The organism is Pseudomonas sp. 2995-1, from assembly GCF_002742505.1.
Taxonomy (GTDB): domain Bacteria; phylum Pseudomonadota; class Gammaproteobacteria; order Pseudomonadales; family Pseudomonadaceae; genus Aquipseudomonas; species Aquipseudomonas sivasensis.
Map to the genome: position 1 here is coordinate 230687 of NZ_LJSA01000432.1, position 56467 is coordinate 287153.

Annotated in this window: 57 protein-coding genes (1 of these 57 only partly in view); 31 read left to right on the top strand and 26 right to left on the bottom strand. The window is 59.3% G+C overall.

All coding sequences use genetic code 11. The annotated features are described in order from the left end of the window. The first annotated feature begins 426 nt into the window (after positions 1-426). Positions 427-1854, top strand: coding sequence for an arginine-ornithine antiporter (gene arcD / locus AOA61_RS22930; RefSeq protein ID WP_099602778.1), 1428 nt, complete (start codon positions 427-429; stop codon positions 1852-1854). Between the two features lie 316 nt (positions 1855-2170). Here arcD and AOA61_RS22935 read toward each other — a convergent pair whose 3' ends face one another. The 7 genes from AOA61_RS22935 to AOA61_RS22965 all read right to left on the bottom strand — a co-directional run bounded on the left by AOA61_RS22935 (position 2171) and on the right by AOA61_RS22965 (position 7658). Then, positions 2171-3520 (bottom strand): CoA transferase, encoded by a 1350-nt coding sequence (locus AOA61_RS22935; protein ID WP_099602779.1) that lies wholly within the window; start codon positions 3518-3520, stop codon positions 2171-2173. A gap of 40 nt (positions 3521-3560) precedes the next feature. Next, positions 3561-4904: a HAMP domain-containing sensor histidine kinase gene (locus AOA61_RS22940; RefSeq protein ID WP_095185748.1), complete on the bottom strand. Its 1344-nt coding sequence runs from the start codon at positions 4902-4904 to the stop codon at positions 3561-3563. A 68-nt stretch (positions 4905-4972) separates the two neighbouring features. After that, complete coding sequence (locus AOA61_RS22945; RefSeq protein WP_032890971.1) at positions 4973-5437, bottom strand: LTXXQ domain protein; 465 nt, start codon at positions 5435-5437, stop codon at positions 4973-4975. 124 nt (positions 5438-5561) lie between these two features. Continuing rightward, positions 5562-6239, bottom strand: a complete 678-nt coding sequence (locus AOA61_RS22950; protein WP_032890972.1) for a response regulator transcription factor — start codon at positions 6237-6239, stop codon at positions 5562-5564. A 7-nt stretch (positions 6240-6246) separates the two neighbouring features. Then, positions 6247-6654 (bottom strand): translation initiation factor 2, encoded by a 408-nt coding sequence (locus tag AOA61_RS22955; protein WP_099602780.1) that lies wholly within the window; start codon positions 6652-6654, stop codon positions 6247-6249. A gap of 106 nt (positions 6655-6760) precedes the next feature. Further along, complete coding sequence (locus AOA61_RS22960; protein ID WP_027605568.1) at positions 6761-7060, bottom strand: YciI family protein; 300 nt, start codon at positions 7058-7060, stop codon at positions 6761-6763. Between the two features lies 1 nt (position 7061). Then, entirely contained in the window at positions 7062-7658 is a 597-nt protein-coding gene (locus AOA61_RS22965; protein WP_032890974.1) for a septation protein A, read from the bottom strand. Between the two features lie 87 nt (positions 7659-7745). Here AOA61_RS22965 and AOA61_RS22970 point away from each other — a divergent pair, with 87 nt between their 5' ends. From AOA61_RS22970 to AOA61_RS23000, 7 genes are all read left to right on the top strand, one after another. Continuing rightward, positions 7746-8609, top strand: a complete 864-nt coding sequence (locus AOA61_RS22970; protein ID WP_032890975.1) for a PHP domain-containing protein — start codon at positions 7746-7748, stop codon at positions 8607-8609. A gap of 13 nt (positions 8610-8622) precedes the next feature. Beyond that, on the top strand, positions 8623-9252 hold the full coding sequence (locus tag AOA61_RS22975; protein WP_015885581.1) for an L-threonylcarbamoyladenylate synthase: 630 nt from the start codon (positions 8623-8625) through the stop codon (positions 9250-9252). 120 nt (positions 9253-9372) lie between these two features. Beyond that, on the top strand, positions 9373-10071 hold the full coding sequence (locus AOA61_RS22980; protein WP_177326464.1) for a ScpA family protein: 699 nt from the start codon (positions 9373-9375) through the stop codon (positions 10069-10071). A gap of 12 nt (positions 10072-10083) precedes the next feature. Further along, entirely contained in the window at positions 10084-11010 is a 927-nt protein-coding gene (gene scpB, locus AOA61_RS22985) for an SMC-Scp complex subunit ScpB (RefSeq protein WP_032890978.1), read from the top strand. Positions 11011-11037: 27 nt separating this feature from the next. After that, positions 11038-11229, top strand: a complete 192-nt coding sequence (locus AOA61_RS22990; protein WP_095185745.1) for a DUF1289 domain-containing protein — start codon at positions 11038-11040, stop codon at positions 11227-11229. 144 nt (positions 11230-11373) lie between these two features. Then, a complete protein-coding gene (rluB, locus tag AOA61_RS22995) occupies positions 11374-12585 on the top strand; it encodes a 23S rRNA pseudouridine(2605) synthase RluB (RefSeq protein ID WP_032890980.1) in 1212 nt (403 codons plus the stop codon). Positions 12586-12785: 200 nt separating this feature from the next. Next, positions 12786-13715, top strand: coding sequence for a tyrosinase family protein (locus AOA61_RS23000; RefSeq protein WP_099602781.1), 930 nt, complete (start codon positions 12786-12788; stop codon positions 13713-13715). A gap of 126 nt (positions 13716-13841) precedes the next feature. On the opposite strand, the gene AOA61_RS23005 is transcribed toward AOA61_RS23000, so the two are convergent. Next, positions 13842-14801: a leucyl aminopeptidase gene (locus tag AOA61_RS23005; RefSeq protein ID WP_099602782.1), complete on the bottom strand. Its 960-nt coding sequence runs from the start codon at positions 14799-14801 to the stop codon at positions 13842-13844. A gap of 70 nt (positions 14802-14871) precedes the next feature. After that, on the bottom strand, positions 14872-15009 hold the full coding sequence (locus AOA61_RS31590) for a hypothetical protein (protein WP_003175756.1): 138 nt from the start codon (positions 15007-15009) through the stop codon (positions 14872-14874). 636 nt (positions 15010-15645) lie between these two features. Here AOA61_RS31590 and AOA61_RS23015 point away from each other — a divergent pair. Both AOA61_RS23015 and arfB read left to right on the top strand, forming a co-directional pair. Next, entirely contained in the window at positions 15646-17064 is a 1419-nt protein-coding gene (locus AOA61_RS23015; protein ID WP_099602783.1) for an amino acid permease, read from the top strand. A gap of 179 nt (positions 17065-17243) precedes the next feature. Continuing rightward, complete coding sequence (gene arfB, locus AOA61_RS23020; RefSeq protein WP_095185741.1) at positions 17244-17657, top strand: alternative ribosome rescue aminoacyl-tRNA hydrolase ArfB; 414 nt, start codon at positions 17244-17246, stop codon at positions 17655-17657. Here the strand turns inward: arfB and AOA61_RS23025 are convergent. From AOA61_RS23025 to AOA61_RS23035, 3 genes are all read right to left on the bottom strand, one after another. Further along, positions 17654-18850, bottom strand: a complete 1197-nt coding sequence (locus tag AOA61_RS23025; protein WP_099602784.1) for an MFS transporter — start codon at positions 18848-18850, stop codon at positions 17654-17656. The genes arfB and AOA61_RS23025 overlap by 4 nt on opposite strands. A gap of 105 nt (positions 18851-18955) precedes the next feature. After that, positions 18956-19138 (bottom strand): hypothetical protein, encoded by a 183-nt coding sequence (locus AOA61_RS23030; RefSeq protein WP_032890986.1) that lies wholly within the window; start codon positions 19136-19138, stop codon positions 18956-18958. A gap of 363 nt (positions 19139-19501) precedes the next feature. Then, positions 19502-19813 (bottom strand): DUF962 domain-containing protein, encoded by a 312-nt coding sequence (locus AOA61_RS23035; protein ID WP_032890988.1) that lies wholly within the window; start codon positions 19811-19813, stop codon positions 19502-19504. A gap of 162 nt (positions 19814-19975) precedes the next feature. Between AOA61_RS23035 and AOA61_RS23040 the strand changes: the two genes are divergently transcribed. Continuing rightward, positions 19976-21034, top strand: a complete 1059-nt coding sequence (locus tag AOA61_RS23040; protein ID WP_032890989.1) for an AraC family transcriptional regulator — start codon at positions 19976-19978, stop codon at positions 21032-21034. Here AOA61_RS23040 and AOA61_RS23045 read toward each other — a convergent pair. The 6 genes from AOA61_RS23045 to AOA61_RS23070 form a co-directional block, all read right to left on the bottom strand. Continuing rightward, the gene (locus AOA61_RS23045) at positions 20991-22445 is read right to left on the bottom strand and encodes a TrkH family potassium uptake protein (protein ID WP_032890990.1); all 1455 of its coding nucleotides are present in this window, start codon (positions 22443-22445) and stop codon (positions 20991-20993) included. The two genes, AOA61_RS23040 and AOA61_RS23045, sit on opposite strands and share 44 nt — an antisense overlap. A 258-nt stretch (positions 22446-22703) precedes the next feature. Further along, positions 22704-24047: an imelysin family protein gene (locus AOA61_RS23050; protein WP_032890991.1), complete on the bottom strand. Its 1344-nt coding sequence runs from the start codon at positions 24045-24047 to the stop codon at positions 22704-22706. Positions 24048-24173: 126 nt separating this feature from the next. Further along, positions 24174-26225, bottom strand: coding sequence for a bifunctional diguanylate cyclase/phosphodiesterase (locus tag AOA61_RS23055; protein WP_099602785.1), 2052 nt, complete (start codon positions 26223-26225; stop codon positions 24174-24176). Positions 26226-26738: 513 nt separating this feature from the next. Next, entirely contained in the window at positions 26739-27335 is a 597-nt protein-coding gene (locus AOA61_RS23060) for a superoxide dismutase (protein ID WP_032862548.1), read from the bottom strand. 177 nt (positions 27336-27512) lie between these two features. Then, entirely contained in the window at positions 27513-28115 is a 603-nt protein-coding gene (locus AOA61_RS23065; protein ID WP_032890993.1) for a LysE/ArgO family amino acid transporter, read from the bottom strand. Between the two features lie 5 nt (positions 28116-28120). Continuing rightward, positions 28121-28522 (bottom strand): ACT domain-containing protein, encoded by a 402-nt coding sequence (locus AOA61_RS23070; RefSeq protein ID WP_099602786.1) that lies wholly within the window; start codon positions 28520-28522, stop codon positions 28121-28123. A gap of 97 nt (positions 28523-28619) precedes the next feature. On the opposite strand from AOA61_RS23070, the gene AOA61_RS23075 reads away from it, so the two are divergent. The 10 genes from AOA61_RS23075 to AOA61_RS23120 all read left to right on the top strand — a co-directional run bounded on the left by AOA61_RS23075 (position 28620) and on the right by AOA61_RS23120 (position 39804). Next, positions 28620-29513, top strand: a complete 894-nt coding sequence (locus AOA61_RS23075) for a LysR family transcriptional regulator ArgP (RefSeq protein ID WP_032890995.1) — start codon at positions 28620-28622, stop codon at positions 29511-29513. A gap of 52 nt (positions 29514-29565) precedes the next feature. Then, positions 29566-30564, top strand: coding sequence for an NAD(P)-dependent oxidoreductase (locus AOA61_RS23080; RefSeq protein ID WP_032890997.1), 999 nt, complete (start codon positions 29566-29568; stop codon positions 30562-30564). Positions 30565-30690: 126 nt separating this feature from the next. After that, positions 30691-31536: an ATPase gene (locus tag AOA61_RS23085; protein WP_032890998.1), complete on the top strand. Its 846-nt coding sequence runs from the start codon at positions 30691-30693 to the stop codon at positions 31534-31536. A 250-nt stretch (positions 31537-31786) separates the two neighbouring features. Further along, positions 31787-33046 (top strand): AGE family epimerase/isomerase, encoded by a 1260-nt coding sequence (locus AOA61_RS23090; protein WP_032890999.1) that lies wholly within the window; start codon positions 31787-31789, stop codon positions 33044-33046. Positions 33047-33150: 104 nt separating this feature from the next. Continuing rightward, positions 33151-34437 (top strand): ABC transporter substrate-binding protein, encoded by a 1287-nt coding sequence (locus tag AOA61_RS23095; protein WP_032891000.1) that lies wholly within the window; start codon positions 33151-33153, stop codon positions 34435-34437. A gap of 80 nt (positions 34438-34517) precedes the next feature. Beyond that, positions 34518-35426, top strand: coding sequence for a carbohydrate ABC transporter permease (locus AOA61_RS23100; RefSeq protein WP_003175732.1), 909 nt, complete (start codon positions 34518-34520; stop codon positions 35424-35426). Beyond that, complete coding sequence (locus tag AOA61_RS23105; RefSeq protein ID WP_032891002.1) at positions 35419-36264, top strand: carbohydrate ABC transporter permease; 846 nt, start codon at positions 35419-35421, stop codon at positions 36262-36264. Before AOA61_RS23100 ends, AOA61_RS23105 begins: the two co-directional genes overlap by 8 nt. A 2-nt stretch (positions 36265-36266) precedes the next feature. Next, positions 36267-37427, top strand: coding sequence for an ABC transporter ATP-binding protein (locus AOA61_RS23110; RefSeq protein WP_032891003.1), 1161 nt, complete (start codon positions 36267-36269; stop codon positions 37425-37427). Between the two features lie 85 nt (positions 37428-37512). Beyond that, the gene (locus AOA61_RS23115; RefSeq protein ID WP_099602787.1) at positions 37513-38859 is read left to right on the top strand and encodes a carbohydrate porin; all 1347 of its coding nucleotides are present in this window, start codon (positions 37513-37515) and stop codon (positions 38857-38859) included. 99 nt (positions 38860-38958) lie between these two features. After that, a complete protein-coding gene (locus AOA61_RS23120; protein ID WP_032891005.1) occupies positions 38959-39804 on the top strand; it encodes a D-hexose-6-phosphate mutarotase in 846 nt (281 codons plus the stop codon). Positions 39805-39926: 122 nt separating this feature from the next. Here AOA61_RS23120 and AOA61_RS23125 read toward each other — a convergent pair whose 3' ends face one another. Continuing rightward, the gene (locus AOA61_RS23125; protein WP_169851198.1) at positions 39927-40787 is read right to left on the bottom strand and encodes a MurR/RpiR family transcriptional regulator; all 861 of its coding nucleotides are present in this window, start codon (positions 40785-40787) and stop codon (positions 39927-39929) included. Positions 40788-41006: 219 nt separating this feature from the next. Between AOA61_RS23125 and zwf the strand changes: the two genes are divergently transcribed. Genes zwf through AOA61_RS23140 form a run of 3 tightly spaced genes read left to right on the top strand, consistent with a single transcriptional unit; the run spans position 41007 to position 43856 of the window. Further along, complete coding sequence (gene zwf, locus AOA61_RS23130) at positions 41007-42473, top strand: glucose-6-phosphate dehydrogenase (RefSeq protein WP_032891006.1); 1467 nt, start codon at positions 41007-41009, stop codon at positions 42471-42473. Then, positions 42460-43173, top strand: coding sequence for a 6-phosphogluconolactonase (gene pgl, locus AOA61_RS23135; protein WP_032891007.1), 714 nt, complete (start codon positions 42460-42462; stop codon positions 43171-43173). Before zwf ends, pgl begins: the two co-directional genes overlap by 14 nt. Before the next feature lie 17 nt (positions 43174-43190). Then, the gene (locus AOA61_RS23140; protein WP_017735662.1) at positions 43191-43856 is read left to right on the top strand and encodes a bifunctional 4-hydroxy-2-oxoglutarate aldolase/2-dehydro-3-deoxy-phosphogluconate aldolase; all 666 of its coding nucleotides are present in this window, start codon (positions 43191-43193) and stop codon (positions 43854-43856) included. 92 nt (positions 43857-43948) lie between these two features. Here AOA61_RS23140 and AOA61_RS23145 read toward each other — a convergent pair whose 3' ends face one another. Both AOA61_RS23145 and AOA61_RS23150 read right to left on the bottom strand, forming a co-directional pair. Then, the gene (locus AOA61_RS23145; protein WP_095185732.1) at positions 43949-45124 is read right to left on the bottom strand and encodes an aminotransferase class V-fold PLP-dependent enzyme; all 1176 of its coding nucleotides are present in this window, start codon (positions 45122-45124) and stop codon (positions 43949-43951) included. 14 nt (positions 45125-45138) lie between these two features. After that, positions 45139-45375 (bottom strand): DUF3820 family protein, encoded by a 237-nt coding sequence (locus AOA61_RS23150; protein WP_099602788.1) that lies wholly within the window; start codon positions 45373-45375, stop codon positions 45139-45141. Positions 45376-45584: 209 nt separating this feature from the next. On the opposite strand from AOA61_RS23150, the gene AOA61_RS23155 reads away from it, so the two are divergent. Then, entirely contained in the window at positions 45585-46052 is a 468-nt protein-coding gene (locus tag AOA61_RS23155) for a PA2169 family four-helix-bundle protein (protein ID WP_032891010.1), read from the top strand. A gap of 136 nt (positions 46053-46188) precedes the next feature. Here the strand turns inward: AOA61_RS23155 and AOA61_RS23160 are convergent, their stop codons facing one another. Both AOA61_RS23160 and AOA61_RS23165 read right to left on the bottom strand, forming a co-directional pair. Continuing rightward, positions 46189-46659, bottom strand: a complete 471-nt coding sequence (locus AOA61_RS23160; protein ID WP_024077080.1) for a MaoC family dehydratase — start codon at positions 46657-46659, stop codon at positions 46189-46191. 69 nt (positions 46660-46728) lie between these two features. Continuing rightward, a complete protein-coding gene (locus tag AOA61_RS23165) occupies positions 46729-47673 on the bottom strand; it encodes an alpha/beta hydrolase (protein WP_095185731.1) in 945 nt (314 codons plus the stop codon). A gap of 200 nt (positions 47674-47873) precedes the next feature. Between AOA61_RS23165 and fadD2 the strand changes: the two genes are divergently transcribed. Together fadD2 and fadD1 are read left to right on the top strand one after the other, a co-directional pair. Beyond that, positions 47874-49562, top strand: a complete 1689-nt coding sequence (gene fadD2 / locus AOA61_RS23170) for a long-chain-fatty-acid--CoA ligase FadD2 (protein WP_099602789.1) — start codon at positions 47874-47876, stop codon at positions 49560-49562. Positions 49563-49950: 388 nt separating this feature from the next. Continuing rightward, the gene (gene fadD1 / locus AOA61_RS23175; protein ID WP_032891014.1) at positions 49951-51642 is read left to right on the top strand and encodes a long-chain-fatty-acid--CoA ligase FadD1; all 1692 of its coding nucleotides are present in this window, start codon (positions 49951-49953) and stop codon (positions 51640-51642) included. Positions 51643-51834: 192 nt separating this feature from the next. Here fadD1 and AOA61_RS23180 read toward each other — a convergent pair whose 3' ends face one another. Next, the gene (locus AOA61_RS23180) at positions 51835-52212 is read right to left on the bottom strand and encodes a hypothetical protein (RefSeq protein ID WP_032891015.1); all 378 of its coding nucleotides are present in this window, start codon (positions 52210-52212) and stop codon (positions 51835-51837) included. Positions 52213-52411: 199 nt separating this feature from the next. On the opposite strand from AOA61_RS23180, the gene AOA61_RS23185 reads away from it, so the two are divergent. The 3 genes from AOA61_RS23185 (at position 52412) to def (ending at position 54271) form a co-directional block, all read left to right on the top strand. Further along, positions 52412-52597, top strand: coding sequence for a CsbD family protein (locus tag AOA61_RS23185; protein WP_032891017.1), 186 nt, complete (start codon positions 52412-52414; stop codon positions 52595-52597). Positions 52598-52778: 181 nt separating this feature from the next. Further along, a complete protein-coding gene (locus AOA61_RS23190; protein WP_032891018.1) occupies positions 52779-53735 on the top strand; it encodes a YihY/virulence factor BrkB family protein in 957 nt (318 codons plus the stop codon). Then, positions 53732-54271 (top strand): peptide deformylase, encoded by a 540-nt coding sequence (gene def / locus AOA61_RS23195; protein ID WP_032891019.1) that lies wholly within the window; start codon positions 53732-53734, stop codon positions 54269-54271. Before AOA61_RS23190 ends, def begins: the two co-directional genes overlap by 4 nt. A gap of 69 nt (positions 54272-54340) precedes the next feature. Here the strand turns inward: def and AOA61_RS23200 are convergent, their stop codons facing one another. Then, entirely contained in the window at positions 54341-55159 is an 819-nt protein-coding gene (locus AOA61_RS23200) for a class I SAM-dependent methyltransferase (protein ID WP_099602790.1), read from the bottom strand. Positions 55160-55218: 59 nt separating this feature from the next. Next, a complete protein-coding gene (locus AOA61_RS23205; RefSeq protein ID WP_099602791.1) occupies positions 55219-55656 on the bottom strand; it encodes a GNAT family N-acetyltransferase in 438 nt (145 codons plus the stop codon). A gap of 501 nt (positions 55657-56157) precedes the next feature. Between AOA61_RS23205 and AOA61_RS23210 the strand changes: the two genes are divergently transcribed. Beyond that, a protein-coding gene (locus tag AOA61_RS23210) for a PAS domain-containing methyl-accepting chemotaxis protein (RefSeq protein WP_032891023.1) crosses the window boundary here: on the top strand, positions 56158-56467 show its 5' portion. 1010 nt of this gene lie beyond the right edge of the window; 310 of the gene's 1320 nt are visible here — the first part of the coding sequence; it begins with the start codon at positions 56158-56160; its stop codon lies off the right edge, out of view.

Sequence of the window (56467 nt, forward strand, 5' to 3'; positions counted from 1 at the left end):
AGAGACCACAGAATAATTCCGTGTGCTAATCAAACAGCTGACTCAGATCACTTCATTGGCACATCCCATTGTGAATAAATGACTTAGGCTGGAAACTCGTGGGCGATAAAAATCCTTGGAAACGCGCTGCGCAGAGCGGTTAACCCCATTAAATTTAATTATTTGGCCGGTGAGATGGACGTTTGAAGCTAAACCTTTTTGCCGGATGTGCAAACTATTTGAGCGGTGTTTCACTTATTCGCTATAAATATTAAGAGTTGATGCAGTATTTAAAATCTAAATAAGCCTAAATGTTGTTAATTTAAATGCCATTTGGTTATGAACGGATTGATTTAATCGCCATCCCTAATAAACGCTACACTCGCTGATTTAATTAGTTGAGTTCTCAGTTGTCAGCTCAACTCGGTTTTTCAGTCAGGAGTGTTCATGTCTCAACCGGCCCAGAAACTTCGACTCAGCGCCCTGATCGCCTTGGTGGTGGGGTCGATGATCGGCGGCGGGATCTTTTCCCTGCCGCAAAACATGGCCGCCCGTGCCGAGGTGGGCGCGGTATTGATCGGCTGGGCCATCACCGCCGTCGGCATGTTGACCCTCGCGTTTGTGTTCCAGACCCTGGCTAATCGCAAACCCGAGTTGGACACAGGGGTGTATGCCTACGCCAAGGCCGGTTTTGGCGATTACATGGGGTTTTCGTCGGCTTGGGGCTATTGGATCAGTGCCTGGATGGGCAACGTCGGTTACTTCGTGTTGCTGTTCAGTACCCTTGGCTACTTTTTTCCGGTATTCGGCCAGGGCAATACGCCGGTTGCCATCGGCTGCGCATCGTTGTTGCTGTGGGCGGTGCATTTCCTGGTCATGCGTGGGATCAAGGAGGCGGCATTCATCAACCAGATCACTACCGTGGCGAAGATCGTGCCGCTGCTGATGTTTATCGTGATCGCTGCCGTGGCCTTTAAAGCCGATATTTTTACCCGTGACATCTGGGGCCTGGGCAACCCGCAGCTCGGCAGCGTGGTGGATCAGGTGCGCAACATGATGCTGGTGACGGTGTTCGTGTTTATCGGCATCGAAGGCGCCAGCGTCTATTCGGCGCGGGCCGATAAACGCTCGGACGTCGGGCGCGCCACGGTGATTGGCTTTCTTGGCGTGCTGGCGCTGTTGGCGCTGGTGAATGTGCTGTCCCTTGGGATCATGAGCCAGCCAGAGCTGGCCAGCCTGCAAAACCCCTCCCTGGCGGGCGTGCTGGAGCATATTGTCGGCCCTTGGGGCGCCCTGCTGATCAGCCTGGGCCTCGCGGTGTCGCTGTTGGGCGCATTGCTGTCCTGGGCGTTACTCTGCGCGGAAATCCTCTACGCCACGGCTCACGACAAGACCATGCCGGCGTTCTTGAAGAAGGAAAACGCCAACCAGGTGCCGGTCAATGCCTTGTGGCTGACCAATGTGATGATCCAGATTTTTCTGGTGATCACGCTGTTTTCCCACAGCACTTACACCACGCTGATTTACCTGGCGTCGTCGATGATTCTGGTGCCGTACCTGTGGTCGGCGGCGTATGCCGTGCTGTTGAGCGGGCGGGGAGAAACCTATGAAGGTGCCCACCGCCATCGCATCAAGGACCTGCTGGTGGGGTTGATAGCCCTGGGCTACGCCCTGTGGCTGCTCTACGCGGGGGGGCTGAAATACCTGCTGCTGTCGGCGCTGCTGTATGCGCCGGGCGTGATCCTGTTCGCCCTGGCCAAGCGCGAACAGGGCCAGCCGTTGTTTACCCATGTTGAGAAGGGCATTTTCAGCTGCGTGATCGCCGGTGCAGGGCTGGCGGCGTATGGGTTGTACAGCGGGGTGTTGTCGTTGTAGTGGGGGGACTGTGCTGGCCTCATCGGGAGCAAGCCCCCTCCCACATTTTGATGGGTGAACCTATTCAAAATGTGGGAGGTCCCACTACCTTTTCGACGTAGCGCTGTCGCGCAGCAAACGGGCGAGCTGGCTTGCGCCACGTTGGGGGGGAAGCGCCCCTGATTAAGACGAATACGGTGTATCAGGCACTCTTCTGTGCCTGGTTTTGGGGCTGCTTCGCAGCCCAACGCGGGGCAAGCCCGCTCGCCACAGGAATGCGCTCGTCTGAAATGGTTTATGCAAGACTCAGGGCTTGCTCCCCATAGCGGCGGTCAAGTCACCATTGCGGCCTGTGCGAGCCCAACTCTCCAGCCGGTAAATCCCATTGCAATGGCGTACCGCCGATGGTCAGCGGGGGCAGCAGCCGGTGGGCCTGGCCCCAGGCGGTTTGTTCCACGACCAGGCCTTGATCTCCAGGTTCTTCCTCTCGCAACGCCGGTTGCTCCGGAGCCTGGCCTGCTTCCACCAGTAACGTCGCGGTGCGCGCCAACGACAACCGCGCCGAACCACCGCGCCCGGACTGCAATCGTTCGCCCAGCGCCTGAATCGCACTGGCCGCCATGAGGTACCCGGTCGCGTGATCCAGCGCCTGCAACGGCAGCGGCACCGGTTTACCCGCGTGTTTCCAGAGCATGCCCGCCTCGGCGATCCCGCTGCTCATCTGCACTAGGCTGTCGAAGCCCCGACGATTTCGCCACGGGCCGCTCCAGCCATAGGCGTTGAGGCTGACGTCAATCAGGCCGGGGGCGATGTGTTGCAGTTCTGGGGCGGTGTAGCCCAGGTGCTCCAGGGCGTCAGCGCGGTAACCGTGGAGCAGGATGTCGGCGTCCTTGAGCAAACGCTCGAACATCATCCGGCCTTCGGGCGTTTTCAGGTCCAGGCGCGCGCAGCGTTTGCCCAAGGTCATTTCCGGGACCACGCCGGGTTCGTTCCAGGTGGGGGAGTCGATGCGCAGTACATCCGCGCCGAGGCCGGCAAGAAAACGACTGGCCACGGGGCCGGCCAATACGCGGGTCAGGTCCAGCACCTTGAGGCCGGCCAGCGGGCGTGCCGCCGAGCCGAGCCAGGGTTTGTCGGTTGTGGTTTCGAAAGTCCGACGTTGAACCAACGCCTCGGCGTTCACCGCCAACCCTTGCGGATGTTGCTGCCAGGCGCGCCAAGCACGCATCTGCGCCGCGCAGCCACCTTGGTCGACAATCGCCTGTTCCAGTTCGGCGGCGTTCCACGCAGCGACCTTGCCGGCCATCTCGGCGCGGTCGGCGACCGTCCCCAGCACACGTTCGGCGGCGGCGCGGTGATGGGGCGCGTTGGTGTGCAGGCGAATCCAGCCATCGGCGCTGGCGTAGTCGCCGGCTACCGGGTCCCACAGTGGCGGCACTTGCCAGCCTACCGGGCGGATCGAGGAAGAAAACCAGAAAGAGGCGAGGCGCCGGTCCACACTCACACTGGGTAAGCGCCCGGTCTGTTGCTGGATCAGTTGTGCGACGGCCTGCCCGGCGGCGCCGATGCTGGCACTGGCCAGTTCGGTGACGGCGTAGGTCGAGGGCAGGGCGCCAGCCTCGGTGAAGGTCAGCGGGGTGTGGGGTAGATCGAGTGCGGCTTGGATGGGAGTCAGCAGGTCAGTCATCGAAGGCCCTCCATAAGAGAAGGGCCACTATAGAAGATCATCACACCGGCGTTGCAACCCCAGGTTCCAACGGCAGGTCGATGCTGGCGATAAAACCGCCGTCAGGATGATTGGCCAGGATCAGGCTGCCGCCATGGCGTTCTGCTGCACGCCGCGCAATCGCCAGGCCCAGGCCGTGGCCTTGGGCAGTCTGGCCGGGCGCGCGGTAGAACGGCTCGCCCAGTTGGCTCAGGTGTTCGGCGTCAACACCGGGGCCATGGTCGCGCACGCTGATCAGGATGCGCTCGCCGTGGCGCTGTGCCCGTAACTCGATCGCCTGGCCTGGCGGGTTGAACCGTTGGGCATTGCGCAGCAGGTTGTCGACGGCGCGTTCGATCATGGTCGGCCAGCCCTTGAGCTGCAGGTCATGTTCGCTGGCCAGTTGCACCACTTGGTCTGGCGCGCCGAGCTGGGCGTCTTTTTGCAGGGTCTTGAGCAGGGGGTTGAGGTCGACATCCTCAGCGCTGGCGTTGTCGGCATCGACGCGTGCCAGTACCAGGATCTCGCTGATCAGAGCTTCCAGGCGGTCGCATTCGCGAGTCAGGCGCGGCCAGAGTTTTTCTCGTTCTTCGGGCCCGGCGCGTTCGGCCAGGGCCAGCGCGATCCGCAGGCGGGCCAGGGGCGAGCGCAGTTCGTGGGACACATCGCGCAGCAACTGGCGCTGGCTGCCGATCAGGCTTTGCAAGCGCGCGCCCATGCGGTTGAAGTCAGTGGCGAGTACACCGAACTCATCACGCCGATTGGCCAGGCGCGCCAAGCTGTTTTGCTGGTAGGTGGCCTGGCCAAGGTCATGCACCGCACCGCGCAGGCGGCTCAGCGGGCGGGTGATGGATAAGGTGACGAACAGGCTGAACAGGGTCAGCACCACTAGGGCAATGGCCAATGCGCTCAATGGCCACGTCAGGCTGCTGCGGTGCCATTCGTCGAGCTCCGGGTGGGCGATGCGGTAGATCAGCAGGTACGTGTCGCCGGTTTTCTCGCTGGTGTACTCGGCGGTCAGACGGCGCCAGGGAAGGTGGCCTTCCTTGCTGTCGTTCTGTCGGGCTTCAAAGGCGGCGGCGCGGCGCGGGAATGTGCCACGCACCACTGGCTCGCCGCTTTCGTTCAGCACTTGCACGTCGAGGTGATACTGGCGCTTGCGCTGTTGCAGCAATTCCTGGGCAGCATCTTCGCCCTGGGTTTCGTAGAGTTGGGTCCACTCTTCGGCCAGGTTTTTGAGGCCAGGGTGCCGGCTGAGAATCCAGGCGTCTTGATTGAGCATATGCCCAAGCAAGATCGACAACCCGGCAACCAAGGCGATGGCCAGCCAGAAACTGGCCAGGATGCGCCAGAACAATGAACGCACAGGAAACCCTCAAACAGGAAAAGCCCAGTGGCGGGAGCCACTGGGCTGGGAGCTTTAACGCGGGAGCATTATTGCGCTTTTTGCGGCTGTTGCGCTTTCCAGGCCTGGAATTCCTTCCATTCGGCTCGACGCTGTTCCTGCTTCTTGACGATCTCGTCAAACTTCTTCTGCTGGTCAGGCTTGAGCACGGCACGGATATCGGCCTGCGTTTTCTGCTTGCCGGCGGCGATTTCATCCTGCATGGCTTTCTGGTCAGCGGCCGGGAGTTTGTCCAGGTACTTTTTGGTCAGGTCTTTGCGAGCGTGCCATTGGTCGCCCATCAGCTTGCCGATCTGCTGGCGCTGTTCCTTGCTCAGGTCCAGTTGGCTGAAAGGGCCGCCTTTGCCACGCGGACCGTGTTCACCGCCGTGGCCCGGGCCGCCCATCATGTGGCCTTCAGGACCGCCCATCGGGCCTGGGCCTTCGGGCATCGCGGCCATGGCAACGGTTGGCAGGGCAGCGGCGAACATCAAAGCGATAAGGGTCTTGCGCATGGTGATTCTCCTGTCTCTATTCCGGTGAGTCCGGATGTGAGTAGGTTACCCAGATCAAGGTCAGCGGCAGTCAGGGGAGCGTAAAGCTTGGGTAAAGACGATTTTGTGCTAACTGACAAAACTTTCAGGGGGCGTAGTAATAGCCTCGGCTGCGCAACGCCACGATCCGTGGACGTCCGTCCGGGTGCGGGCCGATCTTTTTGCGCAGGTTGCTCACGTGCATGTCCAGGCTGCGGTCGTACAGGGTCAACTTGCGGCCCAGGGCGATCTGCGCCAGTTCCTGCTTGTCCAAGGGCTCGCCGGGCTGGCGCAGCAAGGCTTCCAGCAGGCGGCTTTCGGAGACGGTGAGGGTAAATTCCTGTTCATCGATGCTGACCACGCCACGCACCGGGCTGAAACACAGGTCGCCCAGCTCAAGCTGGCTGGACACGGCGGCCGGGTGGCTGCGGCGTAATACCGCGCGCAGGCGGGCGGTCAGTTCACGGGGGTCGCAGGGCTTGGCGAGGTAATCGTCGGCACCCAGTTCCAGACCGAGGATGCGGTCCAAGGGTTCGCCCCGGGCCGATAGCATCAGCACCGGCAGCTCCGGGTGATCGTTGCGCAATTGCTTGAGCAGCTCCAGGCCGCTGCCGTCTGGCAGCATTACGTCGAGCACGACCGCTGCCGGAGCACTGTCGGCCAAGGCCTTGCGCGCGCTCAAGCCATCGTGGCAGGCATGCACCTGAAAGCCTTCCTGGCTCAACCAACTGGTCAGCAGCTCGCAGAGCTCCTGGTCATCATCTATCAGTAACAGCTCGCTCATGACTCACTCAATTTAGCCATTGTCGACGGCGACGGTGCCCCCCGCTGGCGAAGATCCCGCACAGCAAGGCGATCAGTGCGACGGCCCCGCCGGTGACAAACCACTGCTGTTGCTCGGTCAGCCATCGGCTTAAGGTACCGCCCTGTGAATCTTTGAGTTGCTGGGCCAGCTTTTGGTTCTCTTGGCGAAGGCGACTCAATTGGGCGCTTTCGCGCGTAGCATCCGCGCTTTGCAGTTGTTTGGTCAGTGCTTCACGCTGCCGTTCGCTTTCTTTCAAACGTTGCTGCAGCTCGCTGATCTGGCTGCCGGCACTCAAGGACAAGAGCGTGGAACTGCCGGTGCTCGAGGTTTCTTCAGCGTGGGCCGTAGCCCCGATTGTTAACACTGCCAACAGACAAAACTGACGTAAGCGCATCGGAACTCCTGATTCCACACGAATATTCAGAACGTTGTCGGCAGGTTACCGAGAATAATGAGTAATAAGCAGCGCGCCGAACGCAATCGGTTCGGCGCAGCTTGGGTTAAGGCAGGACTTGTTTGAACGGCTTGATCACGACATCGGCGTAAACGCCCGCCGCGACATAAGGATCAGCCTTCGCCCAGGCCTGAGCATCGGCCAGGGAGGCGAACTCGGCGACGATCAGGCTACCGGTGAAGCCAGCGTCGCCTGGGTCGTTGCTGTCTACGGCCGGGTGCGGGCCGGCCAGTACGATGCGGCCTTCGGCTTGCAGCACTTTGAGGCGCTCGACGTGTGCCGGGCGTACGGAAAGGCGTTTTTCCAGCGAGTTGGCAACGTCAGTAGCAATGATTGCGTAGAGCATGTCAGTCCTCGGTTTTCGGCGTAGTGGTCTCGGCATCATGCAGGTGGCGCGACAGATAAATGCCCTGGGCGACCAGGAACAACACGGTCATGCCCAGGCTGCCGAACACTTTGAAGTCGACCCAGTAATCCTGGAAGGTAAAGGCCACGAACAGGTTGGCGGCGCCGCAGAAGATGAAAAACACGATCCAGGCGATGTTCAGGCGCGTCCAGACCGGTTCTGGCAGGGTGAGCGCGTGGCCCATGATTCGCTTGATGAGCAGGCGGTCGCCGATGAAGTGGCTGCCGATAAACGCCAGGGCAAACAGCCAGTTCACCACCGGGGCTTTCCATTTAAGAAAGGTTTCGCTGTGGAAGGCCAGGGTCAGGCTGCCGAAGACCAGGCACGCGACCAGGGTCAGCCATTGGCTTTTTTCCAGTTTGCGCTGGGAGATGAAGATAGCGCCGTAGACCACGACAGAGCTGATGATCAGCACAGCGGTGGCGCTGTAGATGCCGCCGAAGGTGAGCTCGTGGCCGGCCAGATCGATGACCCGAGGGTCGAGTTTGTAAACGATGAAGAACAGCAACAGCGGGATGAAGTCGATGAATTGTTTCACAGTAAGAGCCAGAAGCTGGATGTGGCGGCATAATAACAAACATCCTTGGTTGCGAAAGCGCCAGCTGACTTGAGGTTACACACTCCCGTGAATGTTGATTTGCACTGCCACAGCACGGCCTCCGACGGCGCCCTGGCGCCTGCGGTACTGGTTGCGCGTGCGTTTGAAAAAGGCGTGCGAGTCCTGGCGTTGACCGACCACGACACCCTTGAAGGTCTTGACGAAGCGCGCGCAACCGCCCACTCGTTGGGCATGCAACTGGTCAACGGTGTTGAATTGTCCTGCACCTGGGGCGGGGCCACCATTCACGTGCTCGGTTATGGTTTCGATCAAAACGCCGCGCCGTTGATGGAGGCTATCGCGCAATTGCACGATGGCCGCTGGCTGCGGTCCGAAGAAATAAGCCGCAAGCTGGCCCTCAAAGGCATGCCTAATGCCCTCGACGGCGCCCGCGCGATCCAGCAGGAGCTGGGCGACAGCGGCAATGCGCCGGCCCGTCCGCACTTTGCCGATTGGATGGTGCGTGAAGGTTTTGTTAAAGACCGCGCCGAGGCTTTTCGCAAATGGCTGGGCGCCGGCAAGTTGGGCGATGTGAAGCAACATTGGCCGACCCTTGAAGACACCGTCGAGACCCTGCGGGCCTCCGGGGCCTGGGTCAGCCTGGCGCATCCTTGGCATTACGATTTCACGCGCAGCAAGCGCCGCAAGCTGATCAGCGACTATATTGGAGCGGGTGGCCACGCAATCGAAGTGGTCAACGGGCATCAACCCGCCGAACAGGTCGGCAGCCTGGCGATTCTTGCCCGCGAATTTGGTCTGCTGGTCAGTGCCGGCAGTGACTTTCATGGCCCAGGCGGCTGGTCCGAGATCGGCGAGTACCGCGCGATCCCGGAAGATTTGCCGCTTTTGTGGGGGCGATTCAAGCATGACCCCATTGTTGCCACCGTCTGAACAGGTAGAGCTCGTGAGTCAATTCTTCCAGATTCATCCGGAAAATCCCCAGGCGCGCCTGATTAAACAGGCCGTGGAGATTATTCGCGCCGGCGGCGTGGTGATCTACCCAACAGATTCGTCCTACGCCATCGGTTGTCAGATCGGTGACAAGGGCGCGGTCGAACGTGTGCGGCGCCTGCGTCAGCTGGACGACAAGCATAACTTTGCACTGATCTGCAGCGATCTATCCCAACTGGGGCTGTTCGCCAAGGTCGATACCGGTACTTTCCGCCTGCTCAAGGCCCACACGCCGGGGCCTTACACCTTCATTCTCAACGCCACACGCGAAGTGCCGCGCCTTCTGCTGCATCCCAAAAAACGCACCATCGGCCTGCGTGTGCCGGAGCACCCGATTGCCCTGGCGTTGCTGGCGGAGCTGGGTGAACCGCTGATGAGCGTTTCGTTGATCATGCCCGGCGACACCGAGCCGCTGGAAGACCCGTACGAAATGCGCCAATTGCTGGAAAAGCAGGTAGACCTGATCATCGATGGCGGCTTCGGCGGCGGCAAAGCCTCCACCGTGATCAACCTGGCCGACGGCGAACCTGAAGTGATCCGTGTGGGTTGTGGCGATCCGGCGCCCTTTATGGTCGAGGCCTGAATGTCGTCAGTGGAAACCGTCGACCCCCAGGCAGGTGCGCAGCAGGAGCTGCCATTTGCGATGGTGTACGGCCAGGCCGTGCTGGAAATGCCCCTGGATCTGTACATTCCGCCGGACGCCCTGGAAGTCTTCCTTGACGCCTTCGAAGGCCCGCTGGATTTGTTGCTGTACCTGATCCGCAAGCAGAACATCAACATCCTCGATATCCCGGTGGCGGAAATCACCCGGCAGTACATGGGTTATGTCGAGTTGATGCAGTCGGTGCGCCTGGAGCTGGCAGCCGAGTATCTGGTGATGGCCGCCATGCTGGCCGAGATCAAATCGCGCATGCTGTTGCCGCGTTCGGAGACGGTGGAAGCCGAAGAGGACGACCCGCGCGCCGAACTGATCCGTCGCCTGCAAGAGTACGAACGCTTCAAGGCGGCCGCCGAAGGCATCGACGGTCTGAGCCGCGTGGGCCGCGACGTGGTGGTGCCCAAGCTGGATGCTCCTGAAGCTCGCGCACGCAAGCTGCTGCCGGATGTAAGCCTGGAAGAGTTGCTGATGTCCATGGCCGAGGTACTGCGCCGGGGCGATATGTTTGAACACCACCAGGTCAGCCGCGAGGCCCTGTCTACTCGCGAACGCATGAGCGATGTGCTGGAGCGCCTCAAGGGCGGCGGCTTTGTGCCGTTTGTCGAGCTGTTCACCAAAGAAGAAGGGCGACTGGGGGTGGTGGTGACCTTTATGGCGATCCTCGAATTGGTCAAGGAATCCTTGGTCGAGCTGGTCCAGAATGAGCCTTTTGCGGCTATCCACGTGCGGGCGCGAGCCGAATAAAGAGCTGAATCGATGAATCTGACTGAACCCCGCGAACTGGCGCCGTTGCTGGAAGCCTTTCTCCTGGCCTCGGGTAAACCGCAATCCCTGGAGCGCCTGTTCGAACTGTTTGAAGAGGCTGAGCGCCCTGAGCCGCCGGTGTTCAAGAAAGCGCTGGAGATCTTGCGCAAGTCCTGTGAAGGCCGCGCGTTTGAACTGCGCGAAGTGGCGTCGGGTTATCGTCTGCAAATTCGTGAGAAATTTTCCCCGTGGGTCGGCCGCCTATGGGAAGAACGCCCTCAGCGTTACTCACGGGCGATGTTGGAGACCATGGCGCTGATCGCCTATCGCCAGCCGATTACTCGGGGTGAAATCGAAGATGTGCGGGGCGTGGCGGTCAACAGCCATATCGTCAAGACGTTGCTGGAACGCGAGTGGATCCGCATCGTCGGCTACCGCGACGTGCCGGGCAAACCGGCGATGTTCGCCACTACTAAGGTGTTCCTCGACCACTTCAACCTGAAAAACCTCGACGACCTGCCGCCGCTGGCCGAATTGCGTGAGATGGAAGCCGAGCCGGTGCTGGACTTCGACGACGCCCCAGTGCCGCCAGGTTTGCAGGAACTTGCCGATGCCACGGCCGAGCCTGAAGAACCGAAAGACGAAACCAGTTTCCACACCCTTTTGCTGGAACTGGACGACATGGAGCAGGGGATCAAGACCGACTTCGATGATTTGCTGCGTGATGGTGCGGCTGAGCCTGAAGCCGAAGTGAACGTTGAAGTTGAGCCTGAAGTCGAAGCTGAACCTGAGGAAGATATCCTCGGCGTGGCTGAAGCCCGCGAGAAACTCCTGGCTGCCGTTGCCGCTCTCGAACCGCCGCCGCTGAGCGATGAAGAAGACGAAGCCCGTGCATTGGCCGAAGCTATTGAGGCGGAACGCCGCGAATTCGAAGACTGATGCGGTCAATGCGGGATGTGAGAAGACATGAGTTCAACCAAAGACCCTTGCATCAGCGTCTGCAAATTCAGCGATGAGATCTGCGTCGGGTGCGGTCGCAGCAAACGCGAAATCCGTGCCTGGAAGAAACTCGACAAGACCGACAAGCGCACTGTCCTGGCCGAAGCCGAACTGCGTTTGTTGGCCTTGGGCGCCACCGGTCGGCGGAAAAACAAATGACTTGGCGCATATCGACTAGTCTGTGATGCGCAATGCGCGCCTTACGCGTATGATTCGCGACCCTTTGCCGACCTATTCGGCCAAAGCCCCGCTTTCAACATTCTTCAGGCCACGCCTGAATCGACCCACCGGGAGGTGCTTAAGATGAACGATAAAGACCAGAACGACAGCCAGGAAATCGGCCCAGCAGGCGAAAAGCTGCAAAAGGTGCTGGCGCGTATCGGCGTGGGCTCGCGCCGCGACGTCGAAGCCTGGATCACTCAGAAGCGCATCAAGGTCAACGGCGTCGAGGCCACCCTCGGTCAGCGCGTCGATCTGCACGATGCAATCACCATTGATGGCAAAGTCATCAAGCGTGAAGAGGCCGCCGAATCGGTGCGCCGCGTGATCATGTACAACAAGCCCGACGGCGAGATCTGCACCCGTGACGACCCGGAAGGCCGTCCGACCGTGTTCGACAAAATGCCTAAGCCTAAAGAAGGCCGCTGGATCAACATCGGTCGTCTGGACATCAACACCACCGGCTTGCTGATGTTCACCACCGACGGTGAACTGGCCAACCGCCTGATGCACCCGTCCTACGAGATGGACCGTGAATACGCGGTACGTGTACGTGGCGAAGTCGATGACGAGATGATCGAGCGCTTGAAAGCTGGCGTCGTCCTCGAAGACGGCCCGGCCAAGTTCACCGACATCAAGCAGGCTCCAGGTGGTGAAGGTTTCAACCACTGGTACCACTGCGTGGTGATGGAAGGCCGTAACCGTGAAGTACGTCGCCTGTGGGAATCCCAGGGCCTGGTGGTGAGCCGCCTGAAGCGCGTGCGTTTCGGCCCGGTGTTCCTGAACTCCGACCTGCCGATGGGCCGCTGGCGCGAAATGAGCCAGTACGAAGTCGACATCCTCAGCGCCGAAGTGGGCCTGACGCCGGTTGCCATGCCGCAGATGAACGCCAAGAGCAAAGACAAGCTTGAGCGCATGCAGCGTAAATCGTCGCGTCCTGTGGCACGTGCCGAGCGCGTGGCGCGCACTGTGCGCCCGGCGCTGGATGCTCCGGCGACCGGCGGGCGTATCTCCCGTCAGCCGCATATTGAAGGTGAGCGTCGTCCAACGGCCCCATCGCGTCAGGAAGGCGAGCGCGCACCGCGTGCACCGCGTCCTGCGCCGGCCGGTGGTCGCAGCAACCGTGGCGAAACGGATCGCCCGGCCGACAACGCCAGCACCAAGCGCCCAGCCAAGCCGGCGGCGAACAAGCGTCCCGGCCCGAAACTGGTCGCGGACGAGCCGTCGGGCAAGCGCCGTGGCGCTCCAGCGGGTTCGGGTCAGCGTCCGGGGTTTGGTCGCAAGAAGCCGCAGTGATGCAATAAGCGCTGCATAAAAAAACGCCAACTGTTGAAGTTGGCGTTTTTTTTTGCGGCGGGATTTGCGCCTGGAGCGTTTCACCGGATCGTTATTCGTCGAGTGATGGTGTGCGGTGTGGGCTAAACAGTTACCACCGGCGTTCACCACCGCGGCACTAGATTGAGCCCTGCACTCACTTATGCCACGAGGCGACGACCATGGATATCCGCATCAATCACCGCTACATGACCCGTGAACAGAAAGCCCTTTTTATCCAGGCCATCCTGCTGCTGAAAAACGACGTCCAAAGTGTCCTGCGTCCCGGACAGCAAATGCGCTATGACGATTACGTACAGGTTCACAGCAACGCCTTCGACGGCCCGGAGGCTTTCACGCCGATGCCGCACCGCTCGCCGCTGTTTTTCCCTTGGCACCGCGTATTCCTGCGTCAATTCGAGCGGGATCTGCAAAGCGCGGTTAACGATACCAGCGTCACCCTGCCATTCTGGGACTGGTCGATGGAGGGCTCAAGCAATCCATTCACGCCTGGCTTTTTGGGCGGCGACGGCGACAGTGCTCAAGCCCAGCGTGTAACGTCGGGCCCATTCGCTTATCAGGACGGGCGCTTTGAAATTCGCCAAGGGGTTCCGGAGAGGGATAAGGGCTTGCGCCGCGAACTGGGCGCAGGGCCCGGCGCGCATCTGCCGAACTCCGAACAAGTGCTGGATGCGCTGGCCAAGACGCCGTATGCCCCGGGGCCGGACAGTTGGGGCAATTTCTGTGAAGGCGTGCTGCATGACCCTGTGCATCGCTGGGTGGGCGGTAACATGTCGATGCCGTCCTCACCCAACGATCCGGTGTTTTTCCTGCACCACTGTTACCTTGACCTGTTGTGGGAGCGCTGGAAGCGTCAGCATCCCACCTCTTTGCCCTATTATCCGGTATCGGATATGCCTGGGCTGGATCGTCAGGCCACACTGGTCTTCCATGCTCCGAACAATCCCGCTCCTTGGCCGGAGACCTGGACTGTTGACAGCGTGATCACGACTGAGAGTCTGGATTACACCTACGGTGTGTTCACCTCAGTACCCGCATCCCTCGGCTCGCCGACGCTGACGACATGCGAGATGGGCTCGCAGAACGTGTGACTCTCTTCTGACACACCTGATCGATCAAGAAAACATCAGCAGGCTTGCTCGCGCAGGCGGTGTGTCAGGCGCTTTACACAGGCGTTGTCATACGGCCTCGCGAGCAAACCCATACTGGGATTATCGTTAGAACGCAAAGGTGCCATCGAACACGGGCTTGTCATCCAGTGCCAGCACCCCACTGGCGAAGATCAGGTCCAAGTGATGGCTGCCTTTCTGCCCTCCACCCAGACCCAAGTGCAGTCCACAGTGGCGCTCCTCGAACCCGGCATTGCGCGCATACAAGTCTTTCACCCCTTCATTGGTGCCAATTCCCAATTCCTCCACCCGACGATTGGACGGGTTGGCGTTCAAGTATTTGTTGAAGTCATCCACCAGCCCGGGCACATCGCTGGCCACGCTGCAGACGGTCGAATTCTCAATCCACAGCTCCAGCGGTGATTGCAGCACGCCGTATTTGCGCGCGAACGGGATGGTGCTGAGAAAGGTGCCGACAAACCGTACCTGCCCGTTGATGGCCTCGCTGTGAGTGGCGATCTCACCGGGGGCAAGGTCGTGGTTGCCCACGCCGTTGATATTGGTCCACTTCTTGATGCTGCTCAGCGGCGCCTCAAGGCGTGAGCCGTGCTTATCGGTAAAGCTCAGCACATTCGCCTGGCCCATGCGCCGGATCAGCGTGGCGTTGAGGTCGGCAATGCGTTGCGGTTCGACGCTGAAGGTGTCGTAGAAGTAGTCACCGTAATCCTTGAACAGCAAGGACTTCTTCCAGTGTTCAGCCATCACACCCTGCAGGGCACGGATAAAGTCAGGGCCTTCGGCGCGAGGGTTGGGCAGGGTCGAGGAATCGTACAGAAACAGATACAGGTCACAGCCTTCAATAGCCTGGGCCAGGGTGTCGCTGGCGGTCAGGTCCAGGCGCTGCACCTGGAAGTTGAAGCGTGCGGCGTTGCTGTGGTTGATGGCTTGGGCGATGGCATCGTAGCGCTCGGTATGGCCCAGCAGTACGTTTGGGCAGTTCAGGCCGCTGAGGGCCGGGTGGTGGGCGAGGTAGTAGAGAAAGTGTTCAACGGCGCGGGCCTTGTCCATGACGTCTGTCCTTGTGTGCCTTGGGTAAGGGGGCAGGCGCCGTGCACAGCACCTGCCGGATGCCTGCCGGTTAGAAAGGCCACATCGCGGTGCCAAATGGCACTACGGCATCAGCTTGCATCATTTCTACGGCGGCCTCATGGGTCGGCGCTTCAAACCAGTCGTCGAGTTGCAGTTCGGTTTCCAGGTCGTTTTCCAGTGCTTGCATGGTGTATCTCCTAGAGGACGGTGTTTGAGAACTGCCTGCCAACGGGCGTCGCTGGCAAGTGGAATGAACCTAGGAGACCCTGTTGTTTAATGCAAAATATTTATTGACACGGTTTCATTTGGATTTTTTCTTCTGTTTTTTTAGCGTGCGTTTTTTCTTAGGAAATACAGTGAGCTGCCAGCGCCTTTTGCGCGGAAATTTCTTACCGCCAATTTTTCCAAAGATGACAGCTGTAACGCAGTCTTTCCGATATGTAACGATTATTTTACGAGTAAGTCTCGGCGTTGTTGGTCAACTCAAGGCTGTAAGGAATCCCTGACAGATCGTCGCACGCACCGTTCGGGGGCGGGCGTAAGCTGTCGAGCGGTGTACAATGCGCCGCGTTTTACTGTGACCCCCTTTGCGTAACCCGCAAAAGGCCAAGACCTCGGGGTTTGCCGACCCTGATCATTCCGCCTGGCCACGAGCCTGGCGGGTTCGATTTCGTCACAGATAAAAACAAACAGGTGACGCATGACCGTTAGAAAGACGCTGTACTCCTGGTGCCTTCGCTGGGGTTTGAGCGGCGCTGCTTGAGGCGGAATTCAAGTCAGCCACGTGCATTCACATCATCAAACCTTGCGTGAGACCCTTTTCATGAGTGGACCCAATTCCTCTTCAGGCGAGCTGAAACGCGGCCTGAAAAATCGGCACATCCAGTTGATCGCCCTCGGTGGCGCCATCGGCACCGGCTTGTTCCTCGGCTCGGCCGGGGTGCTCAAGTCCGCCGGCCCGTCGATGATCCTGGGCTATGCCATTTGCGGCTTCATCGCCTTCATGATCATGCGCCAACTCGGCGAAATGATCGTCGAAGAGCCGGTCGCCGGTTCCTTCAGCCACTTTGCCCACAAGTACTGGGGCGGTTTTGCCGGCTTCCTGTCGGGTTGGAACTGCTGGATTTTGTACATCCTGGTGGGCATGTCCGAGCTGACCGCCGTCGGAAAATACGTGCACTACTGGTGGCCGGAGATCCCGACGTGGGTCTCGGCAGCGGCGTTCTTCGTGTTGATCAACCTGATCAACCTGGCCAACGTCAAAGTCTTCGGTGAAGCCGAGTTCTGGTTCGCCATCATCAAGGTAGTGGCGATCGTCGGCATGATCGCCTTGGGCAGCTATCTGCTGGTCAGCGGCAGCGGCGGCCCGCAAGCCTCGGTGAGCAACCTGTGGGAACACGGCGGGTTCTTCCCCCACGGCGTGGGTGGCTTGGTGATGGCCATGGCGATCATCATGTTCTCCTTTGGCGGCCTGGAAATGCTCGGCTTCACCGCCGCCGAAGCCGATCAGCCACGCACTGTGATCCCCAAGGCGATCAATCAGGTGATCTACCGCATCCTGATTTTCTACATCGGCGCCTTGGTGGTGCTGTTGTCGCTGACGCCATGGGACAGCCTGCTGGCGACCCTTAATGCGTCCGGCGATGCCTACAGCGGCAGCCCGTTCGTGCAGGTGTTCTCGATGTTGGGCAGCAACACCGCCGCGCACATCCTCAACTTCGTGGTCTTGACCGCAGCGTTGTCGGTGTACAACAGCGGCACCTACTGCAACAGCCGCATGCTACTGGGCATGGCCGAGCAGGGCGATGCGCCCAAGGCCCTGGCCAAGATCGACAAACGCGGTGTACCGGTGCGATCCATCCTCGCCTCGGCGGCCGTGACCCTGGTGGCCGTGCTGATGAATTACTTCATCCCGCAACATGCCCTGGAACTGCTGATGTCCCTGGTTGTGGCCACGCTGGTGATCAACTGGGCGATGATCAGCTTCTCCCACTTCAAGTTCCGCCAGCACATGAACCGCACCGGCCAAGTGCCGCTGTTCAAGGCGCTGTGGTACCCGTATGGCAACTATGTGTGTCTGGCGTTCGTGGTGTTTATCCTGGTCATCATGCTGATGATTCCGGGGATTCAGGTGTCTGTGTATGCGATCCCGGTGTGGGTGGCGTTTATGGCGGTGTGTTACTGGATCAAGAACAAGCGCAGTGCCGAAGCGGCGCTGACTGCGGCAAGTGCGCTGAAGTAAGCCCGCTCGCATAAACAGGAAACCCGGCGCTTTGCCGGGTTTTTTGTTGGCGGGGCGGTGATTTGAGCGGATTTCGTCTCAATGATGCCAAACTGTTCAAAGGCGCCGTGATTTCCAAAGCCCAGGCGTCGATGTTGTTGTCCGAGTAGGGCTTGTCCGTTTCGTAAGGTTTTTGATTGATGCTGGTTATTTCCAACAACGTGCACCTGCCCGACGCCGAGATCGAGCTGACCGCCATCCGTGCCCAGGGCGCGGGTGGGCAGAACGTCAACAAGGTGTCGAGCGCGGTGCACCTGCGTTTTGACATTCCGGGGTCGTCGTTGCCGGAGTTCTACAAGGAGCGGTTGCTGGCGCTGCGCGACAGCCGGATCACCAGCGAAGGGGTGCTGATACTCAAGGCCCAGCAATATCGCACGCAGGAACAGAACCGTGCCGATGCGTTGGAACGTCTGGTGGAGTTGATCCTCAGCGCCACCAAGGTGGAGAAAAAGCGCCGGCCGACCAAGCCTACCCTGGGTTCGAAGAAGCGGCGCCTGGAATCCAAGACCAAGCGCGGCAGCATCAAGGCGGGGCGTGGCAAGGTCGACTTTTAGTCGCCGCGTGCCTCGCGGGCCAGGGGCGCTTGCCGGTAGAGGTACACGCTCAGCAGCAAGCCACCGAGGGCGGCGAGGGCGGCGAACAGGAAGATCGACGCAAAACCGAAGCCTGCCGCCACGGCCCCGGCCAACGGACCGGTGATGCCCAGGGACAGGTCGATAAACAGCGAGTAGGCGCCCACCGCCGAACCGCGGCTGGACGCGGGCACCAGGTTGACCGCTTCCACCCCCAGTGCCGGAAACACCAGGGAAAACCCGAACCCGCTCAATGCCGCGCCGGCCAAGGCCAGGTTGGCGTCAGGCGCCAGCCACAGCAACAGCAGGCCGAGGATCTCTACTGACAGGCACGCAATCGCCACGCGAAAGCCGCCGATGCGGTTGATCAAATTCCCGAACAGTAGCCGTGCGCCGATAAAACTGGCGCCAAACAGGCTAAGGGCCCACACCGCGTTATCCCAGTGCTGAGTGGTGTAATACAAGGTGATAAAGGTGGCGATGGTGCCAAAGCCGATGGAACCCAAGGCCAGCGCGCAGCCGTGGGGCAATACACGGCCCAGCACGTTCATGAACGGTAAGCGCACACCGGCCACGATCGGCGCGGCAACCTTGTTCCAGGCCAGCAACAGGCCGACGACGGCCAGCAGGATAATGCTGACGCCCATGCTCCACAGCCCGAAACTCTTCACCAGCACTACGCCCAGCGGCGCGCCGACGGCCAGCGCGCCATAGCTGGCAATGCCGTTCCAGGAGATGACCTTGGCCGTATTCGCCGCGCCAACTCGGCCGATGCCCCAGCCGATGGCGCCAGACCCCACCAGGCTTTCTGCGCTGCCCAGTACCAATCGACCGACGAGCAGGCTGCCCAGGCTGACAGCCGGCAGGTTTGAAAACCACGCAGCGAGCAACATGAACACGCCACTCAGGCCGCAGCCCGCCAGGCCGATCAGCACCGCGCGCTTGCTACCCAGGTTATCGATGATTTTGCCCGCGTAAGGACGGCTCAGCAGGGTGGCCAGGTATTGCACGCTGATCACCAGCCCTGCGATCACCGCGCCATAGCCCAACTCACTGTGGACATAGCCCGGCAACACGGCCAGGGGGATACCGATATTCAGGTAGCCGATAAAGGTGAACAACACGATGGAAACAACTTGCAGCGTGACCGCCATGGGGCGCTGGGTATCTGGCATGGGGAGAGGTCCACTGTCGCAGCAGGTAAAGATAGGCTGCTAATGATACCGGTGCTTTGACGTGTGCAGGGCGGTAAAACGCAAAAACGTCAGATCAAAAAGACGTCAGGTTTTGGTCGGGGCCAGTAATTGGGTGGTGACCAGAGCAGCCAAGGCGTTTTCCTGGGTACCGAAGCGCTTGAGCAGTACGGCTTGCTTGTCCGCGCTGAGGCGGTTCCACACCTCGACCATCTGCAAGGCGGCGTCGAGTACGGCGGTGTCCGGGGTATTGGGGAGGGTATCGGTCATGGCGGGGATCTCGGAGGATTCAGGCAGTGTGGAAAGCGCTCAAAGCTGCGCTTTCCACACGGTCTGGTACGGCGTCAGTCCTGGCTTTTGCTGTCGACTGGTTTTGCTTCTTTGGCCTCAGGCTGCTTCGCGCTGGCCTGCTGCGGTGTTGGCTGCTCAGTTTCGTGCAGGCTTGGGAAGGGGAGATTAGGTATCTCGTGCATCGTCGTCGCTCCTCGCAAGGTCTGTTTTTTCAATCGCAGGTGATTCCGCGCTCTCAAAAAGCTTTGGCAGGATACAGCACTGTAAATGACAAAAAGACTTTTATATCGGCGGATGCACGAACCTTTATGGCTTCACGCAAGTGACAAGAGGTCACACCGTTCAGAACGGCACCTTGCCCAGGATCATGTCGCGGTACATCACAAAATCTCCCAGCAGGCTGTAAAACGGGTGCTGAAAGGTTGCCGGGCGGTTCTTTTCGAAGAAGAAGTGTCCGATCCAGGCAAAGCTGTAGCCGGCAATCGGCACGGCCAGCAATAGGCCTAACGACCCCCTGCCAATGGCATAGGCCAAAATACCGATCACGAGGGTGGTGCCGATAAAGTGCAGGCGACGGCAGGTGCTGTTGGCATGTTCGGCCAAATAGTAAGGGTAAAACTCGGCGAAGCTATTGAATCGCTTGACGTTTTCCACGGTGACCGGCCCTTTTGATTGTTGTGCCGCCCAACAGATGTTCGGCGGGGAGCTTATTTGAGTCTAGAGTGATCAGTGGTAACAGCCAGTGACATTAGATGCCACTTTAGTATCCTTGGATTCCTGGCTGCCGTTATGAGCCTGCTTTATTAAGAAGACGCCATGAGCGAACGAACAACTTCTGCAAGCTGGGCGATGGGGATAGTCAAGGCACTGGAAATGGATGGTCTGGATTGCCGCGCCCTGTTCAAGCAACTGGGCCTTGACTACGCCGCCCTCAATGACCCCGATGCTCGGTTCCCGCAAGACTCCATGACGCGCCTGTGGCAACGGGCAGTCGAGCTGTCGGGCAACCCCGCGATTGGCCTGAACATGGGCAAGGTAGTGCGCCCGGCGTCGTTTCATGTGGCGGGTTATGCGTTGATGTCCAGTAACACCCTGGCCGAGGGCTTCATGCGGCTGGTGCGTTACCAGCGGATCATTGCCGAAAGCGCCGACTTGAGTTTCCGACTGCTGCCCGAAGGCTATGCGCTGATTCTGACGGTGCATGGCGATCATCTGCCGCCCACAAGGCAAAGTGCCGAAGCCTCTCTGGCCTGTGCATTGGCACTATGCGGCTGGCTGACCGGCCGTACCTTGCAGCCGCGCAAAGTCATGTTGCAAGGTGAACAACCGGCGGACCTGGAGCCTTATAAGCAAGCTTTCCATGCACCATTGGAGTTCAACGCGCCCTATGACGCGTTGATTTTCGAACGAGCCGACATGGACGCACCGCTGCCGACGGCCAACGAGGCGATGGCGTTGTTGCACGACCGTTTTGCCGGTGAATACCTGGCGCGCTTTTCCGAGAGCCGCGTGACCCACAAGGCGAGGCAAGTGCTGTGTCGTTTGCTGCCCCAAGGCGAACCCAAGCGTGAAGTGGTGGCCCAGACGTTGCACCTGTCCCAGCGCACCTTGCAGCGGCGTCTGCAGGAGGAGGGCACGAGTTTCCAGACCCTGCTCGACGACACCCGCCGCGAACTCGCCGAGCAATACCTGGCACAGCCGAGCATGACGCTGCTGGAGATTGCCTACCTGCTGGGCTTTGCCGATCCGAGCAACTTCTTCCGCGCGTTTCGCCGCTGGTTCGATACCACGCCCGGCGAATACCGGGCGCGGTTGCAAGACACGTCGACCGTCAGTGACGCCAGAACGCCGGGATGCACAGAACAAAGACTGTGATGATCTCCAGCCGGCCCAGCAGCATGCCCAGGGACAGGATCCACTTGGCCGCATCCGGCAGGCTGGAGAAGTTGCCCGCCGGGCCGATGGTTTCCCCAAGGCCAGGGCCGACGCCGGAGACGGTACTGGCGGCGCCGGTGAGTGCGGTCATCCAGTCCAGGCCCAGGAGCGACAGGGCTAACGCGATAGCGCAGATGGTGATGGCAAAGAAAAACGAGAAGGTCAGGATCGAGCGCACGATCTCTTCGTCGAGACGGTGGCCGTTGTACTTCTGCTTGATCACCGCGCGCGGGTGAATCAGCTGGTTCAAGTTGGCCTTGAGCAGGATATAGGCGACCTGGAAGCGGAAGATCTTGATCCCACCGGCGGTGGAACCTGAACAGCCACCGATAAAGCCCAGGTAGAAGAACAACATCAGTGAGAAGTTGCCCCACAGGCTGTAGTCCCCCAGCGCAAAGCCGGTGGTCGTGACGACTGAGGTGACGTTCAACGCCACGTGGCGCAGTGCATCCAGCCAGTGCAGGTTGGTGGTCCACCAGTACCAGGTGCCGAGCACCAGCCAGGTCACTACCAGCAAACCGAGCAAGCCTTGTACCTGCTGGTCCCTGAGCAGCGCCCGGCGGTTGCCGCGTAAAGTGGCGACGTACAGGGTGAATGGCAGGCTGCCGAGGATCATCACCACCACCGCGACCCAATGCACCGCCGGTTGTTTCCAGTGGGCCAGGGATTCGTCGGAGGTAGAGAACCCACCGGTGGAAATCGCCGACATCGCATGGTTGATCGCGTCAAACAGGCCCATGCCGGCCCACCAGAACGCCAGGCTGCCGAGGATGGTGATGCCTACATACGCCGCCACAATCAGCCGCGCCACCATGTGCGAGCGGGGCATAACCTTTTCCGAACGATCCGAGGACTCGGTCTGGAACAGGCGCATGCCGCCAATGCGCAGCAGCGGCAGGATCGCTACCGCCATGCCGATAAACCCGATACCGCCTAGCCAGTGCAGCAGCGAACGCCACATCAGGATGCCCGGCGACATACTGTCCAGCCCGCTGAGCACCGTAGAACCGGTGGCAGTAATGCCGGACATGCTTTCGAAAAACGAGTCGGTGTAGCTGATGTGCTGGGTCAGCAAAAACGGCAGCGCGGCGAACACACACACCACCACCCAACTGGTGACCGTCAGCAGGTACATGTCCCGCGGGCGCAGGTGCACGTGCTCGGGGCGACCGGGGATTACAAGGGCCAGGCCGGCGATAAAGGTGATGAGGCTGGCCCACAGGAACGAGGGCAGGTCGCTGGTGCGTTCGAAGATCACCAGGGTGGCCATGGGCACGACCATGGCGATCGCGAGGGTGATCAGGAAGATGCCGATGATGAAACCGATGATGCGTAGGGTCGGCAACGCCATGAAATGAGCTCGAAATAGGGCAGAGGCGTCATTCTACCTAGGGTGCAGGGCATGTAAACCGGGCCTTGAAAGCGACGCAAATCAAATGAGGGAGGGGGCTTGCCCCCGATGGCGGTGTGTCAGTGAAGGAAATATCTGCTGAACCAGCGCTATCGGGGGGAAGCCCCCTCCCGCATTGGTTCCTGAGTGTTGGTACTGCTGTGAAAGGCAGGTAAAAAAAAGGCGACCCGAAGGTCGCCTCATTCAACACGGCACTGATCAGAACTCGTGATCAGCGTTATCCGGGTTCAGGTCGCTGATGCCCAGCTTGCCCGCTGCGGCTTCGATCGAACCGGTCTGCTTGACCAGCGAAGCAATCGCGTCGCGCACGATTTGGTTGCCTGCGTCGTTGCCGGCCGCGATCAACTGGTCGTAGTGCTCACCTTTGTTGGCATGATCAACGATGACCTGCATCTTGGCTTCGGTCGCAGCCAGGTCGGCCTTCAGAGCGGTGTCGGCAGCCGGATCGGCCTTGGCTACCAGGGACGACAGGCTCGCGCCGGTCATCTTGGTGCCGTCGACGCGGGTGTATTCGCCCAAGTAGACGTTGCGGATGCCCTTGGCGTCGTAGAACTGCGAGTTGTGGGTGTTATCGCTGAAGCAATCGTGTTCGTCTTCCGGCGAGTTGGCTTCCAGGGAAACCTTCATGCGCTCACCGGCCAGCTCGCCCAGGGACAGGCTGCCCATGCCGAACAGCATTTTGCGCAGGCCGTCGGTGGCAGGTTCTGCCTCCAGGGTGGCGCGGTAGTTGTCTTCGACGTTGGGTTTCCAGTTGCCGACCATTTCCTGCAGGTCGCTGACCAGCAATTGGGTCACGGCGCTGAGGTAGGCACGACGACGCTCGTTGTGGCCGCCAGTGGCGCCATCACCGGTCAGGTAGTCCGAGGCAGGACGGTTGCCAGCGCCAGGGCCGGTGCCGTTCAGGTCTTGGCCCCAGAGCAGGAATTCGATGGCGTGGTAGCCGGTGGCGACGTTGGCTTCGGAACCACCCAGCTCGTTGAGACTGGCGAGTTTTTCCGGGGTGATGTCCTTCACGTCGATCTTGTCTTCGCCGACCTGGATCTCGGTGTTGGCGATGATGTTGGCAGTGGCGCCAGGGTTACCCAGGGCGTGCTCGTAGGATTTGTCGACGTAGTCGATCAGGCCTTCGTCCAGGGGCCAGGCGTTAACCTGACCTTCCCAATCATCAATGATGGTGTTGCCGAAACGAAACACTTCGCTCTGCAGGTACGGCACGCGCGCTGCAACCCAAGCGGCACGGGCGGCTTTCAGGGTTTCGTCGTTGGGCTTGGCGAGGAAGGCGTCGATCGCGGTTTGCAGGGTTTTTGCGGTGGATTCGGCATCGCTGTACACCGCGAAGACCATATCGGCGTAATGCGCGACAACGGCCTTGGCAGCCGCTTCGTCGACCTGACCGGCAGGAGTGGCAGCCGCTGGAGCGGTGGTGCTGGCGGCCGGGGTCGGCGCCTGGGGCGCTGCGGCCTTGTCTTTACCTTCGCCGCAACCGGCGAGAGAAATGGCAATGGCCAGCAGACTGGCGGTGGCCAGGGGCATACGAATCATGGCGAACATCCTGCTTCGGTTGTTAATAGGGCACGCGGGGGCGCGCAAAACTGCAACATAATGCGAAAGATTTGCATTTTGTGTAAAGGGTTAAACGCGGGAAATATTCAGTATCGTTTTGCCACGTCAGAGAATGGCTGCGTTATTACGCTCAGCCTGCTTCAGAAAAACTGCCAGCTCCCGGGCCTGCAAGGGTTTGCTGTAGTAGTAGCCCTGACCTTCATGACAGCCCTCAGAGATGATGTAGGCCTCTTGCTCGGCGGTTTCCACGCCTTCAGCGATGACCTGCATGCCCAGGCTTTTGCCCAGTTGGATAATCGCCCGCACGATGGTGGCATCGTCGTCGTCGTCCAGCAGGTCCTGGACGAAGCTTTTGTCGATCTTGATCTTGTCCAGCGGCAGGCTCTTGAGATAGCTGAGCGATGAATAGCCGGTGCCAAAGTCATCGATGGCGATCAACGCCCCGGAGCGGCGCAGGCTCAGCAGGTGTTGGGCGGCGGTGCTGATGTCTTCCATCAGCCCGGTTTCGGTAACTTCCAACTCCAGGCTGCGCGGCGGTAAACGGTAAATCTGCATCAGGTTATTGACCACCCGCGGCAATTCGGCGTGGTGCAACTGCACGGTGGACAGGTTGACCGCCATGCGCAGGTCGATGAAGCCCTGGTCATGCCATTCGCGCAATTGCCGGCAAGCCTGGTCCAGCACCCATTCGCCGATCGCAATAATGGTGCCGTTCTGTTCGGCCAGCGGGATAAACAGGTCCGGCGGCACCAAGCCGTGTTCTGGATGTTGCCAGCGGATGAGCGCTTCCACACCGACCACATGCTGGTCGCGATAGCTGATCTGCGGTTGGTACACCAGGTGAAACTGGTCACGTCCCAAGGCGTCCCGCAGGTCTTTCTCCAACTCACGGCGACGGCGCATCTCGCTGTCGACGCTGGCGATATAAAACTGATACCGGTTGCGCGAACGGCTCTTGGCCAGGGTCATGGTCTGTTCGGCTTTTTGCAGCAGCTTCTCGGTGCTGTCGCCGTCTTCGGGGAACAGGGTGATGCCGATGGTGGCGCGCAGGCGAATCTGTTCGTGGTCGAGGGCGAATTCCCCTTCCAGATCGTCGAGGATACTTTGCGCCAGTTCGGCGGCTTCATAAGGCTGTTCGATATCGGCCTGTACCAGGGCGAACTGGTCACCCCCCAAGCGGGCGAGCGCGCCGAGGCGGCCGCTGTGGGCCCGCAGACGGTCGGCCAGGGCGAGTAGCAATTTATCGCCGGCCTGGTAGGTGAACTGCTCGTTTACGCTTTTAAAATCATCCAGCCCCACGCACAACACCGCTACGCGGCGCTGACGGCGGCCGGCGTCGATCAGGATCTTGTCCAGTTGCTCCTGCAGTTTCTGGCGATTCGGCAGGCCGGTCAGGAAATCATACTGGGCCATGCGCAGCAGGCTGCTTTCTGCTTCGTGGCGCAGATGGGTATTACGTTCGATAGATTCGAGTAACTGATTGGCGGTATTGATCCACAACCCTAATTCGTTGCGTTCATGGCCCTTGAGCTGCGGGATCTTGTGTTCGCTGGGGCGGTCCGGGTTGATCGACGTCAGGTGCCCGATAATCCGCGACAGCGGCTTGGTCAGCAGCCAGTGATACACCAAGTACAACACCAGGCCCATGGCCAATGCGCGTAATACCCCGGAAATAAAGATGATCACTGAGCTGACAATAAAGCCTTTGCCATAGGTGGCGGTGTCGAGGGTGATGCTCAGGTCGCCGTAGTACTCGCTGTAGGGGCCTTTGCCGACCAATGCGGTGGTGAACGTGCGCTCCTGTCCCAGAATCAGGTCGGTCAACCAGCGGCTGGAGGAATGCTGCAAAGCGCGGCTTTTTTCCGCGAGCATGGTTTCGTTGGGATGGCCGATGGAGGCCATGCGCACGGCATCGTCCTGAAACAGGCCTTCAATCACCTGCATACCCATCTCGCGGTCCAGGCTGTAGACAGCCTGGGTCGAGGGGTCGCGGAACATGTCGAGGATGCGCTGGGCATCTTCGGCCACGGCCTGGCGCGTCTTGTAGGCATCGAAAACGATCTGCGCCACGCTCAGCGCAACGCCCACGATCAATGCCGACAGCAGCACAACCCGTAGCAACTTCACCGACAAGCTGTTTTTGAGTTCCAGCTTCAAAGGGGCATTCCTTGTCTCATGCGGGTGGCCTTCAATATGCCATGAGTATTGGCAATCTAGTGATGGCAGTCAAAGGAACATTGCAGGGAGAAGGGGATGGATGTTTTGTTCGGGCAGGGGGCAGGAAAACGGCGGATTTGATCCGCCGTTATTTGTTACGCGTGCGAGTGCGAAGGGGCGTCAGCGGGTGGCGGATTAAAACTCAATCTTTGGCGGGGCTGGTGGCTGTTGATCCGCCCCTAACTGAGGGGCCTTGGCGCCCAATATGTCCTTAACCACATCCATCCCTATTTCCGCCGCTTTACCCAGGACAGGCAAGAGCGCGGAGGCTGCGCCGCCGATCATCGACATTGGATTCATCATTGATTCTCCGACATTGAATGAGAGGTGTATTCCTCTCACCGGTTGGGTGGCGTATTCCTCTTATTGAGTTCCGCACTTCCCGGTCGGTCCAGAGTCGACGCCCACAAAAAAGCCCGGCAATCGCCGGGCTCTTTCTACTGCAAGGGTTGCTTAGGCAGTGAAGGTCTTGCCTTCGAACTGCTCAGCCACGAACTTCCAGTTGACCAGGTTCCAGAACGCTTCCACATACTTTGGACGTACGTTGCGGTAGTCGATGTAGTAGGCGTGTTCCCAAACGTCGCAGGTCAGCAGCGGGGTGTCGCCGCTGGTCAGCGGGTTGCCGGCGCCGATGGTGCTGGCCAGGGCGAGGGAACCGTCAGCCTTTTTCACCAGCCAGCCCCAACCGGAACCGAAGGTGCCGACGGACGTCTTGGTGAACTCTTCCTTGAACTTGTCGAACGAACCGAACGCAGTGTTGATGGCTTCAGCCAGCGCGCCGGTTGGTTGGCCGCCGGCGTTTGGCGCCAGGCAGTTCCAGTAGAAAGTGTGGTTCCAGACCTGAGCGGCGTTGTTGAAGATGCCGCCCGAAGAAGATTTGACGATCTCTTCCAGAGTCTTGCCTTCGAACTCGGTGCCAGGCACCAGGTTGTTCAGGTTCACGACGTAGGTGTTGTGGTGCTTGTCGTGGTGGAACTCCAAGGTTTCCTTGGAGATGTGCGGCTGCAGGGCATCGTGTGCGTAGGGCAGCGGCGGCAATTCGAAAGCCATGATGATTCTCCTAATCAGGTCAGTTGCGGTGAGCGCAAGGCCGATCACGGGCGGCCAAACAAGCGCCGGGGAGTTTGTACTCTTTGCGGCGCAGGGGCAGGATCATAGCACCGGGGGGGCGGCAAAACCACGCAACAACTGTGTGGGATAGAGGTTCCAGAGCCTTTTGGAATAAGTTCATGGCGCGCTTATTAATTGGTAAGCCACGCTGAACATCATCACTGCCACCACCAAGTCCAGCAGCCGCCATGTGGCCGGGCGTGCGAGCCAGGGGGCCAGCCACGCGGCGCCGAGTGCCAGGGTGGCAAACCACAGGAATGATGCACTTGCGGCCCCTGCTACGTAGGCGCCAGGTTCGGTCTGTTGCGCGCCGAGTGAGCCGATCAGCAGCACCGTGTCCAAGTAAACGTGGGGGTTGAGTAGTGTCACCGCCAAGGCACTGAGCATCACCGCGCGCAACGAGCGCACTTTGAGGTTGCCGCCTTGTTCCAGGCTCTGTGTCGAGAACGCCCGACGCAGTGCCAGGGTGCCGTACCACAACAGGAAGGCCGCGCCGCCCCAGCGGGCAACCGCCAACAGCAGCGGGTTCTGCGCAAGGACCGTGGCCAGGCCGAACACCCCGGCCGCCACCAGTAGCGCATCACACACCACGCACAACGCGGCCACCGGCAGGTGATGTTCACGGCGCAGGCTTTGCGCCAATACAAAAGCGTTCTGCGTACCGATGGCCATGATCAGGCCCAGCGCCACCAACAGCCCATTCAGATAGCTTTGCCACATAGGGTTTACTCCGAGTCCGTAGCCAGTTGCCGCAACACATGCATCGCGCGTTCCGCATCGGCCCGGCCGACAAATAGATGGTCGTGGTAGTAGCCGGCAATCACGTTACAACTGATCCCAGCCTTGCCCAGCGCACTGGCGAAGGCGGCCGTCAGGCCAACGGCTTCCAGGGCTGAATGCACATTCAGGGTGATCCAGGCGGCTACGTAATCGAAGGCCAACCCAGCGTGTTCGGCTTGCTGGCGTTCCAGGATCAGCGTCAGGCCTTCCTGTTCACGGAAGCTGCCGATCACTTCGCATCCTGCCGGGATGTCGTGATCGGGCAGGGTGCAGAACACGTAATCACCGTCATTGAGGTGAGGGCTCATACTGCGCAACAGGGTTGCCAGGGCGGTTTCGCCAGCCATGTGAGATTCCTTAATAGAGGTAAGCAATGCTGGTCATTCTCACGGGCTTACCTGTATAAGAAAAACCAATACTGCTGATCGCTCATTAGAGAAACTGATGTTCGACTATAAATTGCTTTCCGCCCTGGCGGCGGTGGTGGAACAGGCTGGCTTTGAACGAGGCGCCCAAGTGCTGGGGCTGTCGCAATCGGCGATTTCTCAGCGCATCAAATTATTGGAAGCGCGCATCGGCCAGCCGGTGCTGGTACGCGCCTCACCGCCGACGCCGACCGATATTGGCCGACGTCTGCTTAACCATGTGCAGCAGGTGCGCTTGCTGGAGCGCGATCTGCAAAGCCAGGTGCCCGCGCTGGACGAAGAAGGCATGCCCGAACGCCTGCGCATCGCCCTCAATGCCGACAGCCTTGCCACGTGGTGGGCTGAGGCCGTCAGTGACTTCTGCGCCGAACAGCATTTGCTGCTGGATCTGATTGTGGAAGACCAGACCGTTGGTCTCAAACGCATGCGCGCCGGTGAAGTGGCTGCGTGTATCTGCGCCAGCGAACGTCCGGTGGCCGGCGCCCGCAGTCTGTTGTTGGGCGCCATGCGCTATCGGGCCCTCGCCAGCCCGGCCTTTATTGCCCGTCACTTTCCACAGGGAGTGCGCGCCGATCAACTGGCCCGCACACCAGCGCTGGTGTTTGGTCCGGATGACTTCCTACAGCACCGCTACCTGGCATCCCTCGGCGTGGACGGTGGTTTCGAACACCATTTATGCCCATCGTCCGAAGGCTTTATCCGCCTGGCGGAATCCGGGCTTGGCTGGGGATTGGTGCCTGAACTGCAGGTTCGCGACCAGCTGGAAAAGGGTGTGCTGGTGGAGTTATTGCCAGATAAGCCCATCGATGTGCCGTTGTACTGGCATCATTGGCGCAGTGGCGGGCAGTTGTTGGGCCTGCTGACCGATCACTTGGCCCACGCATGTGGCCAATGGTTGGTGCCGTTGGACTGAGAGCGGTCGTCAAGGCAACAGCGATGAAAAACGAAAGAACACGGGGTAATACATGAAGATTTTGGTCACCGGCGCAAGCGGCTTCATCGGCGGGCGCTTTGCGCGTTTCGCCCTGGAGCAGGGCCTGGACGTGCGGGTCAACGGGCGGCGCGCCGAGGGTGTGGAACACCTGGTACGGCGCGGCGCCGAGTTTATCCAAGGTGATCTGAACGACGCCGACCTGGTGCGCGACCTGTGCCGCGATGTCGAAGCCGTGGTGCACTGCGCGGGTGCGGTGGGACTGTGGGGGCGTTACCAGGACTTTCACCAGGGCAACGTGCTGGTCACCGAAAACGTCGTTGAAGCCTGCCTTAAACAGCGGGTTGGGCGCCTGGTGCACCTGTCGTCGCCTTCGATTTATTTTGATGGCCGCGATCATCTGGGCCTGACTGAAGAACAAGTGCCAAAACGCTTCAAACATCCCTACGCTGCGACTAAATACCTGGCGGAACAAAAGGTTTTCGGTGCCCAGGAGTTCGGCCTTGAAGTGCTCGCCCTGCGCCCGCGTTTCGTTACCGGTGCCGGTGACATGAGCATTTTCCCGCGCTTGCTGAAAATGCAGCGCAAGAAGCGCCTGGCGATCGTCGGCGACGGCCTGAACAAGGTCGACTTCACAAGTATCCATAACCTCAACGAAGCCCTGCTCAGCAGTTTGCTGGCCCCCGGTTCGGCGTTGGGGCGGGCCTACAACATCAGCAACGGCGCGCCAGTGCCGGTGTGGGATGTGGTGAACTACGTGATGCGCCAAATGGAACTGCCTCAGGTCACCCGGTATCGGTCCTACGGCTTGTCCTACAGCGTGGCGGCGTTGAACGAGGCAGTCTGCGCACTGTGGCCCGGGCGCCCGGAGCCGGCGTTGACGCGTCTGGGCATGCAGGTGATGAACAAAGATTTCACCCTCGACATCAGCCGCGCCAGGCATTATTTGGATTACGAGCCGAAGGTCAGCCTGTGGACCGCCCTCGACGAGTTCTGCAGTTGGTGGAAGGCGCAGGATCCGGGGCTCAAATAAGGTCACACCAGGCAACACATCGGGAACCGAATTCAGGGTTCCGGGTCGATCAGTGCGACGGGGCTGGGGTTTATACTCCCGTCGCTCGGCCACCAGCCAGCTAACTCACCGATTCAGGGTTGATTCATGCGTAACGATGCTAAAGACGATTTCGACAACGTTCCCAGCCTGCGGGCCGATCATGGGGATGACGATGATTTCGAACCTTCCCCGGCCACCTCGGTGCGTTCGCGCAACGTGCCGGTCGTCAAGGTCAAGGGCGCCAGCACCGGCCCGCTGTGGGCATTGATCGGCGCGCTGCTGATCGCCTTTGCCGGTCTGGCCTGGTGGAGCTTCCAGCAGATATCCCTGATGGGCCAGCAGTTGGTTGCCACCCAGGAAAGTTTTGCGCGGATCAGCGAAGAAGCGGCGGGGCGCCTGCAGGATATCTCCGGCAAAGTGGTAGCCAGCGAAGCCAGCGTGAACAACGGCAGCGAAGCATTGAAACTGCAGATCAAGCAGTTGGAAAGCCAACTGCTGGAGCAGGGCAAGCAGCAACTCGGCGTAGCCGGCCAGGCCACCGAACTGGACAAGCGTCTCGCACAAATGACGTCCAGCACCAACGAGCTGTCGAGCGCCAATGCCAAGCTGCAAGGTCAGGTGCAGGCCCTGACCGACGCCGTAGCCAGCCTCAAGGCTGCGCAAGGTGATGCAGGCAAGCGCGACGGTGAGATAAAAGAGTTGGTCGCCGACGTTGCCGCGCTGAAAAAACAAGGCAACCCAAGCGCCGCCATCGCCCGTCTTGAGCAGGATTTGGTTGTGCTCAAAAGTGCGCAGGACAACCAGCCGGCCAATAACGATGCGCCGACCAATAAAGAGTTCGATGTGTTCCGCATCCAGACCACCCGCAATATCACTACCCTGCAAAGCCAGGTGCAGAACCTGCAACAACAGCTCAACGCACCGGCGAAGATCACCCCTCTGGGTCAATGACCAAAACCAGCCTTAATGTGGGAGGGGGTTTGGTCCCGATGGCGGTGGATCAGTCAATAGATGTAACGACTGACACTCTGCTATCGGGAGCAAGCCCCCTCTTACATTTGGATTGGATGCTTAGGGTGGAATAATGCTCACCTATAACATTGTCACTGCTTGGTGACATTTGCCTTCCCCTTCGTTACTTGCCCTCATCTCGCCCTTGTTTAGACTCCGGTCACCCCACAAAAAATAATAAGGGCCACCCATGACTACGCAACGACTGCCTGCCAGCAGTTGGCTGAATGCACCTGCCCATTACGCTTGGCTCGCCGCCGAAGGGCAGCGCTTGCTGGCATTCGCCAAGGCCTCGCGTCTGCCTGAAGGTTTTGGCAACCTCGACGAAAAAGGCCAACTGCCAGCCAATGCCCACGCCGAAACCATGAATACCGCACGCATGACCCACAGCTTCGCCATGGCCCATGCCATGGGCTTGCCGGGCTATGCCGAATTGGTTGAGCACGGTGTTGCGGCCCTCAGTGGCCCTTTGCGTGATAGCAAACACGGCGGTTGGTTTGCCACGCCTCAGGCCTTCGATGGCAATACCGGCAAGGCCGCCTACCTGCATGCTTTCGTCGCCCTGGCAGCCAGTTCTGCCGTGGTGGCGGGCGCGCCTGGTGCGCAAAACCTGCTCAATGATGCGACCCACATCATCGACCAGTTTTTCTGGAGCGAAGAGGAGGGCGTTATGCTCGAATCCTTTGCTCAGGATTGGAGTGGCGTCGAAGCCTATCGCGGCGCCAACAGCAATATGCACGCGACCGAAGCCTTCCTTGCCTTGGCCGATGTGACGGGCGATACCCGCTGGCTGGACCGTGCACTGCGTATAGTCGAGCGCGTGATCCACACCCACGCCGCCGGTAACCAGTTTATGGTCATCGAGCATTTCGACCCGCACTGGCGCCCGTTGCTGAACTACAACGAAGACAACCGCGCCGACGGCTTCCGCCCCTACGGCATCACCCCAGGTCACGGTTTTGAATGGGCGCGGCTGGTGCTGCACCTGGAGGCCGCCCGCCTGCAAGCGGGGCTGGCCACGCCGGATTGGTTGGTGAGCGACGCCAAAGGCTTGTTCGCCAGCGCCTGCGAATACGCCTGGGCCGTGGATGGCGCCCCCGGCATCGTTTACACCCTGGACTGGAATCACCAGCCGGTGGTGCGCGAACGCTTGCATTGGACCCACGCCGAAGCCTGCGCCGCAGCCCAAGCCTTGCTTAAACGCACTGGCGAACTGCATTACGAAACCTGGTATCGGCGCTTCTGGGAGTTCTGCGAAACCCACTTTATCGACCGCATCCACGGCAGTTGGCACCACGAACTCAACCCGCATAACCAGCCCAGCAGCACTATCTGGGGTGGCAAGCCGGACCTGTACCATGCCTGGCAAGCGGTGGTGCTGCCTGCACTGCCCTTGGCACCGAGCATGACCAGCGCATTAAGCGCTGGGCGCTATGTCACCAACTGGTGACATTTGTGCGTCCCTTTGTTACCCGCGCTCGAAAAAACCATGTTTAAACTCCGTGCAGCGCAAGCTCTAGACTTGCATGCATAACAACAAGAAAAGGTATTCAGATGAACGCGATTAATCGCCTCGCCGTAGCTATTTCCGTTGCCTCGTTGTTTCCCCTCAGTGCATTTGCCGCCGACTCCAAAGGTACGGTTGAAGTTGTGCATTGGTGGACCTCGGGTGGCGAAAAAGCGGCTGTAGATGTCCTGAAGGCCCAAGTCGAGAAAGACGGCTTCACCTGGAAAGACGGTGCCGTTGCAGGCGGCGGTGGCGCCACTGCCATGACCGTGCTCAAAAGCCGCGCGGTCGCCGGTAACCCTCCCGGCGTTGCCCAGATCAAAGGCCCCGATATCCAGGAATGGGCGTCCACTGGCCTGCTCGACACTGACGTGCTCAAAGACGTCGCCAAAGAAGAAAAATGGGACTCCCTGCTCGACAAAAAAGTCTCCGACACAGTGAAGTACGACGGTGACTACGTCGCCGTGCCGGTCAACATTCACCGTGTGAACTGGCTGTGGATCAACCCGGAAGTCTTCAAGAAAGCCGGTATCACCAAGAACCCAACCACCCTCGAAGAATTCTACGCAGCCGGCGACAAGCTCAAGGCTGCGGGCTTTATTCCGCTCGCCCACGGTGGCCAGCCTTGGCAGGACAGCACCGTGTTCGAAGCGGTCGTGCTCTCGGTGATGGGTGCCGATGGCTACAAGAAAGCCCTGGTTGACCTGGATAACGCCGCGCTAACCGGGCCGGAAATGGTCAAGTCCCTTACCGAGCTTAAGAAAGTCGCGACCTACATGGACGTCGATGGCAAAGGCCAGGACTGGAACCTCGAAGCCGGCAAAGTCATCAACGGCAAGGCCGGTATGCAGATCATGGGTGACTGGGCCAAGTCCGAATGGACTGCCGCCAAGAAAGTCGCCGGTAAAGACTACGAGTGCGTAGCCTTCCCGGGCACCGACAAAGCCTTCACCTACAACATCGATTCCCTGGCGGTGTTCAAGCAGAAAGACAAAGGCACCGCTGCCGGTCAGCAGGACATCGCCAAAGTCGTGCTGGGTGAAAACTTCCAGAAAGTGTTCAGCATCAACAAGGGTTCGATCCCTGTTCGTACTGACATGCTCAATGAAATGGACAAACTCGGCTTCGACTCCTGCGCCCAGACCGCTGCCAAAGACTTCCTGGCAGACGCCAAGTCTGGCGGCCTGCAGCCAAGCATGGCGCACAACATGGCCACCACACTGGCCGTGCAAGGCGCGTTCTTTGATGTCGTGACCAACTTCATCAACGACCCGAAAGCAGACCCGGCCGACACCGCCAAGAAACTCGGCGCTGCGATCAAGTCAGCCAAGTAAAAGCTGACCTTGTGAGGGGGACCCCTAACCCCTCACAAGGCCTGTTCCTGTAGTCCTTTTTCCCTGTATTGGATTTCCCCATGAGTTCTGTTGCTGTGTTCAGCAAAGCCTCGCCGTTCGATGCACTGCAGCGCTGGCTACCCAAACTGGTGCTGGCGCCCAGCATGTTCATCGTCTTGGTGGGCTTCTACGGCTACATCCTGTGGACGTTTGTGCTGTCGTTCACCACATCCACGTTCCTGCCCAGCTACAAATGGGCGGGTCTGGCGCAGTACGAGCGTTTATTCGACAACGATCGCTGGTGGGTGGCGAGCAAGAACCTGGCGCTGTTTGGCGGCATGTTTATCGGCATCACCTTGGTGATCGGCGTGACGCTGGCGATTTTCCTTGACCAGAAAATCCGCCGCGAAGGCTTCATTCGCACCATTTACCTGTACCCGATGGCGCTCTCGATGATCGTCACCGGTACCGCCTGGAAATGGCTGCTCAACCCGGGCATGGGCCTGGACAAACTCCTGCGTGACTGGGGCTGGGAAGGCTTCCGTCTCGATTGGCTGATCGACCCGGATCGTGTGGTCTATTGCCTGGTAATCGCTGCTGTGTGGCAAGCGTCCGGATTCATCATGGCGATGTTCCTCGCCGGTTTGCGTGGCGTTGATCAATCGATCATCCGCGCCGCGCAGATCGACGGCGCGAGCCTGCCGCGCATCTACTGGAGCGTGGTGCTGCCGAGCCTGCGTCCGGTGTTCTTCAGTGCGGTGATGATCCTGGCGCACATTGCCATCAAGAGCTTCGACCTGGTAGCGGCGATGACCGCTGGAGGTCCGGGCTACTCGTCCGACCTGCCAGCGATGTTCATGTATTCGTTCACCTTCAGCCGTGGCCAGATGGGCATGGGGTCGGCGAGTGCAATCCTGATGCTCGGTGCGATCCTCGCGATCATCGTGCCTTACCTCTACTCCGAGCTGAGGACCAAACGTAATGACTAGTCTCGCCTCTAAACCGTCCATCAGCCTGAGCCGCATCGCGATTTACGCGGTGCTGATCCTCGCCGTGCTGCTGTACTTGGTGCCGCTGGTGGTGATGCTGCTCACCAGCTTCAAGACCCCGGAAGACATCACCAACGGCAACCTGCTGAGCTGGCCCACCGTGGTCACCGGCATCGGCTGGGTCAAGGCCTGGGACACCGTCGATGGTTACTTCTGGAACTCGATCAAGATCACCGTTCCGGCTGTACTCATTTCCACCGCCATCGGCGCATTGAACGGTTATGTGCTGTCGTTCTGGCGCTTCCGTGGCTCGCAGCTGTTCTTCGGTCTGCTGTTGTTCGGCTGCTTCCTGCCGTTCCAGACCGTGCTGCTGCCCGCGTCGTTCACCCTCGGCAAGATGGGCCTGGCCAGCACCACCACAGGCTTGGTGTTCATCCATGTGGTTTACGGCCTGGCGTTCACCACGCTGTTCTTCCGTAACTACTACGTGAGCATTCCGGATGCGCTGATCAAGGCTGCGCGCCTGGACGGTGCAGGATTCTTCACCATCTTCCGTCAGATCATTCTGCCGATGTCGACGCCGATCATCATGGTCTGCCTGATCTGGCAGTTCACTCAGATCTGGAACGACTTCCTGTTCGGCGTGGTGTTCTCCAGTGGCGACTCCCAGCCCATCACGGTGGCGCTGAACAACCTGGTCAACACGAGCACCGGGGCCAAGGAATATAACGTGGATATGGCGGCGGCGATGATCGCCGGGCTGCCGACCCTGTTGGTCTATGTGATCGCAGGCAAGTATTTCGTGCGCGGCCTGACGGCCGGCGCGGTCAAGGGGTAATCATGGCTACGCTTGAACTTCGCAATGTAAACAAGACCTATGGCGCCGGCCTGCCCGACACCTTGAAGAACATCGAACTGTCGATCAAGGAAGGTGAATTCCTGATCCTGGTCGGCCCTTCGGGTTGCGGTAAATCCACGCTGATGAACTGCATCGCCGGTCTTGAGACCATCACCGGCGGCGCGATCATGATCGGTGACCAGGATGTGAGCGGCATGAGCCCCAAGGATCGCGACATCGCCATGGTGTTCCAGTCCTACGCGCTGTACCCGACCATGAGCGTGCGCGAGAACATCGAGTTTGGCCTGAAGATCCGCAAGATGCCGCAGGCCGACATCGACGCCGAAGTGGCGCGCGTGGCCAAGCTGCTGCAAATCGAACACCTGCTTAACCGCAAGCCGGGCCAACTCTCCGGCGGCCAGCAACAGCGCGTGGCCATGGGCCGTGCCCTGGCGCGTCGGCCGAAGATCTACCTGTTCGACGAACCGCTGTCCAACCTCGACGCCAAGCTGCGCGTCGAGATGCGCACCGAAATGAAACTGATGCACCAGCGTCTGAAAACCACCACCGTTTACGTGACCCACGACCAGATCGAAGCCATGACCCTGGGCGACAAAGTGGCGGTGATGAAGGACGGCATCATCCAGCAGTTCGGCACGCCGAAAGAGATCTACAACAACCCGGCCAACCAGTTCGTGGCGAGCTTCATTGGTTCGCCACCGATGAACTTCGTACCTCTGCGCCTGCAACGCAAGGACGGTCGCCTGGTGGCACTGCTCGACAGCGGCCAGGCCCGTTGTGAGCTGGCGCTGAACGTGACGGATGCGGGTCTTGAAGACCGCGACGTGATCCTGGGCCTGCGCCCGGAGCAGATCATGTTGGCGACGGGCGAGGGCGACAGCGCATCGAGCATTCGTGCCGAAGTTCAGGTCACCGAGCCAACCGGACCGGACACCCTGGTGTTCGTGCAACTCAATGACACCAAGGTCTGCTGCCGCCTGGCGCCCGACGTGGCACCCCAGGTGGGCGAGACCCTGACCCTGCAATTCGATCCGGCCAAGGTGTTGCTGTTCGACGCCAAGACGGGGGAGCGTCTGGGCACTGCTGCCTCAGTGCCGACACAGGGACATGCCGATAACGTGGCTCAGTTCAAGGGTCGATGAACGATATAAGTCGTTGTTTTAGTTAAAAAATGTAACCCGCGTTAGATAAAAACAGTTTAATAACAATAAAGACGAGGATGTAGGGATGAAAAAGCAACACAACAACACTCGGCTGATCTGCCAACTGTCAGCAGCAGCAGCCCTGGTATTGTCCGCCAATGCGATGGCGGCCGATGCATTCAGCGCCGATTCCAAGTGGATGACCGGCGATTGGGGCGGCGAGCGTACCAAGCTGATCGAGCAAGGTATCGATATCAAGGCCGACTACGTTGGGGAGATGGGCGCCAACCTGCATGGTGGCTACAACGACGACAAGACTGGTCGTTACTCCGACCAGTTTGGTTTGGGCGTAGCACTGGATCTGCAAAAGCTGTGGGGCTGGGATAACACTCAGGCCAAGATCCAGTTGACCAACCGTAATGGCCAGAACATCTCCAACGACCGCATTGGCGATCCGCGTGCCAGCACGCTGAGCTCGTCGATGGAAGTCTACGGTCGTGGCCACATGGTGCGTCTGACCCAGTTCTGGATTCAACACCAGATGTTCGACAACAAGCTGGACGTGAAGCTCGGTTACTTCGGTGAAGGCGAAGACTTCAACACCTTCCCATGCGACTTCCAGAACCTGTCGTTCTGCGGCTCGCAAGTCGGTAACTACGTGAACACTTGGTACAACTGGCCTGTCAGCCAGGCGGCCATTCGCGTGAAGTACAACATCACGCCTGAGTTGTACGCGCAGATCGGTGCCTACAACCAGAACCCATCGCAGCTTGAGCACGGCAATGGCTTCAAGCTCAGCGGCAGTGGCACCAAGGGCACCGTGATTCCGGTGGAATTGGTCTGGTCGCCGAAAGTTAACAACCTGCCGGGCGAATACCGTGTGGGTTACTACAAGAGCGCGGCTGATGCACCGGACGTGCGTGAAGACGTCAACGGCGGCAATGCGGTCCTCACTGGCGCAGACTTCCGTACCCGCAGCAGCAAGAAAGGCTACTGGTTCGTTGCACAACAGCAGCTCACCACGCACAACGGCGATGCTTCGCGCGGCCTGAACATCGCAGCGAACGCCACCTTCCACGACAAGGAAACCAACCTGGTCGACAACTACCAGTCCTTGATGCTGGTGTACAAAGGTCCATTCGACGCGCGTCCAAAAGATGACGTCGGCATTGGTGCTGCTCGTCTGCACGTCAACAATGATGTGAAGAAGAACGCTGAGCTGCTGAACGCCGATAATGGCGTAAGTGACTATGACAGTGCGCAGTACACGCCGATTCGCGAGACCGAGTACAACTTCGAAATCAACTACGGCTTCCACGTCACCAACTGGCTGACCGTGCGTCCCAACCTGCAATACGTTGTCCAACCGGGCGGCGTGGATAAAGTCGACAACGCGTTGGTGGCTGGCCTGAAAATTCAGTCTACGTTCTAACGTTGTTGCGATAAGCTCCTTCTCTCTGTGCGCATTTGCGGGTAGCCATGGCTATCCGCTTTTTTTTGGGTGGCACTGTGATATTCGGGACCGTGGCACATGCATGAGCATCCGCTGCAACGCTTTTTCAAATCCTTGCGCGAGCGTCCAGTGTTCGCCTGGGAGCGCTTTCAGATGCGCGATGTGTTGGTGATTGACCATCCGCTGTGTCAGGCGGTGTTCAGCCGGCAGGGCGCGCAACTGTTGCATTTCCAACCCCGTGGCCAGAAACCCTGGCTGTGGTGCGCGGCCAAGTGGCCGCAAGTCGGCGCCATCCGTGGTGGCGTGCCGGTGTGCTGGCCGTGGTACGGCCGTCACCCGAGCGAGAACGCGTGGCCATCCCATGGCTGGGCGCGATTGATCGACTGGAAACTGCTCGACAGCAGCACCGACGACGACGGCGTACGCCTGCACTGGCAATTGCAGTTGTGCGACTGGCAGGTCGACCTGCACGCGCACCTGGGTGAAACCCTGGAACTGCGCCTGAGCACCGAGCATCAAGACGAGCTCCCATGCCAGTTGAGCCATGCTTTGCACGCTTACTGGCGTATTGGTCACGTCGACGAGATAGCGCTGTCTGGGCTCGACGGCGCCCAAGGTTATGACCAGCTCAATCGTCAGGCTTGCCAGCAGGAAGGCGAGTTGCGGGTGGACGGTGGGTGCCAGCGGGTGTTCCAGCACGAGGGTGAACTGCAGCTCAAGGATCACGCCTGGCAGCGTGAACTGTGTATCGACACTGGCGACAGTGCGGACACCGTGGTGTGGCATCCAGGCAGCCGGCCGTTGCTGGGGGTCAGTTTTAACGAGGCGTCGGGGTTTGTGTGCGTGGAGTCGGCGATGGCTGGCGCAAGTCTGGCGCCGGGGGAGCGGGCGCATCTCAGCTTGCAGGCGCGGGCTGGGGTTTAGCGGTGTGGCTGATGGCCCTATCGGGGGAAAGCCCCCTCCCACAGTTTGATTTGTGAATACATTTCAAATGTGGGAGGGGGCTTGCCCCCGATGAGGCCAGTGAAGCCAACACACAGACTGGCTTAGTTGAACTCATCCCCAACCGGATACCGGCTGTCATTCAAACTCTCTTTGATCTTGCGCAGATGCGGCTGGAAATCCACGCCGCGGCGCAACGTCATACCGGTGGCCAGCACATCCAGCACCGTCAGCTGAATGATCCGCGAGGTCATCGGCATATAGATGTCGGTGTCTTCCGGCAGCGGAATGTTCAGGCTCACGGTACTGGCCTTTGCCAGCGGTGAATTCTCGGCAGTCACGCCCAGCACCGATGCGCCGTTTTCCCGTGCGATACGCGCTACTTCCACCAACTCGCGGGTACGCCCGGTGTAGGAAATAATCACGAACAGCTCGCCGGTGTGCGCCACTGAGGCGATCATTCGTTGCATTAGCACGTCGGCGTGGGCGGTCACCGACAGGTTGAAGCGGAAGAACTTGTGCAGCGCATCCATGGCCACCGGCGCAGACGCGCCCAGGCCGAAGAAGTGGATCTGCCGCGCCTGGATCAACAAGTCCACGGCCTTGCTGATCAGGTTCGGGTCCAAGGCCTGGCAGGCGCTGTCCAGGGACGCAATGGCGCTGCCAAAGATCTTCTGGGTGTAGGCCTCGGGGTTATCATCGGCCTCCACGGCACGGCTGACATAAGCTGCGCCACTGGCCAGGCTTTGCGCCAACTGCAATTTGAGTTCAGGGTAACCGCTGACGCCGAACGAACGGCAGAAACGGTTGACCGTCGGTTCACTGACCGAAGCGGCCTGGGCAAGGGCGGCAATAGAGAAGCGGGTCGCCTGCTGCGGATTGAGCAGGATGACCTCGGCGACTTTTTTCTCAGCCTTGTTCAATTCTTCGAGGCGGTTCCGGATCTGTTCCAGAAGATTTCGCACGCGGTCCATTCAGTCTTTCCTTCGGGCGACGATGCAAATAAAGGGCGGCAGCCAATCGACGAGTGGCTTTTCGCGGTGGCCTATCCTACTGAGGGTAGCTGAACACCACCACTCGGAATGCGTATTTCGGGAAAATGTTGTGGTTATTACTACATTTTTCCTTGAGTGATGCCTTGAAAAAAGGTATTTGTAGCTTAACTTGATAAAAGAACAAACATCATGCCTTCGATAACCGTAGAACCCTGCACCTTTGCCCTGTTTGGCGCCTTGGGTGATCTGGCGCTGCGCAAGTTATTTCCTGCCCTCTATCAACTTGATGGCGCTGGGCTGCTGCACGACGACACGCGCATCCTAGCCCTGGCCCGTGAAGCCGGTTCCGAGCAGCAGCACCTGGCTCATATCGAAAAAGAACTGCGTAAATATGTCGGCAACGAACTGGACGAAAGCATCGCCCAGCGTTTCCTGGCGCGCCTGACTTACGTCCACGTCGACTTCATGAAGGCCGACGACTACGTGGCCCTGGCTGAACTGGCGGGTACCGAGCAACGCCTGATCGCTTATTTCGCCACCCCGGCCGCAGTGTACGGCGCGATCTGCGAGAACCTATCCAAGGTCGGCCTGGCGGAAAACACCCGCGTGGTGTTGGAAAAACCCATCGGTTCGGACCTGGAGTCCTCGCGCAAGGTCAACGATGCCGTGGCGCAGTTTTTCCCGGAAAACCGCACCTACCGTATCGACCACTACCTGGGCAAAGAGACCGTCCAGAACCTGATCGCCCTGCGTTTCGCCAACAGCCTGTTCGAAACCCAGTGGAACCAGAACTACATCTCCCACGTGGAAATCACCGTGGCCGAGCAAGTCGGTATCGAAGGCCGTTGGGGCTACTTCGATAAGGCAGGCCAGTTGCGGGACATGATTCAGAACCACCTGCTGCAACTGCTTTGCCTGATCGCCATGGACCCGCCGGCCGATTTGTCCGCCGATAGCATCCGTGACGAGAAGGTCAAGGTGCTCAAGGCCCTGGCGCCGATCAGCCCGGATGGCCTGACCACTCAGGTTGTACGTGGCCAGTACATCGCCGGTTACAGCGCCGGTAAAGCGGTGCCGGGTTACCTGGAAGAGGAGAATTCCAACACCCAGAGCGACACCGAAACGTTCGTCGCACTGCGGGCCGATATTCGTAACTGGCGTTGGGCCGGGGTGCCGTTCTATCTGCGCACCGGCAAGCGCATGCCGCAGAAGCTGTCGCAGATCGTCATCCATTTCAAGGAACCGTCTCACTACATCTTCGCCCCCGAGCAGCGCTTGCAGATCAGCAACAAACTGATCATCCGCTTGCAGCCGGACGAAGGGATTTCCCTGCGTGTGATGACCAAGGAGCAGGGCCTGGACAAGGGCATGCAACTGCGTAGCGGGCCTCTGCAACTGAATTTTTCCGACACCTATCGCAGCGCACGCATCCCCGATGCCTACGAGCGTTTGCTGTTGGAAGTGATGCGCGGCAATCAGAACCTGTTTGTCCGTAAAGATGAAATCGAAGCCGCGTGGAAGTGGTGTGACCAGTTGATCGCCGGGTGGAAAAAATCCGGTGATGCGCCCAAGCCGTATGCGGCGGGGTCCTGGGGGCCGATGAGCTCCATTGCACTGATCACGCGGGATGGGAGGTCTTGGTATGGCGATATCTGAATTGAAACTGCCTCGTGGCGTAACTGCCCATGAGTACCGCACGCCAGTGCAACTGGCGGACGGCCTGGCCAATGACGTGGCAGAGCAACTGCGCACGGCCATCAGTGCCCGTGGCGAAGCGACCCTGGTTGTGTCCGGTGGCCGCAGCCCTGTGGCGTTTTTCCAGAACTTGGCTAAGCAAGGCCTGGACTGGTCCAAGGTCACGATTACCCTGGCCGACGAGCGCTGGGTGCCGGTGGAACACGCCGACAGCAATGCTGGCTTGTTGAAACAGCATCTGTTGCAAGGCCCGGCCGCCAAGGCCAAGTTTTTGAGTCTGTACAGCGCCGCCGCCAATCTAGAAGACGCTGCCGAGCAGGCCGATCGCCTGCTGGCCGAGTTGCCAGCCATTGATGTGCTGGTACTGGGCATGGGCGATGACGGTCACACCGCATCGCTGTTTCCCAACAGTCCGAACCTCGCCGAAGCGTTGCAGGCCGACGGTACCCGCCGTTGCTGGCCGATGCTGGCGCCGACCGTGCCGCACCAGCGCCTGACCATGAGTCGCGCGTTGCTGGCCACGGCCAACTACACCGTGCTGTCGATTTCCGGCAGTTCGAAATTGACCACCTTGAGCGCCGCCCTGGCCAGTGACGACGTTGCTGCCATGCCGATTCGCGCGTTTTTGCAACCTACTTTAGAGATTTACTGGTGCCCATGAGCCAAGGATCAGCCGCTATGAAAAGCCCCCAACCGACCGTGTCCATGGCGGATAAAGTTGCCTTGATCGACAGCCTCTGCGCCAAGGCGCGGATCCTGCCGGTGATTACCATCGCCCGCGAACAGGACATCCTGCCGCTGGCCGATGCCCTGGCAGCCGGTGGTTTGACCGCCTTGGAAGTGACCCTGCGTTCCGAGTTCGGCCTCAAGGCCATTCAGGTACTGCGCGAGCAGCGTCCGGAACTGTGCACTGGTGCCGGCACCGTGCTCGACCGTCACATGCTCGAAGCGGCCGAAGTGGCTGGATCGCAATTTATCGTCACCCCCGGGATTACCCGCGACCTGCTGGAAGCCTCGGTGCACAGCCCGATTCCTTTGCTGCCAGGCATCAGCAACGCCTCCGGCATCATGGAAGGCTATGGCCTGGGCTACCGCCGCTTCAAGCTGTTCCCGGCCGAAGTCAGCGGCGGCGTGGCGGCGATCAAGGCTCTGGGTGGCCCGTTCGGCGAAGTGAAATTCTGCCCGACCGGCGGCGTTGGCCCGGCCAACATCAAGAGCTACATGGCGTTGAAAAACGTGATGTGCGTAGGCGGTAGCTGGATGCTTGACCCTGAGTGGATCAAGAACGGCGACTGGGCCCGTATCCAGGAAGTCACCGCCGAGGCGCTGGCGCTGCTGGATTGATCTGATTTACCGAATCGTTGTTGCTGTGCTTAACGGCATTTTTGCGGTGCACTTGGTCGGTGTACCGCTTTTTTTTGCCTGTAGAAAAGCGCTTATTCGGCGCTCAACTCGGTAATAGCGTTGATCAGCGCATGAATGTCCTGCGCGGAGGTCACCAACCCTGGCGTCACTCGAATACACGTGCCAAACGCTGCTCCGGTTCGCGTGGTGGCAAACAGGTCGTACTCTTTGAGTAGCCGATCGACCATGCCTTGCTGATCGCGGCCGACGAATTTGAACGCGGTAATCCCGCAATACAGCCGTGGATCATCCGAGGTCAGGACCTCAATGCCTTTCAGTGGTCGCACCTGACTTACCCATAAATCGCGCAGGTAATTCACCCGAGCACCTTTGGCTGCTGCGCCACCCAATGCCCGATGTTCTTCAAATACCAATGGCAGTGTCATCAGCGCCGGAAAGTTCGGCGTGCTGTAAGACGTGCGTGCGCGAACATCCGTGATGGGGTAGTGGAATTCGCCCATGTCCGGATCGATGTCTGCCAGGCGTTCCGGAGCGATATACAGAAAACCCAGGGTCAGCGGTGCACCGATCCATTTATGCAGGTTGAAGCCGGCGAACTGGATGCCCAGCTCGGCGAGGTTGAAGTCGATCTGGCCCAGGGCATGGGCGCCATCGAGGATCACGTCGACGTCATGTTCACGCGCCGCCTTGGCGATGGCTGCGACGGGCATCACCAGGCCGGTGCGGTGGGTGACGTGAGTCAGCGCCATCAGCTTTAAACGCGGGTACTCAGCGAAGGTACTGCGATAGGTCTGCAACAGACTGTCGAAACTGGCCGGGTGCGTGTGGGAAAGCTCGATCACCTCTACACCGCGAACCCCGGCCAGCCAACGCATGGCGCCCTTGACGGTGTCGTACTCCAAATCACTGATCAACACCTGGTCGCCCGGTTGCAGACGGTTGTAGTTGCGGATCAGCGACTGCAACGCTTCGGTGGCATTGCGGGTAAAGGCCACCGACTCAGGATCTACATCGATGAGTTCGGCCAATTGGCGGCGGATCTCGACGTTTTCGCCCTGTTCAAAGCGCTGGCGCACGTGCAGCGAATTGCTGCGGTTGATAAACGCCACATGGTCCAGATACTGCGCCTGTACTGCGCGGCTCATGCGCCCGAAGTAGCCGTTTTCAAGATTGATCGGACCCGGTTCCAGGTCATACCGCTGAGCGATGGCGTGCCAGTGACGTTCGTTGTTTGCATTCCCTTGCATGGCGCAGTTCCTGATTAATAGCGCGGGGCGGGCTTGCCGTGTTTAGTGCGCAAGGGTTCGAGCAGTTCCGACAAACCGTTGTGGTCGATTTCCTGCATCAAGGCCAGCAAACCGCCCAGCTCGCCGTGGGGAAAGCCTTCGCGGGCAAACCAGTTCAGGTAAGGACCCGGCAGGTCGGCGATGATCCGGCCCTTGTATTTGCCGAAGGGCATTTCGCGGGTGATCAGCAGTTCGAGTTTTTCGGGGTTCATGGGGGGATTCAATGGCGTGAGTCGAGACGTTCGAAAATACAGGCATTCTGCATGAAGGCCAAATGACAGATCATGCAAATAACGTACATACAGATCGTTCAAATATTTTTAAGTTGTTGAAATTAAACATAAAAGTTGTTTTTCAAAACCTGGCACGAGCGCTGCAATCATTAAGACAACCCTTCGTAACCTGCCTAAGGAATTGAAAAATGACTGACATCAATAAAGAATCGATCTCCGTACTCAATGACCTGATCGAGACCAGCATCGACGGCCAGAAAGGTTTCAAAGAATGCGCCGAAGACATCAAACACCCAGAACTCAAGGCGCTGTTTGCCAAGCGTTCCGCTGACTGTGCAACCGCCGCCGCCGAGCTGAAAACCGCCGTGCGTGCCCTGGGTGGTGATCCGGAAGATTCGGGTAGTGTGGCCGGTGCCCTGCACCGTGGCTGGGTCGACGTGAAGTCGATGGTTACCGGTAAAGATGAAGAGGCTGTTCTGAACGAAGCCGAGCGCGGCGAAGACCACGCACTCAAGGCTTATAAAGAAGCGATCGAGAAGATCAACAAGCACAACCTGCTGGGCATTCGTGACTTGGTTGAGCGTCAGTACCACGGCGTACAGCGCAACCACGACCAGGTGAAAGCCCTGCGTAACCAGGCTCGCGCTCAGTCGTAAGCCCTGCTGTGTAACAACTGTGGGAGGGGGCTTGCCCCCGATAGCGGTGGATCAGTCGATATTTCAATGACTGACACACCGCAATCGGGAGCAAGCCCCCTCCCACATTTGTATGGCGTTGGCCTTGAAACCAGACTCAGCCGATGCTGATCGGCGGCAGCTCGGTCAAGGTCACGACCTGCTGTTTGCGTGGCGCGAGGATTTCCGCCTCGCCATCCACTACCAACTCGTCACGCTGATTGAACACGCGAGTGGCGATACGTACGCGAAACTTCGGCAGCTTCTCGAGGATTTCCAGACGCACGGTCAGGGTATCGCCGATTTTTACCGGCTTCTGGAAGGTCATCTGCTGGCCGATATAGATAGTGCCCGGCCCAGGCAGCTCGCAGGCAACGGCCGCGCTGATCAAGGCGCCGCTGAACATACCGTGGGCGATACGCTCCTTGAACATGGTCGCCTTGGCGTATTCGGCGTCCAGGTGCACCGGGTTGTGGTCGCCGGACATGGCGGCGAACAACTGGATGTCGCGCTCTTCGACCGTCTTGCTATAGCTGGCGGTCTGGCCAACTTCGAGGGCTTCGTACGGGGTGTTGGTTACCTGAGTCATCTAAAGGTGCATCCTGTGGCTAAACGGTAATTATCGGCCGATTTTAAACGGCTGATTTTAAAAGAAAAGTTATTCGCAGCGGGCTGGCCTGCGCAAGGTCAGGGCCTGGTCGAGCCACGTCAGCACATCGGCGGTGACTTCATCGCGGTTGGCTTCGTTGAACACTTCGTGACGCGCCTGCGGGTACACATTCAATTGCAGATGCTGGCAGCCGGCCTCACGCAGGGCGTGGGCCAGGTTTTTGAGACGCTTGCCCTCACTCACCGGATCACATTCGCCGCCCATCACGAGGATCGGCAGGCCCGGATCAATCTGGGCGAGATTGGACGCTTTGCTGATTTGCTGCAAGCCGCCAAGCAGGTCGATCCACAGCTGGTTGGTACACCGGAAGCCGCAGAGTGGATCGCTGATGTATTTGTCCACTTCATCCGGGTCACGGCTGAGCCAGTCGAACGCTGTGCGGTTGGGCTTGAAGGCCTTGTTGAACGAGCCGAACGACAGGAACTCGATCAGCGCACTTCGCCCCCGCACACCCTGGCGCAGACGTTCGGCCCGAGCGATCACCCGCGCTGCGCGGTACAGCGCCACCGGTTGGAAATTCGAACCACTGAGAATTGCCCCGTGCAGGCTGGCGCTGTGGTGCAGCAGGTAGGCCTGGGCGATGTAGCTGCCCATGCTGTGGCCCAGCAGGATGATCGGCAGCCCTGGTTGCTGCTGGCCGATGTGTTGATTGAGGCTTGCCAGGTCGCCTACCACTTTGTTCCAGCCATCCTTCTCGGCGTACAACCCAAGCGTACCTTCGTCGGCGGTACGTCCATGGCCACGCTGGTCAGGTGCATACACGCCATAGCCTGCGCTGCATAACGCTTCGGCCAAGCGTCCATAACGCCCGCTGTGCTCGGCCATGCCGTGGGACAGCATGACTACGGCGTGAACCGGGCCGTCGGGCATCCATTGATTGACGTACAGGCGGCTGCGGTCATTCGCGGTCAGCCAGAAGGTGCTGTGGTTCATGGCGCTTCCTTTGCTATGGGTCGTTGCAGTGTATAGCTGATCTGCCGAGGGGCGGGGTATCTGCCTACGCATCAGCGGCAAGATTCATACAATCAATGACACGATTTAGCGTATTTGCCTGTTTGGTCATAGCTGCTAACGTCCCCAAAGCTCCGCTTGTTATAAGCGGCCGGACATACTCAGGTAAGGGGACAAGAATAATGCAACCTGATTTCTGGAATGACAAACGCGCGGCGGGCGTTCCCAACGATATCGACCTCACGGCCTACAAGTCGGTGATCGAAGTCTTCGAGCGCTCGTGCAAGGCCTTTGCCGACCGTCCGGCATTCAGCAACATGGGCATCACCCTGACCTACGCCGAGCTTGAGCGCCAGAGTGCGGCGTTCGCCGGTTACCTGCAACAGCACACCGACCTCAAGCCCGGCGAGCGCATCGCAGTGCAGATGCCCAACGTGCTGCATTATCCGATTGCCGTGTTCGGCGCCTTGCGCGCGGGGCTGATCGTGGTCAACACCAACCCGCTGTACACCCCGCGCGAGATGCGCCACCAGTTCAAGGACGCCGGCGTGCGTGCGCTGGTCTACCTGAACCTGTTTGGTTCGCGGGTACAGGAAGTGTGCAACGACACCGAGATCGACTACCTGATCGAAGCCAAGATGGGCGACTTCCTGCCCGCCGCCAAAGGCTGGCTGGTCAACACCGTGGTCGACAAGGTCAAGAAGATGGTCCCGGCCTATAGCCTGCCGCGCGCGGTGTCATTCAAGCGTGCCCTGCGCATGGGCTCGGGCCTGGCGGTGACCCGTCACCCCGTGACCCTGGATGACATCGCCGTGCTGCAATACACCGGCGGCACGACCGGCCTGGCCAAGGGCGCGATGCTCACCCATGGCAACCTGGTGGCAAACATGCAGCAGGCGCGTGCGTGCATGTCTCAGGTTAGCGACGACGGCCATCCTTTGATCAAGGAAGGGCAGGAGGTGATGATCGCGCCGCTGCCGCTTTACCACATCTATGCCTTCACCGCGAACTGCATGTGCATGATGGTCACGGGTAACCACAACGTACTGATCACCAACCCGCGGGACATCGGCGGGTTTATCAAGGAGCTGAAAAAGTGGCGCTTTACCGGGCTGCTGGGGCTTAACACGCTGTTTGTGGCGTTGATGGACCATCCGGAATTCAAGACCCTGGATTTCTCCCACCTCAAACTCACCAACTCCGGTGGCACGGCACTGATCAAGGCCACGGCCGAACGCTGGCAGCAAGTCACCGGCTGCACGATTGGCGAGGGCTACGGCCTGACAGAAACCTCACCGGTGGCGTGCACCAACCCCTATGGCAACAAATCGCGCCTCGGTACCGTGGGCATTCCCGTGCCGGCTACCGCGATGAAGGTGATTGATGACGAAGGCGTGGAGTTGCCTCTGGGCGAACGCGGCGAGCTGTGCATCAAGGGCCCGCAGGTGATGAAGGGCTACTGGCAGCAACCGGCCGCCACGGCCGAGAGCCTGGACGCTGAGGGTTGGCTCAAGACCGGCGACATCGCGGTGATCGATGAGGATGGCTTTGTACGCATTGTCGATCGCAAGAAAGACCTGATCATCGTCTCGGGTTTCAACGTGTACCCCAACGAGATCGAAGACGTGGTGATGGCCCACCCGGCCGTGGCCAACTGCGCGGTGATCGGCGTGCCGGACGAGCGCACGGGGGAGGCGGTTAAGTTGTTTGTGGTGGCGCGTGCCGAAGGCGTGAGCCTTGAGGAGTTGAAGACCTACTGCAAGGCCAACTTCACGGGGTACAAGGTGCCCAAGCAGATTGTGTTACGAGACTCGTTGCCGATGACGCCAGTGGGCAAGATTCTGCGCAGGGAGCTACGCGACATCGCCTGACCATGAATTGAAATGCAATCAAATGAGGGAGGGGGCTTGCTCCCGATAGCGGTGTATCAGTCACTGAATGTATTGACTGAACCACGGCAATCGGGAGCAAGCCCCCTCCCTCATTTGGTTTTGATTGTTCTGAAGGCCCCATTCCAGAGCCTTTCAGTGGGTAATTCGAGCGCCAAAATAATTGTGACTAAATATTGTCCTACAGTCGAGTTTATGACTGTAAGGCCCGCTTTTGGCTCTAGTCGGCCCTTGGCAAAGCTGCTACTCTCGGCGCGCTTTGTGACGTCTAGGCCTGCTTGAAAGCGCCAGATTCACCTAAAAAAACATACACCAATAATAATCGCATCAAATGCGATGATGAATTCGCGTCGCTGAGGAGTGGGCTTCCATGAACGAAGACTTTTGGAAGGATAAGTACCCCGCCGGGATTGCTGCAGAAATCAATCCAGACGAGTATCCAAATATTCAGGCGGTACTGAAACAGTCCTGCCAGCGCTTCGCTAACAAACCGGCTTTCAGCAACCTGGGCAAGACAATCACCTACGGTGAACTGTACGAATTGTCCGGCGCCTTCGCCGCGTATCTGCAACAACATACCGACTTGAAACCCGGCGATCGCATCGCCGTGCAACTGCCCAACGTCCTGCAATACCCGGTCGCGGTATTCGGCGCCATCCGTGCCGGCCTGATCGTGGTCAACACCAACCCGCTGTACACCGCGCGGGAAATGGAACACCAATTCAACGACTCCGGTGCCAAGGCCCTGGTCTGCCTGGCCAACATGGCCCACTTGGCGGAAAAGGTCGTGCCCAAGACCGCCGTCAAGCATGTGATCGTCACCGAAGTCGCCGACCTGTTGCCGCCGCTCAAGCGCCTGCTGATCAACAGCGTCATCAAGTACGTTAAGAAAATGGTCCCGGCCTACCACTTGCCACAGGCGATCAAGTTCAACGACGTACTCGCCAAGGGCAACGGCCAACCAGTCAACGACGTCAACCCGGCGAGCAGTGACGTGGCCGTTTTGCAATACACCGGCGGCACCACCGGCGTAGCGAAGGGCGCGATGCTCACCCATCGCAACCTCGTTGCCAATATGTTGCAGTGCAAGGCGCTGATGGGCTCCAACCTCAATGAAGGCTGCGAGATCCTGATCACGCCGCTGCCGCTGTACCACATCTATGCGTTCACCTTTCATTGCATGGCGATGATGCTGATCGGCAACCACAACATCCTGATCAGCAATCCGCGTGACTTGCCGGCAATGGTCAAGGAACTGTCGAAGTGGAAGTTCAGCGGCTTTGTCGGTCTCAACACCTTGTTCGTGGCGCTGTGCAATAACGAAGGCTTCCGCAAGCTGGACTTCTCTGCACTCAAGGTCACCCTGTCGGGCGGCATGGCCCTGCAACTGGCGGCCGCCGAGCGTTGGAAGGCCGTGACCGGGTGTGGCATCTGCGAAGGTTACGGCATGACCGAAACCAGCCCGGTAGCCACTGTGAACCCGATCCAGCACATCCAGATCGGCACCATCGGCATTCCGGTGCCGTCCACAGTGTGCAAAGTCATTGCCGATGACGGCACCGAGCTGGCGCTGGGCGAAACTGGCGAGCTGTGCGTCAAGGGCCCGCAGGTGATGAAGGGCTATTGGCAGCGCCAGGACGCCACCGACGAGATGCTCGACAGCGAAGGCTGGCTGAAGACCGGCGACATCGCGATCATCCAGCCGGACGGCTACATGCGTATTGTCGACCGCAAGAAAGACATGATCCTGGTCTCAGGTTTCAACGTGTACCCCAATGAGCTGGAAGACGTACTGGCAGGGCTGCCGGGTGTGCTGCAATGCGCGGCCATCGGCGTGCCGGACGAGAAATCGGGGGAGATCATCAAGCTTTTCATCGTGGTCAAGCCGGGCGCCACCCTCACCAAGGATCAGGTGATGGAGCATATGCGCGCCAACGTCACCGCCTACAAGGTGCCCAAGGCTGTCGAGTTCCGCGATGCATTGCCGACCACCAACGTGGGTAAGATCCTGCGTCGTGAATTGCGTGATGAAGAGTTGAAGAAGCTGGGCCTGAAAAAGTAAGCCGATAAAAAACCCGCCGATGCGGGTTTTTTAATGACTGGATTGGAATGCAATCCAATGTGGGATGGGCGGTGCGACGATTCGACTTGCCTCCGATAGGGAGGGATCAGTCACCAGATTCAGTGACTGACACTCTGCTATCGGGAGCAAGTCAAATCGTCGCACCGCGCCTTCCACCTTTAAATCCGGCGCTTACAGGGCGAAATGCGCGAAGCTCACGTTAGCGCCGGCTGGGCGTACGTCTTTAAGGAACGAATCCTTGTCCGCGCTCAATTCCAACGTAATCTCGGGCTTGCGCTTGCCCGAGTTGCGCACTACCAGACCTTCGATATGCTCGCGCAGGAACGCCGTTGGCACCTTCAGGTGCAGCAACTGGTCCGTCTCGGCGTTGTGCATCAACAAGTGAATCCACTCGTAATGGCCCACCGCAATACGGCCCAGCGGCAGGTCGAACCACCAGATATTGCGCTTGCGGTCCAGGTCGGTGAAATGGCAGTTGTTGACGCCGAGTACGGCACCGCCCAGTTCCTGGTTTCTACGGGCGATGGCCTGTGCTTTATTGAGTTTCATAACCTTCCTACGGGATCTGTTATTCAGCGTTATAGCCTGAATGTGCCGCGCATTCTCGTGGGTTGGCCGCCAAACATAAAGCCAAACCTGCCGTTTTGGACGAAATGCCCGCTGAAAATAATTGAAACTCTGCCGAACGGCCTCTGGTCAATCTTTGTGTAATCACCAAAACCCTTGATTGTTCTTTCGGAGAAATACCATGAGCAGCACATCGGACAAGGCAAAAGGCTTGGCAAACGAAGCGATCGGCAACATCAAGCAAGGCGTCGGCAAAGTGACCGGCAACGACAAGCTTCAAGCTGAAGGTGTGATTCAGGAAAAGAAAGGCGAAGTGCAGAAAGCAGTCGGCGATACCAAAGATGCGGTCAAAAAAGCGACCAAGTAAGTCTGTATCACTGGCTGTATTCGTACAGCCCGGCGGCCATCCACGGATGGCCGTTTTTGTATTCCTTATTGCAACTAAACTTTCGAAATTGTTTCAAAGTCGCCATATGGGCTACTTTGATGTAGAAAACGGCCCCTGAGTCGCCCACGATCTCACCCTCTTTGCGGCGAAAGGAGACGCTATGATCTTTCCGGTTCTCGATGGTCTCAAGCTGCACAAGGTGCTGGTACGCACCGTCAAGGAATTCGTCGACGACGAGATGTCCACCTACGCGTCTGCACTGGCCTACCAGATGCTGTTCTCGCTGTTTCCCTTCCTGCTGTTCTTGATTGCCCTGATCGGTTTCCTGCACCTGCCTGACTTCTTTACCTGGCTGCGCCTGCAGTCGGAACTGGTGTTGCCGCCTCAGGCTTTGGAGCAGGTCAACCCGGTGATCGACCAGTTGCAGCAGTCCAAGGGTGGCCTGCTGTCGGTGGGTATCGTGATTGCGCTGTGGACCGCGTCGGCTGGTGTACGGTTGATGATGAGCGCCATGAACGCAGCCTACGACGTGGTGGAAGGCCGGCCGATTTGGAAGCGTTTTCCGCTGTCGATTTTCTACACCATTGGTATCGCCGGCATGCTGTTGGCCGCTGCGGCGTTGATGGTGCTCGGCCCCCAAGTGATGGAATGGGTGGCGGGGCAGATCGGCATGCAGGAGTTCGTGGTCACCTTGTGGACCATCCTGCGTTGGCCGCTGATCGTGATTTTGCTGATGTTTGCCGTGGCCTTGATGTACTACGTGATGCCTGACGTCGAGCAGAAATTTCGCTTTATCACCCCAGGCTCGGTGCTCGCAGTGGTGGTGTGGATCGTGGCCTCCCTGGGGTTTGGCTACTACGTCAAAACCTTCGCCGACTACAACGCCATGTATGGCAGTATCGGTGCGATCATCGTCCTGCTTTTGTACTTCTATATTTCCGCTGCCGTGCTGCTGCTCGGCGCGGAGATGAATGCCGTGATCGAACACATGTCGGCCGAGGGTAAAGATCCCGGTGAAAAAGAGTTCGATGAACCCGGCCACACCGATGAAAAACAGCACGTCTCAGGCCTAGGCCGTGACCACTCCAAGCCCACCCCCGTTGAGCCTGATCAATGATTCGTGAAATCCTGAAAATGGGCGATGAGCGCCTGCTGCGTATCGCGCCACCGGTTCCGCCGGAGATGTTCGACAGCCCCGAGCTGTGGCAATTGATCGACGACATGTTCCAGACCATGGAGCACGTCGGCGGTGTAGGTCTGGCGGCGCCGCAGATTGGCGTCGACCTGCAACTGGTGATCTTTGGATTTGAAGCCAGCGAGCGCTACCCGGACGCGCCGCCGGTGCCGCAGACTATTCTCATCAACCCGTTGATCACGCCGCTCAGCCCAGTGCTGGAAGAAGGCTACGAAGGTTGCCTGTCGGTACCCGGTCTGCGCGGCGCAGTGGACCGTTACCAGCAGATCCGCTACGAAGGTTTCGACCCCAAGGGTGAGCCGATCGTCCGCACTGCCGACGGCTTTCATGCGCGGGTGGTGCAGCACGAGTGCGATCACCTGATTGGCCGGTTGTATCCGTCGCGGATCACCGACTTCAGCAAGTTCGGGTTTATCGAAGTGATGTTCCCCGACATGGACCCAACGGCTGACGAGTAATCCCCAGACACACTGAAAAAATGTGGGAGGCCAAGCGCCTCCCATATTTGAATCGCGCTTCACATCGGGTTATCGGGTCGGCTTCACGAACTTCAACGTCATCCGATCCGATTCGCCAATCGCCACATACTTGGCCTTGTCCTGCTCTCCCAGCTTCAATGCCGGCGGCAATGTCCACACGCCCTCCGGGTAGTCTTTGGTGTCTTTCGGGTTGGCATTCACCTCGCTTTGCCCCTCCAGTTTGAAGCCCGCGTCGGTGGCCAGTTTCACCACATACGCTGTGGTCAGATAGCCGCTGTGCTTGATGTCTTCCAGCGACGCTCCGTCTTTGGCGCGGTGATCCACCACACCTAGCACGCCACCGGGTTTAAGCACCTTGTAGAACGCGTTGAAAGTGGCCCTGTCGGTATCAGCCAGCACCCAGTTGTGCACATTGCGGAATGTCAGCACCGTATCGACCGAGGCCGGTTTGCCGAATACCGGTGCCTTGGGGTCGAACTCGATCACCTCGGCCTTGGCATAAAGCGTAGGGTCGGCGGCAAATTTTTTCTTGAGGTTTTCTTCGGACGTACGCGCGTAAGCGCTGCTGCTCGCGGCCTGCACCGCAGCGATGTAGTGCCCTTGGTCCTTGAGCAATGGCGCCAGCACCTCGCTGTACCAGCCGCCGCCGGGGGTGATTTCGATCACGCTCTGTTTGGCGCCCAGGCCAAAGAATTCCAAGGTCTGCTGTGGATGCCGATACCCATCGCGGGCGCTGTTTGCCGGGTCGCGCCAACTGCCGGCGAGCACGCTGGCGTATTGCTGGGCACTGATGGGAGCGTCGGCTGCCTGGCTCAAGGCCGGGGCGAGGAGGGCGGTGAGGGCGAGGGCTGCAAGCGTCGGTTTCATGATCATCCTGGTAAAGGCCACGGTGCTGCCGAGGCTAGCATGGGCGCTTTACCGGCCGATCACACATTATCTGAGGTCGACCTCACCAACGGTTCTAAGCCCATGGCGATCATCGGTTTGTTGCGCTTGTAACGCACCAGCCGTTCGCTGAGGGATTGGGGCAGGATCGTATCCTGGGTGAATCCCATGCGCTGATACAGGCTTTCTAGGTCTGGATGGCACAGCAGCCATACCGTGCCTTGCACATCAGCTATTGCCTGAAGAATCAAGCGCGCCGCCAACCCTTGGCGGCGATACGCCGGAGCCACAAACACTCCGGTCAGCCATTGCCCGCCTACCACCGGCGACAGGCACAGCCCGGCGACAATTTCACCATCGCGCGCCACCCATAAACGCCCGCCTTTAAGGGCCTTCATAGACGAGTCGTGGCTGCGGTAGAACTTGTTCAGCAGCGGCCACAGAGGCTCTGCCAGCAGATCAATGGACAACTCAGTCATGGTGTTCAGACAGGCTTTATAAAGGGGCGCGGATTATAAACCCCTTCTGGCGGGTGATCGGTGTTATACCCAGTGTTACATCCCCTTTCAGTGGAGCACGCATCATGGCCAAAGGTATGGATTCAAAGAAAGCAGCGAAGAAGAAACCGGCAAAGACCGCCGATGAAAAACGCGCCGACAAAAAAACCAAGAAATCCGAGAGCGGCCTGTTCGGTCACTGATCACCCTTCAACTGAAGGATTTTAAGCGGCCAACGCAACCCTCTCTGTTGGCCGTTCCTTGCCCCGCGCTCAACCTCCCTTCCTGCCCCGCCTTGCCATAACTAATGGCTGACTGGTGGCCTTGCATAGCGCCAAGCCCTGTCTATGCTCACCCAGAACCGTTGATGACGCTCGGCGTGTAAAGCGTTTCGGATGGTTATCCCATAAAGGTCTGCCAGCACTATCCAACTGATGAATGGAATGCGCCTAGCCAGGCGCGGGTTACTTAAGGGTGTCCGACATGTTCAACCTCCATCACAAGTCTGACCTGCTTGAAATCCAGCGTTTCTCCTGTGCACTCACCGAATCCAACGCCAAACTCGCCGCTATCAGCCGTTCCATGGCCATGATCGAATTTGATCGCGATGGGGTGATACTTGATGCCAACGACAACTTCTGCAAAACCATGGGCTACAGCGCCGAGGAAATTCGCGGCCAGCATCATCGGATCTTTTGTGACGAGGCCTACACCCATACCGACGCCTACGCCAAGCTCTGGCGCGACCTGGCGCGGGGTGAGGCCCTCAGCGGCACGTTCGTACGCTTGAACA

Bases quoted from the DNA above. Each gene is read 5' to 3' on its own strand.
- arcD (WP_099602778.1), top strand. From the start codon at position 427: ATGTCTCAACCGGCCCAGAAACTTCGACTCAGCGCCCTGATCGCCTTG.
- AOA61_RS22935 (WP_099602779.1), bottom strand. From the start codon at position 3,520: ATGACTGACCTGCTGACTCCCATCCAAGCCGCACTCGATCTACCCCAC.
- AOA61_RS22945 (WP_032890971.1), bottom strand. From the start codon at position 5,437: ATGCGCAAGACCCTTATCGCTTTGATGTTCGCCGCTGCCCTGCCAACC.
- AOA61_RS22950 (WP_032890972.1), bottom strand. From the start codon at position 6,239: ATGAGCGAGCTGTTACTGATAGATGATGACCAGGAGCTCTGCGAGCTG.
- AOA61_RS22955 (WP_099602780.1), bottom strand. From the start codon at position 6,654: ATGCGCTTACGTCAGTTTTGTCTGTTGGCAGTGTTAACAATCGGGGCT.
- AOA61_RS22960 (WP_027605568.1), bottom strand. From the start codon at position 7,060: ATGCTCTACGCAATCATTGCTACTGACGTTGCCAACTCGCTGGAAAAA.
- scpB (WP_032890978.1), top strand. From the start codon at position 10,084: ATGAATCTGACTGAACCCCGCGAACTGGCGCCGTTGCTGGAAGCCTTT.
- AOA61_RS22990 (WP_095185745.1), top strand. From the start codon at position 11,038: ATGAGTTCAACCAAAGACCCTTGCATCAGCGTCTGCAAATTCAGCGAT.
- rluB (WP_032890980.1), top strand. From the start codon at position 11,374: ATGAACGATAAAGACCAGAACGACAGCCAGGAAATCGGCCCAGCAGGC.
- AOA61_RS23000 (WP_099602781.1), top strand. From the start codon at position 12,786: ATGGATATCCGCATCAATCACCGCTACATGACCCGTGAACAGAAAGCC.
- AOA61_RS23005 (WP_099602782.1), bottom strand. From the start codon at position 14,801: ATGGACAAGGCCCGCGCCGTTGAACACTTTCTCTACTACCTCGCCCAC.
- AOA61_RS31590 (WP_003175756.1), bottom strand. From the start codon at position 15,009: ATGCAAGCACTGGAAAACGACCTGGAAACCGAACTGCAACTCGACGAC.
- AOA61_RS23015 (WP_099602783.1), top strand. From the start codon at position 15,646: ATGAGTGGACCCAATTCCTCTTCAGGCGAGCTGAAACGCGGCCTGAAA.
- arfB (WP_095185741.1), top strand. From the start codon at position 17,244: ATGCTGGTTATTTCCAACAACGTGCACCTGCCCGACGCCGAGATCGAG.
- AOA61_RS23025 (WP_099602784.1), bottom strand. From the start codon at position 18,850: ATGCCAGATACCCAGCGCCCCATGGCGGTCACGCTGCAAGTTGTTTCC.
- AOA61_RS23030 (WP_032890986.1), bottom strand. From the start codon at position 19,138: ATGACCGATACCCTCCCCAATACCCCGGACACCGCCGTACTCGACGCC.
- AOA61_RS23040 (WP_032890989.1), top strand. From the start codon at position 19,976: ATGAGCGAACGAACAACTTCTGCAAGCTGGGCGATGGGGATAGTCAAG.
- AOA61_RS23045 (WP_032890990.1), bottom strand. From the start codon at position 22,445: ATGGCGTTGCCGACCCTACGCATCATCGGTTTCATCATCGGCATCTTC.
- AOA61_RS23050 (WP_032890991.1), bottom strand. From the start codon at position 24,047: ATGATTCGTATGCCCCTGGCCACCGCCAGTCTGCTGGCCATTGCCATT.
- AOA61_RS23060 (WP_032862548.1), bottom strand. From the start codon at position 27,335: ATGGCTTTCGAATTGCCGCCGCTGCCCTACGCACACGATGCCCTGCAG.
- AOA61_RS23065 (WP_032890993.1), bottom strand. From the start codon at position 28,115: ATGTGGCAAAGCTATCTGAATGGGCTGTTGGTGGCGCTGGGCCTGATC.
- AOA61_RS23070 (WP_099602786.1), bottom strand. From the start codon at position 28,522: ATGGCTGGCGAAACCGCCCTGGCAACCCTGTTGCGCAGTATGAGCCCT.
- AOA61_RS23075 (WP_032890995.1), top strand. From the start codon at position 28,620: ATGTTCGACTATAAATTGCTTTCCGCCCTGGCGGCGGTGGTGGAACAG.
- AOA61_RS23080 (WP_032890997.1), top strand. From the start codon at position 29,566: ATGAAGATTTTGGTCACCGGCGCAAGCGGCTTCATCGGCGGGCGCTTT.
- AOA61_RS23085 (WP_032890998.1), top strand. From the start codon at position 30,691: ATGCGTAACGATGCTAAAGACGATTTCGACAACGTTCCCAGCCTGCGG.
- AOA61_RS23090 (WP_032890999.1), top strand. From the start codon at position 31,787: ATGACTACGCAACGACTGCCTGCCAGCAGTTGGCTGAATGCACCTGCC.
- AOA61_RS23095 (WP_032891000.1), top strand. From the start codon at position 33,151: ATGAACGCGATTAATCGCCTCGCCGTAGCTATTTCCGTTGCCTCGTTG.
- AOA61_RS23100 (WP_003175732.1), top strand. From the start codon at position 34,518: ATGAGTTCTGTTGCTGTGTTCAGCAAAGCCTCGCCGTTCGATGCACTG.
- AOA61_RS23105 (WP_032891002.1), top strand. From the start codon at position 35,419: ATGACTAGTCTCGCCTCTAAACCGTCCATCAGCCTGAGCCGCATCGCG.
- AOA61_RS23110 (WP_032891003.1), top strand. From the start codon at position 36,267: ATGGCTACGCTTGAACTTCGCAATGTAAACAAGACCTATGGCGCCGGC.
- AOA61_RS23115 (WP_099602787.1), top strand. From the start codon at position 37,513: ATGAAAAAGCAACACAACAACACTCGGCTGATCTGCCAACTGTCAGCA.
- AOA61_RS23120 (WP_032891005.1), top strand. From the start codon at position 38,959: ATGCATGAGCATCCGCTGCAACGCTTTTTCAAATCCTTGCGCGAGCGT.
- zwf (WP_032891006.1), top strand. From the start codon at position 41,007: ATGCCTTCGATAACCGTAGAACCCTGCACCTTTGCCCTGTTTGGCGCC.
- pgl (WP_032891007.1), top strand. From the start codon at position 42,460: ATGGCGATATCTGAATTGAAACTGCCTCGTGGCGTAACTGCCCATGAG.
- AOA61_RS23140 (WP_017735662.1), top strand. From the start codon at position 43,191: ATGAAAAGCCCCCAACCGACCGTGTCCATGGCGGATAAAGTTGCCTTG.
- AOA61_RS23145 (WP_095185732.1), bottom strand. From the start codon at position 45,124: ATGCAAGGGAATGCAAACAACGAACGTCACTGGCACGCCATCGCTCAG.
- AOA61_RS23150 (WP_099602788.1), bottom strand. From the start codon at position 45,375: ATGAACCCCGAAAAACTCGAACTGCTGATCACCCGCGAAATGCCCTTC.
- AOA61_RS23155 (WP_032891010.1), top strand. From the start codon at position 45,585: ATGACTGACATCAATAAAGAATCGATCTCCGTACTCAATGACCTGATC.
- AOA61_RS23160 (WP_024077080.1), bottom strand. From the start codon at position 46,659: ATGACTCAGGTAACCAACACCCCGTACGAAGCCCTCGAAGTTGGCCAG.
- AOA61_RS23165 (WP_095185731.1), bottom strand. From the start codon at position 47,673: ATGAACCACAGCACCTTCTGGCTGACCGCGAATGACCGCAGCCGCCTG.
- fadD2 (WP_099602789.1), top strand. From the start codon at position 47,874: ATGCAACCTGATTTCTGGAATGACAAACGCGCGGCGGGCGTTCCCAAC.
- fadD1 (WP_032891014.1), top strand. From the start codon at position 49,951: ATGAACGAAGACTTTTGGAAGGATAAGTACCCCGCCGGGATTGCTGCA.
- AOA61_RS23180 (WP_032891015.1), bottom strand. From the start codon at position 52,212: ATGAAACTCAATAAAGCACAGGCCATCGCCCGTAGAAACCAGGAACTG.
- AOA61_RS23185 (WP_032891017.1), top strand. From the start codon at position 52,412: ATGAGCAGCACATCGGACAAGGCAAAAGGCTTGGCAAACGAAGCGATC.
- AOA61_RS23190 (WP_032891018.1), top strand. From the start codon at position 52,779: ATGATCTTTCCGGTTCTCGATGGTCTCAAGCTGCACAAGGTGCTGGTA.
- def (WP_032891019.1), top strand. From the start codon at position 53,732: ATGATTCGTGAAATCCTGAAAATGGGCGATGAGCGCCTGCTGCGTATC.
- AOA61_RS23200 (WP_099602790.1), bottom strand. From the start codon at position 55,159: ATGAAACCGACGCTTGCAGCCCTCGCCCTCACCGCCCTCCTCGCCCCG.
- AOA61_RS23205 (WP_099602791.1), bottom strand. From the start codon at position 55,656: ATGACTGAGTTGTCCATTGATCTGCTGGCAGAGCCTCTGTGGCCGCTG.